Annotated in this window: 55 protein-coding genes (1 of these 55 cut by a window edge); 29 read left to right on the top strand and 26 right to left on the bottom strand. The window is 63.4% G+C overall.

Going from position 1 to position 54,421, the window contains the following annotated elements; all coding sequences use genetic code 11:
• Positions 1-49, bottom strand: partial view of a DEAD/DEAH box helicase gene (locus tag VA599_RS22960; RefSeq protein WP_346790800.1) — the 5' portion only. 1,214 nt of this gene lie to the left of the window's left edge; the window shows 49 of its 1,263 coding nt (coding positions 1-49); its start codon is at positions 47-49; its stop codon lies beyond the left edge, outside the window.
• Between the two features lie 157 nt (positions 50-206).
• Between VA599_RS22960 and hflX the strand changes: the two genes are divergently transcribed.
• The gene (gene hflX / locus VA599_RS22955) at positions 207-1,595 is read left to right on the top strand and encodes a GTPase HflX (RefSeq protein WP_346790798.1); all 1,389 of its coding nucleotides are present in this window, start codon (positions 207-209) and stop codon (positions 1,593-1,595) included.
• 68 nt (positions 1,596-1,663) lie between these two features.
• Here the strand turns inward: hflX and VA599_RS22950 are convergent, their stop codons facing one another.
• On the bottom strand, positions 1,664-2,596 hold the full coding sequence (locus VA599_RS22950) for a LysR substrate-binding domain-containing protein (RefSeq protein ID WP_346790796.1): 933 nt from the start codon (positions 2,594-2,596) through the stop codon (positions 1,664-1,666).
• Positions 2,597-2,697: 101 nt separating this feature from the next.
• On the opposite strand from VA599_RS22950, the gene VA599_RS22945 reads away from it, so the two are divergent.
• The 3 genes from VA599_RS22945 to VA599_RS22935 all read left to right on the top strand — a co-directional run bounded on the left by VA599_RS22945 (position 2,698) and on the right by VA599_RS22935 (position 5,997).
• On the top strand, positions 2,698-3,900 hold the full coding sequence (locus tag VA599_RS22945; protein WP_346790794.1) for an MFS transporter: 1,203 nt from the start codon (positions 2,698-2,700) through the stop codon (positions 3,898-3,900).
• A 105-nt stretch (positions 3,901-4,005) separates the two neighbouring features.
• Positions 4,006-4,812, top strand: coding sequence for a 2,5-didehydrogluconate reductase DkgB (gene dkgB, locus VA599_RS22940; RefSeq protein WP_346790792.1), 807 nt, complete (start codon positions 4,006-4,008; stop codon positions 4,810-4,812).
• 66 nt (positions 4,813-4,878) lie between these two features.
• On the top strand, positions 4,879-5,997 hold the full coding sequence (locus tag VA599_RS22935; protein ID WP_346790790.1) for an alkene reductase: 1,119 nt from the start codon (positions 4,879-4,881) through the stop codon (positions 5,995-5,997).
• Between the two features lie 68 nt (positions 5,998-6,065).
• Here the strand turns inward: VA599_RS22935 and VA599_RS22930 are convergent, their stop codons facing one another.
• On the bottom strand, positions 6,066-6,683 hold the full coding sequence (locus VA599_RS22930; protein WP_346790789.1) for a LysE family translocator: 618 nt from the start codon (positions 6,681-6,683) through the stop codon (positions 6,066-6,068).
• A 125-nt stretch (positions 6,684-6,808) separates the two neighbouring features.
• Between VA599_RS22930 and VA599_RS22925 the strand changes: the two genes are divergently transcribed.
• Positions 6,809-7,300 carry an Lrp/AsnC family transcriptional regulator gene (locus VA599_RS22925; protein WP_104947414.1) on the top strand — a complete coding sequence of 164 codons (492 nt, stop codon included), beginning with the start codon at positions 6,809-6,811 and terminating at the stop codon, positions 7,298-7,300.
• 103 nt (positions 7,301-7,403) lie between these two features.
• Here VA599_RS22925 and VA599_RS22920 read toward each other — a convergent pair whose 3' ends face one another.
• The 8 genes from VA599_RS22920 to VA599_RS22885 all read right to left on the bottom strand — a co-directional run bounded on the left by VA599_RS22920 (position 7,404) and on the right by VA599_RS22885 (position 17,165).
• Positions 7,404-8,183: a VOC family protein gene (locus VA599_RS22920; protein WP_104947413.1), complete on the bottom strand. Its 780-nt coding sequence runs from the start codon at positions 8,181-8,183 to the stop codon at positions 7,404-7,406.
• 27 nt (positions 8,184-8,210) lie between these two features.
• Complete coding sequence (locus tag VA599_RS22915; RefSeq protein WP_199776167.1) at positions 8,211-9,284, bottom strand: TatD family hydrolase; 1,074 nt, start codon at positions 9,282-9,284, stop codon at positions 8,211-8,213.
• Between the two features lie 21 nt (positions 9,285-9,305).
• On the bottom strand, positions 9,306-10,178 hold the full coding sequence (locus VA599_RS22910) for an EboA domain-containing protein (RefSeq protein ID WP_346790787.1): 873 nt from the start codon (positions 10,176-10,178) through the stop codon (positions 9,306-9,308).
• An 83-nt stretch (positions 10,179-10,261) separates the two neighbouring features.
• Positions 10,262-11,203: a UbiA family prenyltransferase gene (locus VA599_RS22905; RefSeq protein ID WP_346790786.1), complete on the bottom strand. Its 942-nt coding sequence runs from the start codon at positions 11,201-11,203 to the stop codon at positions 10,262-10,264.
• Positions 11,193-12,422 (bottom strand): metabolite traffic protein EboE, encoded by a 1,230-nt coding sequence (gene eboE / locus VA599_RS22900; RefSeq protein WP_346790785.1) that lies wholly within the window; start codon positions 12,420-12,422, stop codon positions 11,193-11,195. Before eboE ends, VA599_RS22905 begins: the two co-directional genes overlap by 11 nt.
• A complete protein-coding gene (locus VA599_RS22895; protein ID WP_346790784.1) occupies positions 12,419-13,699 on the bottom strand; it encodes a 3-dehydroquinate synthase in 1,281 nt (426 codons plus the stop codon). Before VA599_RS22895 ends, eboE begins: the two co-directional genes overlap by 4 nt.
• A 65-nt stretch (positions 13,700-13,764) precedes the next feature.
• Positions 13,765-14,976 (bottom strand): ferritin-like domain-containing protein, encoded by a 1,212-nt coding sequence (locus VA599_RS22890; protein ID WP_346790783.1) that lies wholly within the window; start codon positions 14,974-14,976, stop codon positions 13,765-13,767.
• A gap of 29 nt (positions 14,977-15,005) precedes the next feature.
• Entirely contained in the window at positions 15,006-17,165 is a 2,160-nt protein-coding gene (locus VA599_RS22885; RefSeq protein ID WP_346790781.1) for a hypothetical protein, read from the bottom strand.
• 300 nt (positions 17,166-17,465) lie between these two features.
• On the opposite strand from VA599_RS22885, the gene VA599_RS22880 reads away from it, so the two are divergent.
• Entirely contained in the window at positions 17,466-18,902 is a 1,437-nt protein-coding gene (locus tag VA599_RS22880) for an alkaline phosphatase family protein (protein ID WP_104947406.1), read from the top strand.
• Positions 18,903-19,031: 129 nt separating this feature from the next.
• Here VA599_RS22880 and VA599_RS22875 read toward each other — a convergent pair whose 3' ends face one another.
• A complete protein-coding gene (locus VA599_RS22875; protein ID WP_021475957.1) occupies positions 19,032-20,699 on the bottom strand; it encodes an ABC-F family ATP-binding cassette domain-containing protein in 1,668 nt (555 codons plus the stop codon).
• A gap of 475 nt (positions 20,700-21,174) precedes the next feature.
• Here VA599_RS22875 and VA599_RS22870 point away from each other — a divergent pair, with 475 nt between their 5' ends.
• The 3 genes from VA599_RS22870 to VA599_RS22860 all read left to right on the top strand — a co-directional run bounded on the left by VA599_RS22870 (position 21,175) and on the right by VA599_RS22860 (position 23,181).
• Positions 21,175-21,390 (top strand): sigma factor-like helix-turn-helix DNA-binding protein, encoded by a 216-nt coding sequence (locus VA599_RS22870; protein WP_021475958.1) that lies wholly within the window; start codon positions 21,175-21,177, stop codon positions 21,388-21,390.
• 382 nt (positions 21,391-21,772) lie between these two features.
• Positions 21,773-22,633 carry a methionyl-tRNA formyltransferase gene (locus tag VA599_RS22865; RefSeq protein ID WP_346790778.1) on the top strand — a complete coding sequence of 287 codons (861 nt, stop codon included), beginning with the start codon at positions 21,773-21,775 and terminating at the stop codon, positions 22,631-22,633.
• A gap of 233 nt (positions 22,634-22,866) precedes the next feature.
• The gene (locus tag VA599_RS22860; protein WP_346790776.1) at positions 22,867-23,181 is read left to right on the top strand and encodes a hypothetical protein; all 315 of its coding nucleotides are present in this window, start codon (positions 22,867-22,869) and stop codon (positions 23,179-23,181) included.
• Positions 23,182-23,272: 91 nt separating this feature from the next.
• Here the strand turns inward: VA599_RS22860 and VA599_RS22855 are convergent, their stop codons facing one another.
• The 4 genes from VA599_RS22855 to trxB all read right to left on the bottom strand — a co-directional run bounded on the left by VA599_RS22855 (position 23,273) and on the right by trxB (position 26,867).
• Positions 23,273-24,676 (bottom strand): PhoH family protein, encoded by a 1,404-nt coding sequence (locus VA599_RS22855; RefSeq protein WP_021475961.1) that lies wholly within the window; start codon positions 24,674-24,676, stop codon positions 23,273-23,275.
• A 58-nt stretch (positions 24,677-24,734) separates the two neighbouring features.
• A complete protein-coding gene (locus VA599_RS22850) occupies positions 24,735-25,190 on the bottom strand; it encodes a peroxiredoxin (protein WP_021475962.1) in 456 nt (151 codons plus the stop codon).
• A 71-nt stretch (positions 25,191-25,261) separates the two neighbouring features.
• Entirely contained in the window at positions 25,262-25,897 is a 636-nt protein-coding gene (locus VA599_RS22845; protein ID WP_104947404.1) for a Smr/MutS family protein, read from the bottom strand.
• 16 nt (positions 25,898-25,913) lie between these two features.
• Positions 25,914-26,867, bottom strand: a complete 954-nt coding sequence (gene trxB / locus VA599_RS22840) for a thioredoxin-disulfide reductase (RefSeq protein WP_104947403.1) — start codon at positions 26,865-26,867, stop codon at positions 25,914-25,916.
• A gap of 141 nt (positions 26,868-27,008) precedes the next feature.
• On the opposite strand from trxB, the gene VA599_RS22835 reads away from it, so the two are divergent.
• The 4 genes from VA599_RS22835 (at position 27,009) to VA599_RS22820 (ending at position 29,658) form a co-directional block, all read left to right on the top strand.
• Positions 27,009-27,176, top strand: coding sequence for a putative motility protein (locus VA599_RS22835; protein WP_021475965.1), 168 nt, complete (start codon positions 27,009-27,011; stop codon positions 27,174-27,176).
• Between the two features lie 263 nt (positions 27,177-27,439).
• The gene (locus VA599_RS22830) at positions 27,440-27,967 is read left to right on the top strand and encodes an ester cyclase (RefSeq protein ID WP_021475966.1); all 528 of its coding nucleotides are present in this window, start codon (positions 27,440-27,442) and stop codon (positions 27,965-27,967) included.
• A complete protein-coding gene (locus VA599_RS22825) occupies positions 27,964-28,671 on the top strand; it encodes an SDR family oxidoreductase (protein ID WP_346790775.1) in 708 nt (235 codons plus the stop codon). Before VA599_RS22830 ends, VA599_RS22825 begins: the two co-directional genes overlap by 4 nt.
• Positions 28,672-28,683: 12 nt before the next feature.
• Positions 28,684-29,658, top strand: a complete 975-nt coding sequence (locus VA599_RS22820; protein WP_031295942.1) for a polysaccharide deacetylase family protein — start codon at positions 28,684-28,686, stop codon at positions 29,656-29,658.
• On the opposite strand, the gene ampH is transcribed toward VA599_RS22820, so the two are convergent.
• Complete coding sequence (gene ampH, locus VA599_RS22815) at positions 29,630-30,946, bottom strand: D-alanyl-D-alanine-carboxypeptidase/endopeptidase AmpH (RefSeq protein ID WP_346790772.1); 1,317 nt, start codon at positions 30,944-30,946, stop codon at positions 29,630-29,632. The two genes, VA599_RS22820 and ampH, sit on opposite strands and share 29 nt — an antisense overlap.
• Positions 30,947-31,096: 150 nt before the next feature.
• On the opposite strand from ampH, the gene VA599_RS22810 reads away from it, so the two are divergent.
• The gene (locus tag VA599_RS22810; RefSeq protein ID WP_346790829.1) at positions 31,097-31,726 is read left to right on the top strand and encodes an ArsR/SmtB family transcription factor; all 630 of its coding nucleotides are present in this window, start codon (positions 31,097-31,099) and stop codon (positions 31,724-31,726) included.
• A gap of 172 nt (positions 31,727-31,898) precedes the next feature.
• On the opposite strand, the gene VA599_RS22805 is transcribed toward VA599_RS22810, so the two are convergent.
• Positions 31,899-32,792, bottom strand: a complete 894-nt coding sequence (locus VA599_RS22805) for a LysR family transcriptional regulator (RefSeq protein WP_346790771.1) — start codon at positions 32,790-32,792, stop codon at positions 31,899-31,901.
• Between the two features lie 70 nt (positions 32,793-32,862).
• Complete coding sequence (locus tag VA599_RS22800) at positions 32,863-34,647, bottom strand: aminopeptidase P family protein (RefSeq protein WP_199776325.1); 1,785 nt, start codon at positions 34,645-34,647, stop codon at positions 32,863-32,865.
• A 97-nt stretch (positions 34,648-34,744) separates the two neighbouring features.
• Here VA599_RS22800 and VA599_RS22795 point away from each other — a divergent pair, with 97 nt between their 5' ends.
• Both VA599_RS22795 and VA599_RS22790 read left to right on the top strand, forming a co-directional pair.
• Positions 34,745-34,963 (top strand): hypothetical protein, encoded by a 219-nt coding sequence (locus VA599_RS22795; protein ID WP_158677669.1) that lies wholly within the window; start codon positions 34,745-34,747, stop codon positions 34,961-34,963.
• 131 nt (positions 34,964-35,094) lie between these two features.
• The gene (locus VA599_RS22790; protein ID WP_021475974.1) at positions 35,095-35,220 is read left to right on the top strand and encodes a hypothetical protein; all 126 of its coding nucleotides are present in this window, start codon (positions 35,095-35,097) and stop codon (positions 35,218-35,220) included.
• Positions 35,221-35,349: 129 nt separating this feature from the next.
• On the opposite strand, the gene VA599_RS22785 is transcribed toward VA599_RS22790, so the two are convergent.
• Complete coding sequence (locus VA599_RS22785; RefSeq protein WP_021475975.1) at positions 35,350-35,754, bottom strand: VOC family protein; 405 nt, start codon at positions 35,752-35,754, stop codon at positions 35,350-35,352.
• Entirely contained in the window at positions 35,751-36,362 is a 612-nt protein-coding gene (locus VA599_RS22780) for a flavodoxin family protein (RefSeq protein ID WP_346790770.1), read from the bottom strand. Before VA599_RS22780 ends, VA599_RS22785 begins: the two co-directional genes overlap by 4 nt.
• 41 nt (positions 36,363-36,403) lie before the next feature.
• Between VA599_RS22780 and soxR the strand changes: the two genes are divergently transcribed.
• The gene (gene soxR, locus VA599_RS22775; RefSeq protein WP_021475977.1) at positions 36,404-36,850 is read left to right on the top strand and encodes a redox-sensitive transcriptional activator SoxR; all 447 of its coding nucleotides are present in this window, start codon (positions 36,404-36,406) and stop codon (positions 36,848-36,850) included.
• 296 nt (positions 36,851-37,146) lie between these two features.
• On the opposite strand, the gene VA599_RS22770 is transcribed toward soxR, so the two are convergent.
• Both VA599_RS22770 and VA599_RS22765 read right to left on the bottom strand, forming a co-directional pair.
• Complete coding sequence (locus tag VA599_RS22770; protein WP_346790769.1) at positions 37,147-40,224, bottom strand: bifunctional diguanylate cyclase/phosphodiesterase; 3,078 nt, start codon at positions 40,222-40,224, stop codon at positions 37,147-37,149.
• A complete protein-coding gene (locus VA599_RS22765) occupies positions 40,224-41,471 on the bottom strand; it encodes a PAS domain S-box protein (RefSeq protein WP_346790768.1) in 1,248 nt (415 codons plus the stop codon). The genes VA599_RS22770 and VA599_RS22765 overlap by 1 nt, the downstream gene beginning before the upstream one ends.
• 721 nt (positions 41,472-42,192) lie before the next feature.
• On the opposite strand from VA599_RS22765, the gene VA599_RS22760 reads away from it, so the two are divergent.
• On the top strand, positions 42,193-42,564 hold the full coding sequence (locus VA599_RS22760; protein WP_346790767.1) for a DOPA 4,5-dioxygenase family protein: 372 nt from the start codon (positions 42,193-42,195) through the stop codon (positions 42,562-42,564).
• Between the two features lie 61 nt (positions 42,565-42,625).
• Here VA599_RS22760 and VA599_RS22755 read toward each other — a convergent pair whose 3' ends face one another.
• Both VA599_RS22755 and VA599_RS22750 read right to left on the bottom strand, forming a co-directional pair.
• A complete protein-coding gene (locus VA599_RS22755; protein ID WP_346790766.1) occupies positions 42,626-43,804 on the bottom strand; it encodes an acetyl-CoA C-acetyltransferase in 1,179 nt (392 codons plus the stop codon).
• A gap of 69 nt (positions 43,805-43,873) precedes the next feature.
• Entirely contained in the window at positions 43,874-45,580 is a 1,707-nt protein-coding gene (locus VA599_RS22750) for a PHA/PHB synthase family protein (protein WP_429838972.1), read from the bottom strand.
• A 329-nt stretch (positions 45,581-45,909) separates the two neighbouring features.
• Between VA599_RS22750 and VA599_RS22745 the strand changes: the two genes are divergently transcribed.
• From VA599_RS22745 to VA599_RS22735, 3 genes are all read left to right on the top strand, one after another.
• Entirely contained in the window at positions 45,910-46,560 is a 651-nt protein-coding gene (locus VA599_RS22745; protein ID WP_231469475.1) for a fumarylacetoacetate hydrolase family protein, read from the top strand.
• Positions 46,560-46,964 carry an RNA-binding S4 domain-containing protein gene (locus VA599_RS22740; RefSeq protein WP_166440744.1) on the top strand — a complete coding sequence of 135 codons (405 nt, stop codon included), beginning with the start codon at positions 46,560-46,562 and terminating at the stop codon, positions 46,962-46,964. The genes VA599_RS22745 and VA599_RS22740 overlap by 1 nt, the downstream gene beginning before the upstream one ends.
• Before the next feature lie 69 nt (positions 46,965-47,033).
• Positions 47,034-48,194: an MFS transporter gene (locus VA599_RS22735; protein WP_346790764.1), complete on the top strand. Its 1,161-nt coding sequence runs from the start codon at positions 47,034-47,036 to the stop codon at positions 48,192-48,194.
• On the opposite strand, the gene VA599_RS22730 is transcribed toward VA599_RS22735, so the two are convergent.
• Positions 48,172-48,945 carry a helix-turn-helix transcriptional regulator gene (locus VA599_RS22730; protein ID WP_346790763.1) on the bottom strand — a complete coding sequence of 258 codons (774 nt, stop codon included), beginning with the start codon at positions 48,943-48,945 and terminating at the stop codon, positions 48,172-48,174. The genes VA599_RS22735 and VA599_RS22730 overlap by 23 nt on opposite strands.
• 101 nt (positions 48,946-49,046) lie before the next feature.
• Here VA599_RS22730 and leuC point away from each other — a divergent pair, with 101 nt between their 5' ends.
• The 8 genes from leuC to VA599_RS22690 all read left to right on the top strand — a co-directional run.
• Positions 49,047-50,462: a 3-isopropylmalate dehydratase large subunit gene (leuC, locus tag VA599_RS22725; RefSeq protein WP_346790762.1), complete on the top strand. Its 1,416-nt coding sequence runs from the start codon at positions 49,047-49,049 to the stop codon at positions 50,460-50,462.
• Between the two features lie 111 nt (positions 50,463-50,573).
• Complete coding sequence (locus tag VA599_RS22720; RefSeq protein WP_021475988.1) at positions 50,574-50,759, top strand: hypothetical protein; 186 nt, start codon at positions 50,574-50,576, stop codon at positions 50,757-50,759.
• A gap of 29 nt (positions 50,760-50,788) precedes the next feature.
• Complete coding sequence (leuD, locus tag VA599_RS22715; protein ID WP_104947390.1) at positions 50,789-51,427, top strand: 3-isopropylmalate dehydratase small subunit; 639 nt, start codon at positions 50,789-50,791, stop codon at positions 51,425-51,427.
• A 118-nt stretch (positions 51,428-51,545) separates the two neighbouring features.
• A complete protein-coding gene (locus tag VA599_RS22710; RefSeq protein ID WP_346790761.1) occupies positions 51,546-51,941 on the top strand; it encodes a GFA family protein in 396 nt (131 codons plus the stop codon).
• 49 nt (positions 51,942-51,990) lie between these two features.
• Positions 51,991-52,572: a pyridoxamine 5'-phosphate oxidase family protein gene (locus VA599_RS22705; RefSeq protein ID WP_346790760.1), complete on the top strand. Its 582-nt coding sequence runs from the start codon at positions 51,991-51,993 to the stop codon at positions 52,570-52,572.
• Between the two features lie 19 nt (positions 52,573-52,591).
• Entirely contained in the window at positions 52,592-52,891 is a 300-nt protein-coding gene (locus VA599_RS22700; protein WP_346790759.1) for a hypothetical protein, read from the top strand.
• A 10-nt stretch (positions 52,892-52,901) separates the two neighbouring features.
• Positions 52,902-53,966, top strand: coding sequence for a 3-isopropylmalate dehydrogenase (leuB, locus tag VA599_RS22695; protein ID WP_346790758.1), 1,065 nt, complete (start codon positions 52,902-52,904; stop codon positions 53,964-53,966).
• Positions 53,967-54,191: 225 nt separating this feature from the next.
• A partial coding sequence (locus VA599_RS22690) for a DUF6531 domain-containing protein (protein ID WP_346790757.1) occupies positions 54,192-54,421 on the top strand: 230 nt, incomplete at its 3' end.

Raw genomic sequence — 54,421 nt, 5'->3', positions numbered from 1 at the left:
GAGCGGACTGGACCAGATCGGGCTGCAGGCCCAGGGAAGCGAATGGCATGAATGATTACGGCTGTTGAATAAAGGGGCGGGGCCCGAAGCGGCACGAGTATCGGCCGCGCCGGCCCTCCGGTCAAGGAAGATGCGCGACTTGCCAGCGGAACGCGCCGTTTGCGAGTACTATCTGGTCTCTTCATCCCAAATAAAGCCATCCGTAGATGCAAACAGAAGTCAAAGAGAAGCCCCGCTACGCCATTGTGGCCTCGGTGCAGTTGCCTGAAGTCAGCGATGTTGAGTTCGAGGCCTCGCTCACCGAGCTGAGCGAGCTGGCCAAGACCCTGGGCTTCCAGGTGGTGCAGACCTTTGTGCAAAAGCGCAATAGCTTCGACCGCACCGCCTATATGGGCGTCGGCAAGCTGGAAGAAATCAGCATGTACGTCAAGCGCGGCATCCGCGCCGACGAATTGGAAGACGAGCCACAAGAGATGGACGCCAGCGCAGTCGAAATCGACGCCGTGCTGGTAGACCATGAAATCTCTCCGTCTCAGATGCGCAATCTGGAACTGGCCGTCGGCTGCGAGGTGATGGACCGCACCATGGTCATCCTGGAGATCTTCCACCGCAACGCCCGCTCGCGCGCGGCGCGTGCCCAGGTGGAAATCGCCCGTCTCGGCTATATGGCGCCGCGCCTGCGCGAGGCGGCCAAGCTGGCCGGTCCGCAAGGCCGGCAGCGCAGCGGCATGGGCGGCCGCGGTTCCGGCGAATCGCACACCGAGCTGGACCGCCGCAAGGTGCGCGACCGCATCGCCGAGCTGCAGCGCGAGATCATCGCGATGGAACTGGAGCGCAAGACCCAGCGCGCGCGCCGCCTGGAGCGGCAGGGCATGGGCCTGGGCGGGGTATCGCTGGTGGGCTACACCAACGCCGGCAAATCCACGCTGATGCGGGCGCTGACCGGCAGCGAGGTGCTGGTGGCCAACAAGTTGTTCGCCACGCTGGATACCACGGTGCGTGTGCTGTACCCGGAGAGCGTGCCGCGCGTGCTGGTCAGCGACACCGTCGGTTTCATCAAAAACCTGCCCCACGGCCTGGTGGCGTCCTTCAAGTCCACGCTGGAAGAGGCGTTGGACGCCTCGTTGCTGCTGCATGCCATCGATGCCAGCGATCCGGGTTTCTTGCGCCAGCTGGAAGTGACCGACGAAGTGTTGAAGGAAATCGGCGCCGACGAGCTGCCGCGCATCCGCGTGTTCAACAAGATCGACCATGTCGGCGACGAAGCCGCGCAGACCGCCTGGACGGCGGAGTTGCAACAGCGCTATCCGGGCTGCGTGGTGATGAGCGCGCTTCGTCCGGACGATGTGTCCAGCCTGCGCGCGGCCATCGTCTCCTTCTTCCAGCAGGATCTGGTGGAGGACGAGCTGCTGTTGCCGTGGTCCGCCCAGCAGCTGCGCGGCGAAATCTACAGCCACTGCCAGGTGCTGGAAGAGCATGCCGATGAAGAGGGCAGCCGCTTCCGCGTTCGCGGCGAGCCGGAAAAGCTGCGCAGCCTGCGCGAGCAGCTCAACCCCGGTTCGCAGGGCAGGGAAAAAGAGTACTGGGAGGTTTGACAACTCCCGAGGTCTGCCGCGGCGCGGCAGCGCAAGCGAAAAGCCTTCCCGGTTCGGGAAGGCTTTTTTCATTTCGCGGCAGTAGTCCACTCCGCGGGCCGCCGCCCGGGAAGCTTGCCGCCCAGCGCCTCGATCAGGTAGTCGATGAAGGACGCGATCCGCGACGACACTGCGGTGTTGCGGTAATAGACGGCCTGAACCGGCTGGCGCATGTCCAGGGTGTCGGGCGCGAGGATTTGCGCCAGGCGGCCGGATTCGCGGTCCTGTTCGGTCATGAAGTCCGACAGGCAGACGATGCCGGCGCCGTCCAGCGCCAGCTGCCTCAGCGTTTCGCCGCTGGAGGTCCGCACCGCCGGCTCAATCCGATAAGCCTCGCCGTCTGTGCCCAGCAGCGGCCAGACATTCAGCGCCTCGGGCTGGTTGAAGCCCAGCAGGGCATGTTTGCCCAATTCTTCGACACTCTGTGGCTGGCCGCGGGCTTTCAGATAGGCCGGGCTAGCCAGGATGCGCAGCCGGCTGCGGCCGATCAGGCGGCTGTGCAGCGTCGAGTCCTTCAGTTGGCCGATGCGGATCGCCACGTCGGTGCGCCGCTCCAGCAGGTCGATGATGCCCTCGTTGCTGTTCAGCTCCAGCTCCACTTGCGGATAGCGTTCGCGATAGCCACGCACCAGCGGCACGATCACGTGCAGCATGAACGGCGTGGCGGCGTCCACCCGGAGCCGTCCGGACGGCTGCTCGCGCCTCGCCAGCATCTGCTCTTCCGCGCTGTCCACCGAATCGATGATGGCCCGCGCGCTGTGCAGAAAGGCGCGTCCTTCCTCGGTCAGCTCCAGGCGGCGCGTGGTCCGGCGCAGCAGCGTGGTTTTCAGCTTCTCTTCCAGTCGGGCCAGCGAGCGGCTGGTCGCCGACACGGTCAGGTCCAGCTGTTGCGCCGCCGCGGTGATGGAGCCGGTGTCCACCACGGTGGCGAAGGCCTGGAGTTCATCCAGCGTGATTTTCATTATTGATTTTTTTTCAAAAGAGTTTCGTTTATAAGCTGGTTTTTCCGCAAAAGTAAAGCGGGCACACTGCGTCCATTCCTCACGGACCCATGGATCCCATCATGCCACTCGCTTTGCTCGCGCTGACCATCAGCGCCTTCGCCATCGGGACGACAGAGTTCGTCATCGTCGGGCTGATTCCGACCATCGCCGCCGATCTCCAGACCAGCCTGCCTTCCGCCGGCCTGCTGGTCAGCTTGTACGCGCTCGGCGTCGCCGTCGGCGCGCCGTTGCTGACCGCGCTGACCGGCCGCGTGCCGCGCAAGACGCTGCTCGCCGCGCTGATGGCGCTGTTCACCGTCGGCAATCTGGTCGCCTGGCTTTCGCCCGGCTACGAGTCGCTGATCGTCGCGCGCATTCTCACTGGCCTCGCCCACGGCGTGTTCTTCTCGGTGGGTTCCATCATCGCCACCACGCTGGTGCCGAAAGAGAAAGCCGCCAGCGCGATCGCGACCATGTTCAGCGGGATGACCGTCGCCTTCGTCGCCGGCATTCCGCTCGGCACCTTCATCGGCCAGCACTTCGGCTGGCGCGCCACTTTCCTGGTCGTCGCCTTGTTCGGCCTGCTGGCTTTGGCCGGCGTGATGGCCTTCATGCCGCGCCGGCTCGCGCAGACCGCCTCTGCGCCGCTGGCCCGGCAGCTCCGCGCGCTGATGCAGCCGCGCCTGTTGCTGGTGTACGCGATGACGGCGGTGGGCTACGGCGGTTCCTTGATCGCTTTCACCTATATGGCGCCGTTGCTGGAACAGGTCGCCGGCCTCACGCCGACGCAAGTCAGCCTGGCCCTGGTCGGCTACGGCGCATCGGTCGCCTTTGGCAATGTCTGGGGCGGCAGGCTGGCGGACCGCGCAGGCCCGGTCAGGGCGCTGAAGCGGATCTTCCTGTTGCTGGCCCTGGTGTTGCTGGCGCTGACCTTCACCGTCCATATCGCCTGGCTGGCGGCGCTGACGATGCTGGCCTGGGGCGCGGTGGCCTTCGGCAATGTGCCTGCTCTGCAGGTTTATGTCGTCCAGCAGGCGCGGCGTTTCGCGCCGGAGGCCGCCGATGTCGCGTCGGGCTTCAACATCGCCGCGTTCAATCTCGGCGTCGCCGGCGGCTCTTCGCTGGGCGGTTTGATCGTCGAGCGCATCGGGCTGGGCCATACGCCGTGGATCGCGGCGGCGGTGACGCTGGGCGCGTTCGCCTTGACTGTGCTGAGCGGCGCGCTGGACCGTCGCGACAGCCAGCGCGGGCATGGCCAACTGGCGGACGCTCCTGCCGCCTAGACGCGGTTTTTCAAACGCAATGCTGATTTTCGCCACCTTTCGCGATGGGAAACGCGCAAGCGCCCATCGGCTTTTCCGACCCATCACTTTCAGGGAAAACACACTATGAGCACCATCCCCGCTTTCGGCCTCGGCACTTTCCGCCTGCAAGGCCAGGCTGCCGTCGATTCTGTCCGCAATGGACTGGAGCTTGGCTACCGCGCGGTCGACACCGCCCAGATTTACGGCAATGAAGCGGATGTCGGCGCGGCGATCGCCGCTTCCGGCGTGAGCCGCGAAGACCTGTTCCTGACGACCAAGATCTGGGTGGACAACTACGCCAAGGACAAGCTGCTGCCCAGCCTGGAGGAAAGCCTCGCCAAGCTGCGCACCGATTATGTCGATCTGACGCTGATCCACTGGCCGGCGCCGGGCAATGGCGTATCGGTCGAGGAATTCATGACCGCGTTGGCCGATGCCAAGGCCAAGGGCCTGACGCGCCGGATCGGCATCTCCAACTTCAATATCGAGCTGACCCGGCAGGCCATCGCCGCGGTGGGCAAGGACGCGATCGCGACCAATCAGATCGAGCTGAGCCCGTATCTGCAAAACCGCAAGCTGGTCGACTTCCTGCAAGGCGAAGGCATTCACGTCACCTCCTACATGACTCTGGCCTACGGCAAGGTGCTGGGCGACCCGGTGATCGCCGCCATCGCGCAGCGACGCCAGGCCACGCCGGTCCAGGTGGCGCTGGCATGGGCGCTGCAGCTGGGCTACTCGGTGATCCCGTCGTCCACCAAGCGCGAGAATCTCGCCGGCAATCTGCTGGCGCAAAACCTGCGCCTGAGCGAGGAGGAGATGGCGCAGATCGCCGCACTGGAGCGCAACGGCCGTGAAGTGAACCCGGACGGCCTGGCACCGCAGTGGGATTGAGCGCGTTCCGCCTCATTTGAATCAAGCCGCCCGCAGCCTGTGGGCTGTGGCGGAGACAGGACAAGCATGATGATGAAAGACCCTCTGTTTCAAGCGCTGCGGCTCGGCGCGCTGACGCTGCCCAATCGCATCGTGATGCCGCCGATGACGCGATCGCGCGCCAGCCAGCCTGGCGACGAAGCCAATGCGTTGATGGCCGAGTATTACGCGCAACGCGCCGGCGCCGGCCTGATCGTCAGCGAAGGGACGTATATCGCGCCGCAGGGCAAGGGCTACGCGTGGACGCCCGGCATCCATACGCCGGCGCAGGTGGCGGGATGGCGCAAGACGACCGATGCCGTGCATGCCGCCGGTGGCCGCATCTTCGCCCAGCTGTGGCATGTCGGCCGGCTGAGCCACGAGAGCCTGCTCGGCGGCGGGCAGCCGGTGTCGTCGTCGCCTATCCAGGCTGTCGGCGTCAATGTATTCATCGCCGGCGAAGACGGCCGCACGCCGGGCTTCGTCCAGGCTTCCGCGCCTCGGGCCTTGAGCATCGATGAGATCGGCGAGGTGGTGGAGCAGTACCGCGCGGCGGCCCGCAACGCGATGGCCGCGGGTTTCGACGGCGTGGAGCTGCACGGCGCCAACGGCTATCTGGTGAACCAGTTCATAGACTCGAACGCCAATAGCCGGACCGACGAGTACGGCGGCTCGCTGGAGAACCGCCTGCGCTTCCTCGGCGAAGTCGCGCAGGCGCTGATAGATGGCTGCGGCGACGCGTCGCGCGTCGGCATCCGGCTGGCGCCGCTGACCACGCTGAACGGCTGCGTCGATGACGATCCGGAAACCACTTATCTCGCCGCGGCCAAGCTGCTCGGCGGGCTCGGCGTCGGCTATCTGCATATTGCCGAGGCGGACTGGGACGACGCGCCGCTGATGCCGGCGGCCTTCAAGCAAAAGCTGCGCGCGGCCTTTCCGGGAGTGTTGATCTACGCCGGCAAATACACCGCGGCGCGGGCGCGGGAGGCGATAGCCGCTGGTTGGGCCGACTTGATCGCTTTCGGCCGGCCCTTCGTCGCCAACCCGGACTTGCCGGAGCGCCTGCGCAGCGGCGCGCCATTGGCGGAGCACGACCGCGCCACTTTGTTCGGCGGCGGCGCGCGCGGCTTGACCGACTATCCCGCGCTGGACGAATCCCTGGCCTGAACGAAAAGAGCCATCCGAGGATGGCTCTTTATGCGCTGCGCTGGCGGGGAAGGCCCGGTTCGGCCGTGTCAGCCGAAGATCAGCCGGCCGGCCATCAGCACGAACACGCCGCCGAGCAGGCCTTTCTGCAGCTTCGCCACCGGGCCGCGGCCCTTCAGGCGGCGGGCGACGCCGCATGCCGCGAAGGCGTAGGCGGTGTCGAAACACAAGCCCACCGCAACCAGGATGACCGCGAGCAGCGCGAATTGCGGCAGCACCGCGCCGTGCGCTGGCGAGACGAACTGGGGCAGGAACAGGGCGCAGAACATCAGTGCTTTGGGATTGAGCAGATTGGTCAGAAAACCGCGCGCGATGGCAGCCCGGCCAGATTCTGCGGCTTCGGGAGCGTCTTCCTGCGCCGGCTTGGCGCGCACTACCTTCCATGCCAGCCATAGCAGATAGCCGGCGCCGACCCAGCGCACCGCGTCGAACAGCAGCGGGTGAGTGGCCATCAGGGCCGCGAGGCCCAGGCCGGACATCATCACATGCAGAAAGCGCGAAGCGGCGATGCCGAGCGCGGTCAGCAAGCCGGCGCCGACGCCGCGGCTGGCCGACGTGGCCATCACCAGCGCCATGTCCGGGCCAGGCAATACGTAGACGGCGACAAGGGCGGCAAGGTAGAGCGACAACACGGACAAGGACAGCATGGCGGGCTCCGGCACTGGAAGGCGATGCGGCTAGTGTGCGCCCGGCGAGGTGAAATTGCTTTGCTTTCTCTTGCGTTGTCGCGTTAGATTTGAAAAGACTCTTTTATTAATAGCGCTGTGAATAAATGAATCTTCCAAAATCAGACCTTGATGATGTGGATTTCACTCTAATGGCCTTGTTGCAGAAGGACGGACGGCTGTCCAATGCGAAGCTGGCCGAGCAGGTGGCGCTGAGCGAGACGCCGTGCTGGCGACGGCTGAAGCGGCTGGAGGCCGACGGTTATATCGAGGGCTACCAGGCGGTGTTGAGCCGCAAGAAGCTGGGCTACGGGGTGCTCGCCTTCGTGCAGATCGGCTTCGGCAGCCACATCGGCGAAGCGCCGCTGCGTTTCGAGGAGCGGGTGCAGGCGATTCCGGAGGTATTGTCCTGCCATAACCTGACCGGCGAGTGCGACTACCTGCTGCAGGTGGTCGCCGAGGATCTGGAGGCGTTTGGCGTCTTCGTGCGCGACGTGCTGCGCGAGTTGCCGGGGGTATCGTCCATCCGCTCCAGCCTGTCCCTGCGCGAGGTGAAGATGTCTGGCCGGCTGCCGGTGGCGTCGGAAGCGCGCCGCTAGCAGGAGGCGGGGGGAGGCAAGTTTGAAGCGCCGCGCGGCCAGTACCGGCGGTTCCGTTTTCGCGCCACGCGGACAGGGCTTGGGGCGCGAAGGCCGCCCGCGTTCAGACCGCCTGCAGCAGGCCGATCGGGTTGCCTTCTGGATCTTTGACCATGGCGAAAGTGTAGCCGTCCACGCTGGTGATCGGCATGTGCGGGCTGCCGCCGGCGGCCAGCGCGCGGTCTATCGCCAGCGGCAAGTCTTCCACCAGCAAATAGAAGCTGTGTCCCGGCTCCATGCCGGGCACGCCTTTCTCGGATTGGCCGATGCCGCCCAGCAAGGTGCGCAATTGCAGCGGGAAGTGCACATAGGCGAAGCCGGAGCCGCCGTTCTGGTAGCGCCAGCCGAACACCTCGCTATAGAACGCCTTGGATTTGTCCTGATCCCTGGCGATGATTTCAAACATCACCGCCGGGTGCCGGTTCAGGCTGCCGATCTGTTCGGCTTGCGGAGAACGGCTGTCCAGGCCGCGGATGAAGCCCTGTTCGCGGCGCAGGAAGGTGACCGTGTTGTAGGGATGGCCATCGCTGCTGATGAAGCACTGGCCGTATTTGTCGACGAAGGCGGTGAAGGCCGGGCCTTTGACATGAGTCAGAAAGGCGTCTTCGCTGGCATATTCTTCGAAGAACAGCAGGCTGGGGCGAACGGCGGGCGGCAGAGATTGCAGCAAGGGATTGGGATTGTTTTCCGGCAGCGGGGCGTGAACCAGATAGATCAGCGTTCCCGGCTCCTCCATCACTTCCTGCACATAGGCGGGCAGCGCCGACAGCACCTGTTCGACGCAGCCGTGGCGGATGAACCATTGCGAAACCAGGCTCACGGGGTTGCTTTGTCTGCTTGTCATGCCGTTTCCTTTGGGAAGGTTCCGCCGTCACACGATGCGGTCGGGGTTGTCCTGGTCCACTCGCGGCGCCTGGCCGCGCAATACCGAATTGCCGCCGTACAGCGTGCGCTGATCCACCGGCGCGGGTTCCAGCCAGTCGGTTTCGCTCATTTCGCCGCTCAGGCCGTAGACCGCCAGCGCATTGTGGTAGACCACCTGCCGTATCGTGGCTTCGTCAAGGCCGTGGGCGGCCATGATGCGCGCCGACTTGGCGACGGCCAGCGGGTCGGATACGCCCCAGTCGCAGGCGGAGTCGACGATGATGCGTTCCGGGCCGTAGCGCTCCACGATGGCGGCCAGACGATCGTTGCCCATCTTGGTGGAGGGGTAGATCGTGAACGCGCACCAATAGCCGCGATCAAGCACTTCTTGCACCGTTTCCTCGTTGTTGTGGTCGATCACGCAGCGCGCGGGATCGAAGCCGCAGGCCTCCAGTGTGTCCATCGTCCGCTTGGCGCCGCGCTTTTTGTCGCGGTGCGGCGTGTGGATCATGATGGGCAGGTCGAATTCCTGGGCCAGCTCGATTTGCGCGCGGAAGGCGCGGTCTTCCAGCTCGGTCTGCTCGTCGTAGCCGATTTCCCCCAAGGCCACCACGCCTTCCTTGCCCAGATAGCGCGGCAGGATATCCAGCACGGCGTCGGCGAGTTCGCGGTTGTTGGCCTCCTTGGGATTCAGGCCGATCGCGCAGTAGTGGCGGATGCCGAACTGCGCGGCGCGGAAGCGCTCGAAGCCGGCGATGGTAGAGAAGTAATCGATGAAGCTGCCCACGTTGGTGCGCGCCTGCCCCAGCCAGAATGCCGGTTCGATCACGGCGACGACGCCGCTGGCGGCCATCGCCTCGTAGTCGTCGGTGGTGCGCGCGATCATGTGGGCGTGCGGGTCTATCAGCATGCCGCTCGCGCCTGGAGATAGGGGGGGGTGCGACTGGCGCTCCTGTTGCCGCTGCGAGGCTTGCCGCAGCAGGCCTCGCAGCATTTCCGGACTCAATGTCGACCCGCAGCAGGGGCAGGCCGCGCTGCGGTCGGAAAACATTTCTTCGATTGCTTGCTGGATGTCGTTCATCTGGTTTCCCCCTTGTTGGATTCATTCCCGCCACTGGGCCAGCCGTTCCCATTCGTCGCTGAATTCGATGCCGGGCAGTCCGGCAGGCGCCAGCGCCCGGACATCTGCGTGCGGACTTTCCCTCGCCGCCAGTTGCAAGGCGTACATCTTATGCGTGCCGGGACGGGTGTCGGCGTATTGCCGGCGCAGCAGCGCGTGTCCGCGCTCGCCGGGGCATAGCGCCAGCAGGCGCCAGAGTTCCAGGTTCAGGCCGCGGCCGGCCGCGGCGCGCTCCGCCGCTAGGTCGCACAGGATTTCGCCCAGATCCTGGTCGGCGCGTTCGGCCAGCCCCTGGATCGGCCACAGCGGCAAGTCCAGAAAGAAGGTTTTGACCACCATCTGATTCCACGCCGCCTGAGGCAGCATCGCTTGCGGCCAGGGATCGCGCAGCGCGAAGGCGGCGAAGATCGGACGGATGCCGCTGCGCACGGCTTCGCCGGCCCGCGCGAGCAAGGCCGGGTCTTGCGGATACAGGGCGAATCCCTGATACAGGGCGATCTGTTCCTGGATGTCGCCCTGATTCGCCAGCTCGTCGAGCAGGGCTGCGAAGGCCGCCCCATCGGGCAGATTGCCGGCCGCGGCCAGTATCAAGCCGACGCGGGCGGCCTGATCCACGCTCCAGCGGCTGGCGTCGAAGCCGGGCTGCAAGGCGCGGGCCTGGCGCTGTTCCGCCTCGCTGAGCGCCAAGTCTTGTTTGCCCAGCTTGCGCGGCGCGATGCCCATCGCTTTGAACAGCAGGTTCAGCGGGTGGTCGCCCGCGGTGGCGTGGGCCAGATCCTGGCATTGCCGCGCGTACCAGTCGCCGTCGGCGCGGGCGCTCAGCCAGCCTTGCAGCAGCCCCTGCCAGGCGCGCATGCGGGGTTGCCAGGCGCTCCATGCGTCTGAGGCGGGAAGGGTGCGGGGGGCGAGAGTCGGGTCTTGAGTGTCGCTGCGCATGTTCAGGTTCCCGGGATATAGGTTTGCAGGAAGCGCGTGGAGAAATAGGCCGCCACGCAGCCGAGGATGGCCGCGGGCGCGGGCTGCGGCAGGCAGGCGGCCAGCGCCAGGCCATCCAGCAGGCTGACGGCGGCGATCATCCGCGCCACCGCCTGTCCGACCGCGCCGGGAGCCGAACGTTTGAGCAGCCGCGCCACGGAGAGCGCCAGCGCGGCGGTCAGCGCGATGGCCAGCAGCGAGGCAAGCGTCAGCGCTTGCCAGGCCTGGGGCGCTCCGTCCGGGATGAACCGGACAAGCGCCAGCAGCGCGTAGGCAAATGGCGGCAGGCCGAGCACCGCAAGCGGCCAGAGGGCGCCGATGCGGTCCAGGCTTTCCTGCTTGGCGGCGTGGCTGAGTCCAACGATATGCGCCAGCAGCAGGGCGGCCGCCAGACAGAGCAGCGGCGGCGTGCCGCCGGCGAAGGCCGAGCCGACGCACAGGCAGAGCAGGGCGCGGCAGGCGCCCATCAGCAGCGGGCTGCAGGGATTGTCCTTATGCCAGACGTTGTAGAGCACGATGGCGGAAGCCAGCAGCGCGCCGTAAAAGCGGCTGTGATCGTTGCCGTACAGCCCCAGCAGCAGCCAGCCGGCCAGCAGCATGCCGAAGCCGCAAGCGAAAACCGTTTGCGCGCGCGCTTCGCCGGACGGAATGGGGCGCTGGGGGCGCTCGCGGGCGTCGATTTCGCGGTCGAAGGCATCGTTGAGGTACATGCCTCCCACATAAAACAGGCACATCGACAGCATCAACGGGGGCAGGGCCGCCAGGTCTGCCGAGCGCAAGGCATGCCCGCCGGACGCTGCGCCCAGCAGCGCGGAGGCCAGCGCGTTGCTGAGCACGGTGGGCAGGTTGGAAACGCGGCCCAGGCGCAGCCAGGCCGGCATCGATGAAACGGCGTCAGCGCTCATGGCGCAGCTCCTTCAGGACGGTGTGCAATTCGAGCGCGATGGCCTGGGCCTTGGGCATGGCGCGTAGTTGGGGCGGCAGCGCGTCCCAGGTATAGGTTTCCACTTCGAGATGGGGGCTGACGGCCTGCCGGCGCAGCAGGCCGAGCACCGCGTCCAGGCTGTCGCGGGTGTTGGCCAGGCCCGCTTCCGGCGGCGCTTGCCAAAACAGCGGCACATGGCAGTGCACGCGCCATGATTCCCGCCGAATGGCGTCGGGCGGCAGGCTCAGCGCCTGCGGCAGGTCCGGGTGGCGCTGCAGGCCGGACGCATTGCGCCTGACCACCTGATGCAGGTAAATCCCGTCGTCGAACGTTCGCAATTGAATCGCGGCGCGCTCATCCATCGCTTCCACCCGCAGAGCGCAGGACAGCTGGATCTTGGCGATGCGGATGCCGGCGTCGAGCAGCGAGGCCAATGCCGCGCATGGGTCCTCGAATTCGACCGCGCCGTGGCATACGTCGTAGCAGACGCCGAGGTGCCTGCGCGCCAATTCCAGCGCTTCGGGCAGCGCGCAGCCGGCAAGCCGGGCCAGTTGCGCCAGGTTTTCCTCGGAGAGCCAATACTGTTTGAAAAAATGCAGCGCGTCGGCGGCGTTTTCCAGCAGGCAGGCCGGCTCCGGCTCCAAGGCCAGGACGATTTCCTTGCCGGTTTCGCGCATCAGCCGGTTGAGTTCCAGCACGGCCAGCCGCAGTTGCGGCAGCGAGTCCGCCATCGCCGCCGCGCAGTCTCCTTCGGCGAAGCCCAGCGGCACGGTGGAGATGCTGCCTTCCACGCCGGCTGGCAGCAGGGCGGCCAGCGTCCGCGCGCAATGGATGGTGTAAGCGGCGCGCTGGCTGCTGCGCCAGTCGGGCTGGTAGACCGCCTGCTTTACCGGTTTCTGGTGAAAGTTTCCCCAAGGAAAGGCATTGATGGTGAACACATAGGCATGCAGCGATTCCAGCCGGGCGGCGAAGGCGCGCAGCGTGTCTGGCTGCAGCAGGCTTTCCGCCGCTTGGGCTGACAGCCGCAGCCCCAGGCCGAATGGCGCGTCGGGGGCCAGCGCCCGCCATTCCTCCAGATGGGCGCGGATCGCCGGCAGGAAATCATCCAGGCTGGCCTCGACCTCGGCCAGGCTGTCGCCGGCATGGATATTGGTGCAATAGGAAAGATGCGCGGGCAGGGGCAGGTGCGCCAGCTTCATCTTCCGGCTCCGCAGACCGTTTCGTTGATGCCGGCGCGCGCATCGGGCAGGGCGGCGGCGTGCCGCTGCTGCAGCCAGAGGATGCTTTGCATGACGCGTTCCCCGTCTATGGCGTTCACTTCCCGGCCGCGGCCCAGCTCTTCCAGCAGGGTCACGCACAGATCGCCGCCCAAGTGTTCGCGGAACTCGCCTAGGCCTTGCAGCAGCGCCAGCCGGCCATGCTCGTCTTGGGCCAGCAGCTGTTCGTGCCATAGCTCGAAGCCCAGCGCGCGCAGCAGTCGCCAGACGCGGGCCTCGTCTCCCGCGGGCAGCAGTCCGGCCAACGCCGAATGGCGCGCGTCGCAGGCGACGCCTATGGCCACGGCCTCGCCGTGGTTCAGCGCGTGGCCGCTCAGCCGCTCGAGTTTATGGGCGATCCAGTGGCCATAGTCCAGCGGGCGGGCCGAGCCCTGTTCGAATGGGTCGCCGCCCTGGGTGATCTGGCGCAGGTGCAGCGCCGCCGAGCGTTGTATCAGCTCTTCCAGATCCGGGCGCTCGAAGCGGGCGAGCGCGTCGGCCCGGGCTTCCAGCCAGTGGAAGAATGACGCGTCGCGGATCAGCGCCACCTTCACCGCCTCGGCCATGCCGGCGCGCTTCTCGCGCGCGGGTAAACCATCGATCAGCGCCGCGTCGTTGATCACGGCCCAGGGCACGGCGAAGCTGCCGATCAGGTTTTTCTGCCCGTTCCAGTTGATGGCGTTTTTCACGCCGACGCCGCTGTCGGCTTGGGACAACACCGTGGACGGCAGGCGGATGTGGCGCACGCCGCGATGGAACAGCGACGCGGCCAGGCCTACGGCGTCCAGCGCCGCGCCGCCGCCGATGGCCAGCGCGTAGGAGTGGCGGTCTATATTGCGGTCGGCCAGGGCCTGAAGCAGCCGCCACAGATGCTGGGGATCGTTCTTGCAGACTTCCCCGCCCGGAAGCGGCATGATCTCCCCGGCTATTTCCAGATGGGCGGCGTGCGTGTCCGCGTAGCCGCGGATGCGCTGCGGCAGTTCCGGGCAGGCGCGCAGCACGCCGTCGTCGATGAAAACCGCCACCCGGTGCCGCTTGGCGGGTTCGCGGCGGCGGAGGATATGGAGCAGGGCGGGGTTGTCCGCGGCGAAAGCCTCGCGGGTGTGGATCACGCTGAAGTCATGGTTAAGTTGCAGGCGTTGATGCGAATCCGGCCCAGCCGCTGCAGCGGCGCGGGAGGTTGGGAGTTGGCGAACAGGGTCCGTTCCGGCCAGTTTCATCGGCATCTCCTTGTTCGGAGGCTACGCGTTCCGGAAGGCTTGCGGGAGCGCGTAGCCATGGGGGATCAACGGATCAGCATGAACGGCGGCGCAGCCACCAGATTGGAGACATTGCCGCCGACCGGACATTGCGCGACCTGCTGCGCCTGCAGCTTCAGCTGGTACATCAGGCCCATCGCCCGGTCCATGGCTGCCGGTTTGCCGTTGAACACCTGGTTCAGGCTGGTCAGCAGCATCTGGTAGGCATCGTAGAAGCGTTGGGCGGCGACGGAGGCGGATGAGCCGGGCAGGTAATCGCTGACGGCGGCGTTGGGCAGGAAGTTGTAGATCTGGCTTTCATCCAGCGGCACCGGCGCACCGTTGTACGACCAGCCCGATACGGCCTCGGGGTCCGGCATCAATTCGCGGCCGTAAAAGATCTCTCCGAACTTGAAATAATGGGCGTAGCCGCCGTCGCCGTCGCCAGGGTAAATCTCGTTGGCGGATGCGCCGCCCTCGACGCCGTGGCGATGCCGGGGCAGTATCCGCTCGCTCAGCCTGGCATGCCGGGGCTTGCCTTCGAGGCGCAGGCCCTCTTGGTTGCCATGGGCGTCGTCTTCGGTCTGGATGCCTTCGCCCTGGATCACGATGGTGTTGATCGCCAGCGCCGCGTCGTCGAGGTTCCGGATTTTGCCTTCCGCCGGCGCGGTGGGAACCGGCGGGAACCATTGGCTGATGTCGAGCTGCTGATCCAGCCTGGGTGTGGAGAACAGTTCCGGATTGTTGGCGTTGGCGATGGCCAGGGCGGTCAGCAGAGCCTTATAGAACTGGCCGATGGAGCCGAACTCGCCGGGGTCGACCGGCGTGGGTTGAGGCGCTTCCTCGCCAGGCAGGATTTCTCCCGGCTTGGTTTCCGGACGTTCTATCGCCATGAACACTTTTTTCAGCTGCGGTTTGCTGAGCGAGGCCAGCCCTACTTGCAGATCATTGTCGATCTGGTCCGGCAAGGGTCCCGGATAAATCAGGGAGCGGCCGATGGCGACGATGTCCGGATTGCCCCCGATGGCGATCAGGATATTGGAGGCCAGCGTCAGGTGAAGCATTTCCTCGGTGACGACGGATTGGATCAGGGCGGAGGCTCTTTGATTGCTGCCGGGCATGATGGAGAACAGCCCGGTCAGGTAGGGGGGGATGGTGGAGAACTCAAGCGCGATCGCGGTAGTCACGGCTTTCTTCAGCTCATCCAGGCTACAGCCCTTCAGCAATTGATTGATGATGCTCTGTTTGATGCGCAGCATATTGGTACCCTTTCGAAATGGAAGCTCGGTTATTTAGCCGGGCAGTCGGGCTTGCCGTAGCTGACGGAGCCTTGGGGGCAGTCTTTTTGAGAGCCGCCGCCTCGGGTGGGGCAACGCTTGCCGAACATGTCCAGCATGCTGGGGGGGCGGCCCTGTTCTTGCAGCACGCTGTCGAAATACTTGATCAGCGCCTGGCGCTTGCTGCTGGACAGATCCCGGGTGACCGGCATCTGGTCCGGGTCGTCGTCCGGTTTGTCCAGCACGAACTTGAGGATGAAGGCGTTGGCGTCCGCCTGTTCCTTCTTGGAGAAGTCGAACAGGCCTTGGCTCATCACCGGGTACAGGTTGGCGTACTGTTGCAGGATGGGCTGCACGTCTTCCCAGGTGACCGTATCGGGAACCGCATAGGTGGAGCGGACGACGATCGCGTACTGGTCGAACATTTGCTGTACCGTCGGCTGCGGGGCCGCCGACTTGGGAGCGGAGGGATCGGACGCGAAGTTGTAGGCATAGTTGAACAACTGGCCATCGATGTAATAGCGCGGATAGCCCAGAGCCTGCGGACCGTTGAGGGTAAGCTTCACCATGCCGTTGGCGTCGGTGCGCGCAGCGTTCTGGGTGAAGCGGACCTGCTCCGCCGGCACGTTGAACGTGGGGGTCGCAGCCTTGGGCGTTGTTTCCGGCGGGGTGTCGGAGGGGCAGTCGCCCACATCCACTTGGGGACCGGTGGAGGTGACGGCCAGGGTGACGTCGCCATTGGCCAGCGGCACGCCATATTGCGCGACGTAAACGTCGGAGTCCAAAACGTTGGCCTCCGCGTCGTTGGGGTCAAGGCGCAGCGCGAATTGGTCGGCGCGCACTTCCCAGCCGCCGCTTCCTTCGCAGCACAATAGCAAGGCGATGCCGGTGTTGGGATTGGCTGACGTCAGCAACGCCAGCGGCAGTTGGTTGATGCTCGGTTGCATGGATGCAGGAATCGGCACTGCGACAATGCCGCTGCGGCTGAGCAGATTGGCATTGCTGATGTCGATGGTCGCCAGCGGCTGATATTGCGCAGCTGCGGGAGCCGGAACGGTTTGTCCCGGCTGCAGATAAGGGCTGGTCGGCAGCGTCTGCGACGTCAATTGGGCGATGATCAGGGGTTGCTGCCACAGCTGCTGGCTATTGCCTTCTTTAGGGGCTGCTGGATTGCCGCTGCCCCTGCCGCAGAGAATGTCTACCTCGTAAGTCGTTTCCGGCGTGCTCACAGGCCTTGGGCGGCTGCCGTCTGGCGGCGTTTGGGAAGGTTTGTAGACCAAGGGCAGCGCGTTGCTGAGGTCCACGTACAGAGTGCTGCTTTGGGTTTTGTCGTTTGTCACCACTTGCGCGCTGAACCAGCCGACATTGGGAACATAGTCTTGCGGCTGGTAAGCGCCGGGCGGCAGCAGATTATTGGCGGGAATGAAGCGGCGGCCCAGAATGAAGGATTCCGGCTCGGTCTCAAAAGCGGGGCCGATGGCGCCCAGCAGGATGCCGTAGGAAAAGAAGCTTTCGCCCAATGCGTCGTCGTAGCCGTAAGTGGTCAGCCGCAGCGACAGGATATTTCCCTGCTGCTCGCAGATGGCTTTCAAGGCTTGCAGCACCGGGCTGTCGATCTTGTCCAGATCCCATTCCACATGGGTGAGCCGAGTCTGCCAGATGGCGGAGGCCGCGCTGTCGCCCGATATATTGCCCACCCGGTTGAACCACAGGTCGCGGAAGGGGTTGGGCGCGTATTGGCCGCGCATCAGCACTTGTCCGTTGGCGGCGCGCAGGGTGATCACTTGGCCGTAAATACAGGAAGCCAGCTGCCAGTCCGGATCCAGATCCACCATCTTGCCGGAAGGCTGGTCGTTGGCGTTGCCCACGAGCAGGCCGACGGCGGCGTCTTCGCCGCTGCTCAGTATTTCCTGGCCATCCGGTCCCAGCGCCGATTGCACCACGCAATTCTTCAGTCCGAAGATGCCGGTGCCCCAAGGGTTCCACCAGCCGTTGTTGATCGAGACCTGAGCGCCGCCGGCGTCTTCCTGCACGGGGGGGTGGTAACGCGGTTCCTGGAAGCGCTGTTCAAAGGTGGCGTTGTCGAAATGGCGCGGATCGTTGTTGACGGTGGAGACATCGGATTGAAACAGGCCGGAGAAGGCCAGGCGGGGGTACTGGAGATAACTCATGCGATAGCTCCTCGATAAGGTTGCTACGGTCTTGAGCGGCTTTGCGATGCGGCGGGAACGGCAAATACGGAAAGGATGCGAGCATCAGCTGTAGTTCTAGGGGAGGGGTTCAATAATTTCAATGACGATTGGCTGTTTTGATTCTATTGTGGAGTTTATTGGTATCTAAATGCCTATATCGGCAGATGAGGCTAGGCGGTGGTTTCCGGGCGGGGCGAGCCAGGCGGCAGATTAGGCTGTGTCGCCGCGCGTTTCTTGTCCGGGCCGCCGCAAGTCGCGTGATAGGGGAAAGGTGGATGTATGCAACCGCTGCTTCTGCTCGATATCGTTGGCCTGACATCGCGCCTCATCGGGGAGCACACGCCCCGCTTGGCCGAGTTTGCCGGCCAGGGCGCAGTCAGGACGTTGAGCAATATCGTGCCGGCGGTGACCTGTTCTGTGCAGGCGAGCATGCTGACCGGGCTGACGCCGGAGCAGCACGGCATCGTCGGCAACGGCTGGCTGTTCCGCGAGCTGGCTGAGGTCTGGTTCTGGCGCCAGTCCAACCGCCTGGTCCATGGCGAGCGCTTGTGGGAAGCGGGCAAGCGGCATGATCCAGACTTTTCCAGCGCCAACTTGTTCTGGTGGTACAACATGGCGTCCAGCCATGATTTCGGCGCGACGCCGCGTCCCATTTACAAGGCTGATGGCCGCAAGCTGCCCGATTGCCACACCAAGCCCGCCGAGTGGCGGGACCGGCTGACGGCGGAGCTGGGTCCGTTTCCCTTGTTCCATTTCTGGGGACCGGCCACCTCCATCGCATCCAGTCGCTGGATCGCCGAAGCCAGCAAGCTGGCGCTGGCCGATTTTCGTCCCAGTCTGTTGCTGAGCTATCTTCCCCACCTGGATTACGATCTGCAGCGCTACGGACCGGATCTGAAGCATCCCGCAGTGCAGCAGTCCCTGCGGGATATCGATGCGGTGGCGGGGGATTTGATCGCCCATGCGCGGGAGCGGGGCTATCAGGTGATGGTGGTGTCAGAGTACGGCATCACCCCGGTGAGCCGCGCGGTGCATCTGAACCGCCATCTGCGCGAGGCGGGTCTGCTGCAGGTGCGGCATGAGGCGGGCGCGGAGATTCTGGACCCCAGCCAATGCCAGGCGTTCGCCGTGGCGGACCACCAGATCGCCCATGTCTATTTGCAGCCCGGTTTGGGCGCGCGCAAGGCTGCCGAAGTTGAGGAGGCTCTGCGGTCCATCCCGGGCGTGGCGGGGGTGTGGCAAGGGCGCGCGCGCGGCGAGTTGGGCCTGAACCACGAGCGCGCCGGGGATTTCGTCGCGCTGGCCGAGGATGAGGCCTGGTTCAGTTATTACTATTGGCTGGACGATGCCAGGGCGCCGGATTTCGCGCGCACGGTGGACATCCACCGCAAGCCCGGCTACGACCCGGCGGAGCTGTTCATCGACCCGAACATCCGCTTTCCCAAGCTGGCCGTGGCCAGCCGGCTGGCTAGGCGCGCGCTGGGCATGCGCAGCCTGATGGATGTGATCGGCCTGGATGCCGGCATCGTCAAGGGATCGCATGGGCTGCCCGCGCGCGATGCCGCGGACGCGCCGCTGCTGATCAGCGACTGCGCTTTCGCTTGCGAAGGGGAACTGTCCGTCACCGACGTCAAATCATTGGCCTTGCAGGCGATGTTCGGCGTGGATGCGGCCCAGGCGGGCTCGAAAGCGCGCGGGCTGGTGGGCAGCGCCTGAGGCCAAGCCGGAGCGGCGAGGCTAAAGAACTAAAGAAAGCCTCGCCGTCCGAGGGGCGCGAATCCGCGGCAAGCCAAGCGCGCGCGGCAGCGGCGGAGGCGGTCCGCCGCCGCCGCTGCCGCCTGGCACTTATCGCTTGCCAGCCGCCTCCTCGCGCCGGCGTTTGGCTTCTTCCAACAGGTAGACCTGGTAGTCGTCCAGATCGCCGTCGAAGTCGCTGACGCCGCCGCGCGACACCATCCAGAACTCGTCGCATACCGCGCGCAGCAGCGCGCGGTCGTGGCTGACCAGCATCACCGAGCCTTCAAACTCGTTCAGCGCCACGCTCAAGGCCTCGCGCGTGGCCAGGTCCAGGTGGTTGGTGGGTTCGTCCAGCAGCAACAGATTGGGGCGCAGCCAGACGATCATGCACAGCACCAGCCGCGCCTTTTCCCCGCCGCTCATGCTGCCCACAGCCTGCTTGACCATGTCGCCGCTGAAATTGAAAGTGCCCAGGAAGTTGCGCAGGCCCTGCTCGCGGCAGTCGTTGGCCGGCGGGCGTAGTTGCGCCGGCGTTTCGCGCGCCAATCGCAGCATGTGCTGCAGCGGGTCGTCTTCCGGCCGCAACACGTCCAGTTCCTGCTGCGAGAAGTAGCCGATATTCAGGCCCTTGCCGCGGATGATCTCGCCTCCGGTGGCCACCAACGCTTCGGCCACTGTTTTCACCAGCGTGGATTTGCCTTGGCCGTTGGCGCCCAGAATGCCGATGCGCTGGCCGGCCAGCACCGAACGGTTCACGCCTTTGACAATCACGGTGGGCGGCGTGCCCGCAGCGGCGTCGTCCGGCGCCGGATAGCCAAACGAGGCCTGCGACATGGTCAGCATCGGGTTGGGCAAACTACCCGGTTCCTTGAATTCGAACTGGAACTCGGCATCGGCCAGCACCGGCGCGATCTTTTCCATCCGTTCCAGCGCCTTGACGCGGCTTTGCGCCTGCTTGGCTTTGCTGGCCTTGGCCTTGAAGCGATCGATGAACTTTTGCAGGTGAGCCATCTTTTCCTGCTGCTTGGCCAGCGCGGCCTGCTGCAGAATCATCTGCTCGGCGCGCATGTCCTCGAACTTGCTGTAGTTGCCGCCGTAGCGCACCAGCTTGCCGTGATCGATGTGCAAGGTGACATTGGTGACCGCGTCCAGGAATTCGCGGTCATGGCTGATCACCACCATGGTGCCGGCGTATTGCTTGAGCCAGGCTTCCAGCCAGACCAGCGCGTCCAGGTCGAGGTGGTTGGTCGGCTCGTCTAGCAGCAGCAGGTCCGACGGGCACATCAGCGCGCGCGCCAGCTGCAAGCGCATGCGCCAGCCGCCGGAGAAGCTGTTCACCGGCTGCTGCAATTCGGCCACGCTGAAGCCCAGGCCCAGGATCAGCGCCTGGGCGCGAGCAGGCGCGTCGTGCTCGCCGGCATCGTTCAGGGCGGTGTAGGCATGCGCCATGCGCATGTAATCTTCGCCCGCTTCGGCTTCGGCCACTTCGCGCCGCGCCGCCAGCAAGAAGGTATCACCCTCCACCACAAACTCCGTGGCGGTTTGCGATGTTTCCGGCATGTCCTGCGCCACCTGCGCCATGCGCCACTGGCTGGGAATGGAGAAATCGCCTCCGTCTTCGTGCAGGCTGCCGTTCAGCACCGCGAACAGCGAAGACTTGCCCGCGCCGTTGCGCCCTACCAAGCCAACCTTTTCGCCGGGATTGATGCTGACGGTCGCGCCGTCCAGCAAGACTTTAGTGCCGCGGCGCAAAGCCACGTTTTTCAGAATGATCATTGGGAATAGCCGTGCTGCAAAATTTTAGGGAGCGAGAAAATAGCAGTCCTGGCGACCGCTTGCGTCCCGATGGAATGCGATGAATCAATAGCGCCTTCGGACAAAATTCCAAGGCACGCGGGGGATTATACGCAGATGCAAGCCACTGGAGGGCAAGCGGCTTTGTCGCAGTGAGGGCGAAAGTGAAGGATTTGGGCATCCAACCGGCATGAGTTTGTTCGGGCGGCTACATGGGGAAGCATTCAAACCGCTGCATTTCCCGATCTGGCATGTCCGTGGCGCTGCGTAAGCTGCATCGCTCATCGCGGCGCTGGAAAATTCTCTTTGCGAGCGTTGGCGGCTGCGACAAAAAAAACGAGGTCCGCGAGGCGCGCGCTACCTGCATTTTTTCTGCAAGCATCTATGATGGAGGTGCAAGGACATGTTTGGCTCACCGGCGCAGGCCGGGAACCGAGACTACATGGGGAGGCATAAGATGAAGTTGGACGATTTCAATGTGGTGGCCGACCTGATCGGCATGAAGAAACGTTCGCGCGAGGCGGTGTGGTTGATGGAGGTGGAAGGCATGACAGGCTACTTCGCCGCGCAGCAGATGGACATCAGCGAATCCACCGTATCCCGCGCGCATGCGCGCTTCCGCCGCGCGGTCGGCAAGCTCAATACCCTGTCGGGGCACTTGCCCCTAGGCTGAATAACCGTTCATTGCAGCACATTGGCCCGGAGCGTGTTTCCTCCGGGCCTTTTGTCGTGGTGGATTAGGCGCTGGCGGGTTTTGCTTGCTCGTCCGCATTTCGCGCTACTGGCGCGGCGGGCATGGCGATCAGGCGCGGCATCGATCTGGGCAGGGCGCGCGGCATGCTCATAGCGGACCGGTTTGTCGGAGATTTACTGCGCCATCCGTGGGTTTCGACTGCGGGCAGGCCTTCGGCGGATGGCTGGATAGGATCGCAGCTTGAATGTATGGGCGGATGCCTGCTTCTGTTAATTTGCGTGTCATCGCCGAAGGCGCGCGCAGGGCGAATGATATAACCAAGCCATCGGGCCGGATGGCCTGCTTGCTCTGAGTGGATGCCATGCGCTTCGCGATTACCCTTTCCGATCGTTTCAAACCAGTGCTTGACGTGTTCCTGCAGGCGGGTTGGCAGCCAGTGAAGGTGTTCTGCACGCCAGTGGACCACCGGATGCACCACAACAAGATGTCGGTGGCTTTCGCCGAGCAGCGCAAGTTGCCGTTGCAATTGTCGCCGATGCGGCCGCAGGATTTGGAGGAACTGGCGGAGCTGGGATGCGAAGCGCTGCTGGTGGGCAGTTACAACTGGCGCATTCCAGACTGGAAGCCGTATCTGAAGCGCGCGGTCAATTTCCATCCCTCGCCGTTGCCGATGGGGCGCGGACCTTATCCGCAGGTGCGCGCCTTGCTGGAGGGGCATCGCGAGTGGGGCTGCACCTGCCATAAAGTGAGCCCTGAGTTCGATGCGGGGGATATCCTGGCGCAGGAGCGTTTCGCGCTGGGAGAGGCCGACAGCCATCAGATGCTGGACATCAAGCTGCAACTGGCGCTGCACCGCCTGAGCCATAAACTGGCCGATGATTTCGAACGTTTGTGGAGCGGAGCGAGGCCTCAAGGGGAAGGCGGCAGCTATTGGCCGCTGTGGACCGACAGTGACCGGATGCTGGATTTCAACCGCACCACGGCGGAGCTGCTGCGCCAGGTGCGGGCTTTCGGCGATTTCGAGTGCGCGGCGGTCGTCAACAACGTCACGTTTTTCGTCCATCGCGCCGAAGGCTGGAGCGAGACGCATGGTTTCGCGCCGGGCAGCCTGGTTTATTCTCAAGCCGAACAGCTGCTGGTGGCGACTGGGGATGGCATGCTGCTGATCAGCGAGTGGAGCCTGTACGGGCCGGACGCGGTGACGGGGTGCGGCCGGCGCTGAGTCGGGGAAGGCCTCTGCCTGACCCTAATGGCATTTTTGTGGCGCGAATGCCGCGGGATTGTCCTGAGCGGGACTGATTGATTGACCCTGTCCGGTGATTGTTAAAAAATGTGAACAGTTGGGGAGTGATCGGCAGGCGTGCGGAACGCCGGCTGGAAATCGCCGCAGGGCATGCGCCTGGCGGCGATTGTCTTTATGGCAGGGCGGATGAGGTCGGCGCGGAGGCGCGCTGAATGGGAATGATCAGGTTTTTGTTGTTGTTTTGCGCGTTTTGCGCCGTGGTGCTGGCGGCGAGTTGGCATGAGTTGGGAAATGAGCTGCCGCCGCGGGTATGCGTGGTGTGCGCCGACAAGGCCTCCGCGCGGGCCGCGGCCGCGGAGCCGCGGGATGGCGTGGAAAGGCTGGCGCTGGCCGCCGAGCTGATGTCCCGCAGCGAGAGCATGCGGGATGCGAAGAAATGGTTCGCGCTGGATTTGCTGGTGCTGGGCGTGGCTGTGCTGTGCCTGCTGGGCTATCTGCGCGGCATGCGCGAACAGGAAGACTTGTAAGGGCAGGAGGTAAGCGGCGTCCGCGGCGAGGCGGACGCCGTTTCGCCATTCGGGGCGCGGCGGGCGGCAGAGCTTGCCGCGCCCCTTGCGTTTACAGCACTTCGCCGGCGTAGTCGGCCAGCCGCGAGCGCTCGCCGCGCTGCAGCGTGATGTGGGCCGAGTGGCCCCAGCCCTTGAAGCGGTCCACCACGTAGGTCAGGCCGGAACTGCCTTCGGTGAGGTAGGGCGTGTCGATCTGGCTGACGTTGCCCAGGCAGACCACCTTGGTGCCGGGGCCGGCGCGGGTGATCAGCGTCTTCATCTGTTTCGGCGTCAGGTTCTGCGCCTCGTCGATGATCAGGTACTTGTTGAGGAAGGTGCGGCCGCGCATGAAGTTGAGGCTCTTCACCTTGATGCGGCTGCGGATCAGGTCGCGGGTGGCGGCGCGGCCCCAGTCGCCGCCGTCGTCGTCGCTCTTGTTGAGCACGTCCAGGTTGTCCTCCAGCGCGCCCATCCACGGCGCCATCTTTTCCTCTTCGGTGCCTGGCAGGAAGCCGATGTCTTCGCCCACCGGCACAGTGACGCGGGTCATGATGATTTCGCTGTAAATCTTCTGCTCCAGCGTCATCGCCAATCCGGCGGCCAGCGTCAGCAGCGTCTTGCCGGTGCCGGCCTGGCCTAGCAGGGTGATGAAGTCGACGTTGGGATCCATCAGCATGTTCAGCGCGAAGTTCTGTTCGCGGTTGCGCGCGGTGATGCCCCAGACGTTGTTCTTGTTGTGGCTGTAGTCTTTCAGCGTTTCCAGGACCGCGGTCTTGCCTTCCACCTTGATCACCCGCGCCTGGAACGGCTTCTCGCCCTCGTGCCACAACAGCTGGTTGACGTAGAGCCCGTTGCAGTCCGGTCCGGCCAGCTGGTAGTAGCTGCGGCCGTGGTCTTGCCAAGACTTCATGTCCTTGCTGTTGCGTTCCCAGAAGATCTGCTCGATCTCGCGCGTGCCGGTGTACAGCACGTCGGTGTCTTCCAGCACCTTGTCGTTGAAGTAGTCTTCGGCTTCCAGGCCCAGCGCGCGGGCCTTGATGCGCATGTTGATGTCTTTGGACACCAGGATGACGGCGCGGCCTTCGTAATGGCCTTTCAGCGCCATCACGATGCCGAGAATCTGGTTGTCGGCCTTGCCCATGGGCAGCGACGAGGGAAGGGTGCCATTGATGGCCTGGGTCTGCAGGATCAGCTTGCCGCTGGCGGCGTCGCGGCTGGCGTGCTTGAGGGGGATGCCTTCGGAGATGTCCAGCTCTTTGCCGCTGATGATGTCGTCGAGGAAGCGGCTGGCCTGGCGGGCGTTGCGCGCCACTTCGGACATGCCCTTCTTGTGAGTGTCCAGTTCTTCCAGCGTGATGATGGGGATGAACACATCGTGTTCTTCAAAGCGGTACAGACAGGTGGGGTCGTGCAGCAGTACGTTGGTATCCAGTACGAACAGTTTGCACGCGGTGGTCTTTTTACGGCCGGCCATGATGTGGTCCCCTTGTTCATGTTCTGGCCCGGCCGGTCGGCCGGGCGGCTACGGCTTGCTACTTCAACGTCTTGACGTACGCCAGCACCTCCTCTGCGTGACCGGGCACTTTCACGCCGCGCCATTCGCGCGACACCTTGCCGGAAGCATCGATGACGAACGTGCTGCGTTCGATGCCCCGCACCTGTTTGCCGTACATGTTTTTCATCTTGATGACGCCGAACAGGCCGCAGGCGGCCTCCTCGGCGTCGGACAGCAGCTCGAACGGCAGCTCCAGCTTGGCCTTGAAGTTGTGGTGGGACTTCAGACTGTCGCGGGAGATGCCGACGATTTCGGCGCCCAGCGCGGCGAATTCCGGATGGAGATCGCGGAAGGCCATGCTTTCATTGGTGCAGCCGGGCGTGTTGTCTTTGGGGTAGAAGTAGATCACCAGCGGCTTGCGGCTGGAGGAGAGCTGAAAATCGGCGCCGGCGGTGCCGGGCAAGGTGAAGTCGGGGCAGGGTGTGCCTGTCATGCATAACTCCTGGTAGTGTGCAGGGGTCCGCCTTGTTTTGAGCTTAGCGGATTATCATTGCGGTTGTCACGTTATCCTTCGTCGCGAATTTCTCCGGGCGCGGGGCGGCGCAAAAGCACCAGCAGCGAGCCGCCTCCGCCGCCAGCTTCCGCCTCGCAGAAGGCCAGCACGTCGGGGTGGTGCTGCAGCCAGCTGCGCACCAGCTTTTTCAGCACCGGCTCTCCTTGCGGCGAGCCGAATCCCTTGCCGTGGATCACTTTCACGCATTGGCCGCGGTGGCGGGCGCGGTGTATGAACAGCGCCAGCGCGTCCTGCGCCTGATGGCGGGTATAGCCGTGCAGGTCCAGTTGGGCGCAAACCGGCCAGTTGCCCTGGCGCAGCCGTTTCAGCGTGGCGGACGGCATGCCGGGGCGGGCGTACTGCTGCAACTGGTGAGTGGGTTCGAACCAGCCTATCTGATGCTGCAGGATTTCCTGGCAGGCGGCCGCGTGCAGCGCCGGACCCTGGCTGGGCTTGCGCGGACGGGGACTAGGCTTGGGGGGCTGAGGATGGTGGCGGTCGTCAGGCTTCAGCGGCTTGACCTTGCCGACCGATTGGCGGAAATCCGCCTCCTCGGGCACTGCAGGCTGCGGCAAGGCCGCCCGCGGCGGGGCGGCCTGGCGCAGCGTCTGGCGAAGGCCCTTCAGAGAGTCCTTGAAGGTCTTCATGATGCAGGGCCGGCGTTTACTTCAGGCTGTCGAGGTAGCGCTCGGCGTCCAGGGCGGCCTGGCAGCCGGAGGCGGCGCTGGTCACTGCCTGGCGGTAGATGTGGTCTTGCACGTCGCCGGCGGCGAAAACGCCGTCAATGCTGGTCAGGGTGGCGTTGCCGTCGCGGCCGCCCTTGGTGATCAGGTAGCCGGTTGCGTCCATTTCCAACTGGCCCTTGAAGATGTCGGTGTTGGGCTTGTGGCCGATGGCGATGAAGACGCCGGTCAGCGCCAGGTTTTCGCTGGCGCCGTCGTTCAGCTTGACGCGCACGCCGGTCACGCCGGTGTTGTCGCCCAGCACTTCGTCCAGCGTGGCGTTCAGCTTCAGGCTGATCTTGCCCTCGGAGACGCGGCTCATCAGCTTGTCGACCAGAATCTTCTCGGCGCGGAAGGTGTCGCGGCGGTGGATCAGGGTGACGTGCTTGGCGATATTGGCCAGGTACAGCGCTTCTTCCACGGCGGTATTGCCGCCGCCTACCACTGCCACGTCCTGGTTGCGGTAGAAGAAGCCGTCGCAGGTGGCGCAAGCGGACACGCCCTTGCCGGAGAAAGCTTCTTCGGACGGCAGGCCCAGGTATTGTGCGGAAGCGCCGGTGGCGATGATCAGCGCGTCGCAGGTGTATTCGCCGGCGTCGCCCACCAGGCGGATGGGCTTCTCGCTCAGATGGGTGGTGTGGATGTGGTCGAACAGGATTTCAGTGCCGAAGCGCTCGGCGTGCTGCTGGAAGCGCTGCATCAGCTCCGGACCCTGCACGCCTTCCGCGTCGGCGGGCCAGTTGTCCACGTCGGTGGTGGTCATCAGCTGGCCGCCCTGGGCCATGCCGGTGATGACCACCGGCTTCAGGTTGGCGCGGGCGGCGTAGACGGCTGCGGTGTAGCCGGCCGGGCCGGAGCCAAGAATCAGCAGAGGGCTGTGACGGGGTGCGCTCATGTGTGTTTTCCTGTCGTCAAAAGGGGTGGATTGGCTGACATTCTAGCAGTTTTGTTGTGACAGCAGGCCTGCGGGCCGCTACACTGCAAGTAATGGCAGCATGTCAAACGTGGAGGTTGGGGTATGGATGGATTAAGTCAAGTGAGCGCGAATGTCAGCACCAATGCGCAGGCGCTGGTGCTGAAAAAGGCGATGCAGGCGCAATCGCAGGCGGCCATGACCCTGCTGCAGGGCGCGGAACAGTCCGCACAGCAGATCCAGGCTTCCAATCCCGCCCATCTGGGGCAGAATCTCGACGTGCGCGCCTGAACCGGCGCAGCGCATGAAGAAGCGACCTTCGGGTCGCTTTTTTTGTTTCCGATTTGACGGCGCTGAAGCATGGCAAGCCTTTTCTTCGGGAGCGGTGCGGCGCCTGAGCGTATGCCGTTCCAGCCGGCTAGACCGTCTCCTTGCGTTGGTCTGGGTTGATTTTCAAATTTTACGGTAAAATCATCCAATCTCCAGGCTAATTATCAATTGACACTGGCAGGACAATAATCGACTCCCAAGCAAACCAGCAACCAGGAGTCGATATGAACCGTCTTCCCAATCTGATAAGCGCCAGCCTGCTGGCGTTCGTTTCCTGCGCCGCGATGGCCGCCGATGCGTTGCCGCAACCGGCGCGGGTGTTTTCCGAACGCAACGGCGGAAATGCCGCCGCGGTGAAACTGGCGGCCTTGCGTTACGCCGCCTTCTGGAATACCGGCGATCCGCGCTACGCCGAGCTGGCGCTGGACCCGGACTTTCTTGACCGCACGCTGCCCGAGGGGCGGCGCCAGGGTACGGCCGGGCCGTTGCAGGCTTCGCAAACCTTCCGCGCCGCGGTGCCTGATCTGAAGGTGGAAGTCACCGATATGGTGCTGGCCGCCGACCGGGTGGCGCTGCGCCTGCATTTCACCGGCCATTTCAGCGGCAAGTTCGGCGATGTCCAGGGCGCAGGCCAGGCAGTGGATTTCCAGGCTTTCGACCTTTACCGGGTAAAAAACGGCCGCATCGCCGAAAACTGGCATCTGGAAGACAACCTGACCCTGTTGAAGCAATTGGGAGCGCTGAAGCCATGAGCGCGGCCACGGATTTTCTGCGGCAAAAAACGGTGGCGGTGCTGGGCGGCACCTCCGGCATCGGGCGGGCTGTGGCGCAGGCCGCGGCTGACGCCGGTGCCCAGGTTTACGTGCTGGGCCGTTCCGTCGCCCAGCCGGGCCCCTGGCAGAGCCTGCGGGCCGATGTCACCGATCTGCACAGCCTGCGCAACGCCTTCGCCGGCATCGGCCGCATCGACCATCTGATTCTGACCGCCGGCGCGCGGGTCGGCTCGCCGAGGTTGGAGGACATGACGAGCGACGATCTGAGCCAGACCTTCGAGGTGAAGTTGTTCGGCAATCTTCTGGCGGCGCAGCAGGCTTTGCCCTATCTGGCCGCGGATGCCTCCATCACTTTCACGTCAGGCCTGCTGTCGCGCAAATACGGCGCCGGCGGCCTGCTCAAGAGCACGGTCAACGCGGCGCTGGAGGCGGCGGCCAGGAATCTGGCCAAGGAGCTGGCTCCGCGCCGGGTCAACGCGGTGAGTCCCGGCGTGGTGGACACCGAGCTGTGGGGCGAAGCCGGCGCGGAAGGGCGCGGGGCGGCGATGGCGCGGATCGCGTCCGGCCTGCCGCTGGGCAGGGTGGGCAGGCCGCAGGATCTGGCTCAGGCCTATCTGTTCGCGATGGGCAACGTCTTTCTCACCGGCGCGGTGCTGGATGTGGATGGCGGCGGTTTGCTGTAGCCGGAGGATGCGATGAAGAGAACGCTAGCAATCAACCGCCGCCAGTTTCTGGCCAGCGCCACGGCCGGAGGCGCGAGCCTGGCCATGGGGCAAGGGCAGGCCTGGGCGGCAACGGGAAGGGCAGGAAAAATGACGCAAAGCAAGCATGAGCAAACCGGATTCTGGCCGGAAGACACCCGGCTGGTGATTTCCATCTCCATGCAGTTCGAGGCTGGCGCGCAGCCGGAGCGCGGCGCCGGCGGGCCGTTTCCGCCGCTGGATCCGAAGTATCCGGATCTGCCGATGCAGACCTGGTACGACTACGGCGTGAAGGAAGGCATCCCGCGCATGCTGGACCTGTGGGACCGCACCGGCGTGAAAGTGACCTCGCACATGGTGGGGCAGGCGGTTGACCGCAATCCGCATCTGGCGCGGGAAATCGTCGAGCGCGGCCACGAGGCGGCCGGCCACGGCCAGACCTGGGAGCCGCAGTACTCGATGACGCCGGCGCAGGAGCGCGCGGGCTACCTGGCCAGCATCGCCAGCATCGAGCGCGCCACCGGCACGCGGCCGATCGGCTTCAACGCCTTCTGGCTGCGCGGCACGCCCAACACGCTGGGAATCCTGCAAGAGCTGGGCTTCGTCTACCACATCGACGACATCAGCCGCGACGAGCCGTTCACGGTGCCGGTGAACGGCAAGCCGTTCATGGTGGTGCCGTACACGCTGCGCAACAACGACATCGTCCGTTATGACTCGCCGGCGCTGACTGTTGACGGCTATCTGGCCGATCTGAAAGCCGAGTTCGACCTGCTGTACCAAGAGGCCGGCCATCGGCGCCGGATGATGTCGATCAGCACTCATGACCGCATCTCCGGCACGCCGGCGCGGGTGAAGGCGCTGGAGGCCTTCATCCGCTACGCGCAGGGGCATCCCGGCGTGCGCTTCATGCGCAAGGACGAAATCGCCCGCTTCGCGCTTACTGCGCCCGGTGTGCCGACGTCTTGACCAAGTGGGTTTTCTTCTTGGCGCCGTTCTTCGCGACGGCAGCCTTGGGGCCGGCGGCTTTCCGCGCGGCCTTTTTCGCGCGCGGCTTGGCCGGAGCCGCCTGGGCGATCGCCGCCTTGCCGCGGGCGGCCTTGGGTTTCGCCAGCGTGGGCTTGGGCATCGGCGCGGCAACCGGCTTGTAGCCGCTCAGCTCGGCCACCAGCTTGTTCACGCCGTTGCTCAGGTGTTGGTAGCGGGTGCCGCCGCTGCGGGTGAGGCCCACCCATACCGCCACGTCGTTGTGCGGCGCCAGCGCCGCGTAGCCGAGGAAGCCGCCGCCGCCCGCTGTTTTCTGGATGATTTCCGGCGAGTTGGGGCTGGGCTCCATCCGTATCCACGCCAGGCCCAGCTGGTCCGCCTGGCCGGCTACGTCCATGCCGCGCAGGCTGCTCAGGTCGGCCCGCTGCAAATGCATGCGCAGCGTCTGGTCGCGCAGCTGGCGGCGGGCCTCGTTCTGCGGGCGGAGCAGCTCCTGCAGCCAGCGCTGCATGTCGCGGGGAGTGGAATAAATCCCGCCGCTGCCTATCGCCGCCGTGGTGTCCACGCAGGGGCTGGCGCCGTAGCCTTCCATCAGCCGCGCGCACTGGGCGGGACTGGGGCTGAAGGTGGTGTCCTTCATGCCCAGCGGGACAGTGATTTTTTCCCGGAACAGAACCGGATAGGGCTTGCCGGAGGCGCGCGACAGCGCGTCGGCCAGCAGATCGAAGCCCAGGTTGGAGTATTGGGCGCGCTGTCCTGGCGCAAGCTTGTTCTTGGTGCCGGACAGCCAGCTCCAGCGTTGCTGGACATTGGGCCAGACGAAAACCGGCGTGTCCTTGGGCTTTTCGCCCGGCATTTCGCGCGGCACGCCGCTGGTGTGGGTAGCGAGGTTGAGCAGGGTGATCGATTGTCCCGCCGGCGGCAGCGCTACGCCGGCCGGCGCGTATTTCTGCAGCGGGTCGTCCAGCTTCACTTTTTTGTCCAGCGTCAGCGCGCTCAACACTTCGCCGGTCATGGCCTTGCTGATGCTGGCGATGCGGAGCAGCGAGTCCGCATCCGGCGTCTGGCGGCTGCCGGACCGGGTTTCGCCGTAGAAGCGCATCTGGGTTTGATTCTTGTCGATGACCACCATGGTCATGCCGATGGCCCTGCTGTTCTTGAAAATCTGCTGGCCGTAACGGTCTATCGGGGATTCGGCGGGTTGCGCGGCGGCCTGGGCCAGGGTGGAAAACAGAGGCAGGCCGAGGCTTAGCAGGGGGATAATTCTCATTATTGTTCCGTGTTGCTGTTGGGCGCGGACGGCGCCGATGAATCTTTGCGCTGCATTGTATTGCCGCTTTGGCCCGAACGGTACGGAAAGATTGCTAATACCTGCTAACCGGAGGTCGCGGAGCGATTTTTTCGGCGTCAAAAACGCAAGATCGCCAAAGGCTGCGCCGCGAGATGCAAGCCCAGGCCGAACGCCGCGTGCGCGGACAGGCTGCGAAGCCTGGCGGCGCAGGGCGAGTGGAGCGTGGAGGCTCTGGCCGAGCAGGCGGGCTTGAGCGTGGCCAATGCCTCGCAGCATCTGCAGCAACTCAAGCGCGCCGGCTTCGTGTTGTCGCGCCGGGATGGCAAGCATGTGCGCTATCGGCTGGGCGAGGGACCGGTGATCCCGTTGCTGGCGGCGCTGCGTCAATGCGTGGAGCACCGGCGGGCGGAATTGGGACGGCTGGCCGCAGGCCTGGCCGGCGGCGCTGAGGGCATGACACGCGAGGCTTTATTGGCGCGACTGCGCGATGGCGATGTGCTGCTGCTGGATGTGCGTCCGAGAGAGGAGTATCTCCAGGGCCATCTGCCCGGCGCCATGAGCCTGCCGCTGGAGCAACTGGAGCGCGGATTGGCCGAGCTTCCGCCGGCGCTGGAGATCGTCGCCTACTGCCGCGGGCCGTATTGCGCGCTGTCGGCGCAGGCGGTGGAGATGCTGCGGGCTGCCGGGCGGCCGGCGCGACGGCTGATGGATGGTTATCCGGACTGGAAGGCCGCGGGCTTGGCCGTGGAGCGCGGTTAGGCGCGCTCGGCGGCCGGCCGGGGTTGCTATGGGTTCGCAACCTATCAGCCTTGGGGCCGCGTTCGGCGATATCGGCTAGATTGCGCGTCGCGTGATTGCGGCCCGGCGCGCTGGCCTGACATTTGCTTTACAAGCGCGTGCGGCGCGACGGCCTCATGCCCGTAACTTGGCCTTATCGTGAGAATTCCGCCAACAGGAAGTCGACCAGCCGCCGTATCCGCGCCGGCTGCAGGCGATGGCCGGGGTAGAGCAGATGAAGCGGCGCGGGCTCGGTGAAGTAGTCGTCCAGCACTGTCGCCAGCCGGCCGGCGGCGAGATCGGCGGCGATGTCCAACTGCGACTTATAGGCGAAGCCGAGGCCCTGTACCGCCCAGCGGCGCAGCACCTCGCCGTCGTTGCTCTGGCGCGTGCGCTCCAGCCGCAGCGTTCTGGCCTCCCCCATGTCGCGATAGCGCCATTCGTTCATCGGCCCGTGGCCGGTCATCAGCGTCAGGGTGGGGAGCGCGGCCAGATCCTGCGGGTGGCTGGGCTGTCCCAGTCTTTCCAGCAGCGCCGGCGCGGCGCAGACCACGCGGCGGCTGGCGGCCAGCTGCCGCGCCACCAGGCTGCTGTCCGCGGGCTGGCCATAGCGGATGGCGAGGTCTATGTCGTCGCCGATCAGGTCGGCCGGCGTGTCGCTGAGCGACAGCGAGAAATGCACGGCGGGGTGTTCGGCGCCGAAGCGGTCCAGGCAGCCCAGCAACTGATTGCGACCCAGGTCGGACGGCGCGGACAGGCGGATCACGCCGCTTAGTTCCCGCTGCTCCTGCTGCAGCCGGTGCTCGCCTTCCTCCAGCAGCTCCAGCGCTTGCCGGCAGTAGGTTAGATAGGTTTCGCCGGCTTCGGTCAGCCGCAGCCGGCGGGTGGTGCGCTGGAACAGGCGGGCGCCCAGCGCGGCTTCCATGCGCTGGATGCAGGCGCTGGCGGCCGCGGGGGACAGGCCGTGCTTGCGGCCGGCGGCGGAGAAACTGCCAAGCTGGGAGGCGTCCTGGAACAGGCGCAGGTCGGCCAGGCGGTCGAACGGCATCTATCTTTCCTTGCAAAAACGAAACAGGCCATGCCGCGGGGCATGGCCTGTCGACGGGTGTCGCCGCAGTTTACAGCGTTTCGGTGTTGGCCAGCAGCCAGTCGCGCGCCGCGCCGTTCACCAGCGGCAGCAGCCGCGCGCGCACTTCGGCGTGATAGCCGTTCAGCCAGGCGATCTCCGGCCGGGTCAGCAGGGAGTGGTCGATGCAGCGGCGGTCGATCGGGCACAGCGTAAGCGTCTCGAATTTCAGGAAGTCGCCGAACTGGTTCTGCTCCGACGCCACGTTCAGCACCAGATTTTCGATGCGCACGCCCCACTGGCCGGCGCGGTACACGCCCGGCTCGATCGAGGTGATCATGCCTTCCTGCATCGCCATGTGCGGTTCCGGAACCGCGCGCGAGATGCTCTGCGGGCCTTCATGCACGTTGAGGAAATAGCCGACGCCGTGGCCGGTGCCGTGGCCGAAGTCGATGTCGTGCTGCCACAGCGGCGCGCGCGCCAGCGCGTCCAGCATCGGCGACAGCGTGCCGCGCGGGAAATGGGCCATCGACAGCGCCATCGTGCCTTTCAGCACCAGCGTGAAATCGCGCTTTTGCTCCGCGGAAGGGCTGCCGACAGCCAGCACGCGGGTGATGTCGGTGGTGCCGCCCAGATACTGGCCGCCGGAATCGATCAGCAGCAGGCCATCGCCCTTGATCTCGCTGTGCGCTTCCGGGGTGGCGTGATAGTGCGGCAGCGCGCCGTTGGCGTTGAAGCCGGCGATGGTGCCGAAGCTGGGCGAGACGAAGCCCGGGCGGCGCGCGCGGGCGGCGGTGATTTCTTCGTCTATCGTCAGTTCGGTGATGCGGGCCTGGTTGACGTTGGCTTCGAACCAGGCGAAGAACTCGGCCAGCGCCGCGCCGTCCTGCTCCATCGCGCGGCGCACGTGTTCGGCTTCGGCCGCGCTCTTGCGCGATTTCATCAGGGTGCTGGGGTTGATCGCCTCGATCACCTTGACGCCGTCCGCCACTGCCTGGCGCAGGCCCAGCGTGACGCGGCGGGGATCGATCAGCAGCGCGCCGCCGGGCAACGCGGACAGAGCAGGCTTGGCTTCGGCGTAATCGCTCACCCGGACGCCATCGGCGGCCAACTGGGCGTCGAGGGCGGCGTCTATCTTGCCCGGCGCGACGAACAGCGTGGCCGAGCCGGCCTCGACCAGCGCGTGGGCGATGAATACGGGGTTGTAGCTGACGTCGGCGCCGCGCAGATTGAACAGCCAGGCGATGTCGTCCAGCGTGGAGATGAAGTGGCGCTCGGCGCCGGCCGCGCGCATCGCTTCGCGCACGCGGGCCAGTTTGGCGGCGCGGCTTTCCGGCGCGTAGGCGGCGTCATGCTGGTAGACGGCGGCGGCGGGCAGCGCCGGGCGGCCGGGGTAGATCGCGTCGATCAGGTCGATGTCGGTGCGCAGGGCGACGCCGCTCGGCTCCAGCGCGGCTTGCAGCGCCTTGGCCGCGGCCAGGCCCAGTACATCGCCGTCCACCGCCAGCGTCTGGCCAGGCTTCAGCGTGTCCGCCAGCCATTGCAGGTGCAAGCTGCTGGCGGCGGTGTCGATTTTCATCAATTGAACGCCGGTGCCGGCCAGTTCCTGTTCGGCCTGGACCCAGTAGCGGCCGTCGGCCCAGACGCCGGCGAAGTCGGCGCTGACGATCAGTGTGCCCATCGATCCGGTGAAGCCGGACAGCCATTGGCGCGCCTGCCAACGCTTGGGCAGGTATTCGGAAATATGCGGATCGGACGAGGGCACCAGACAGGCGTCGACGCCGGCGTTCTTCATCGCGGCGCGCAGCGAGGCGATGCGTTGCGGAATGGTGTCCAATTGCGGGGTTGCTACAGTGTTCATGCCGGCTCCGGGAGGGTGGTTGCATGCATTCTGTAAGCAAAGGAAACGCCGCGCAAGTGGATGAGCGCGGCTCATGGCTGGCATGCTCATCCGCCGGCGCGGCGGCTGTGGAACCGAGCGGGGTTCAGCGGTGCTTGACGCGGCGGTGGCCAGGGCGGCCTGCTACGTTGCAAAGCTGGACGAGCGTGGACAGAAAATGCTTCATCATGGATTCCTTTGTCGTTTTGTCGCCGCTCTTGGCTTGGCAAGAGCTTTGTTTGGCGTGAATATGAATGATAATGGCATTTATTGATTTGGCAAGTTATTTGATGCAAGGCAAGATGTTGCGCGCATTTTTGTTGCGTTTCCGGCATTCCTGTCGATTCTTACTATACTGAGGCCGGTGTCGGTCATGCCGACGCTCGACTAAATCAGGAGCGAATCATGAGCAAATCCAGACACACCAGCAAAGAGTCGAAGAAACAGCCGTTGATGACGCCGAAGGAGAAACGGGCCGCCAAGCATCAGAAGAAGCATGCGCCGGAAGCCCCCGTCATCGTTCCTCACTAGGCGGCCGCGCCTGAGCGGCGCCATCGCCGAACCCGACCGCCCGGCATGGGCGGATATTTCCGGCCGCTTGGCCGGACAAGAGGACAAGCCTCCCGAGCATGGCGCTGCGGGAGGTTTTTCATTGGGCCTTCAGTCTTGCGCCAGCCGGATCTTCAGGGCCGCGTAATCGTAGCTGGTGATTTCGTAGCCGTTGCCGTCCGGATCGAGGAAATACATCGACCAAGAAAGCTCGTGGTCCACCGCTTCCGGCTGCGTGCCCAGCTCTTTCCGCAGATGGGCGCTCCATAGCAGGAAGCCGTCGGCGTCCACGCCCAGCGCGATCACGGCCCCCGGAACGACTTCGGGCCGCTCGAACAGCGCCAGCTTGAGCGTGCCGGCCGCATTGGCGACGGTCAGCGGCCCGCGACCGGGGCTCCAGGATTCCAGCTCGGGCACGCGGATGAGGCCCAGCACGCGGCGGTACCAGGCTTCGGCGGCGGCGCGGTCGCGCGTGTAGACGTGGATGTGGTCTATGCCATGGATGTCGGGTGTCATGTCTGTTGCTCCTTTTTGAGCGCGGCGGCGCGCATGCGGTTGGCCAGTCCGGCGACGCGGCGCCCCAGGTGGCGGGCGGTGGCCAGATCGGATGGGTGCAGCTTGCCATCCGGGCTGTGCGCGGTGGCGCCCAGCTGACAACCCAGACGGTTGAGCCCCTCAGGGCTGTAGCCGGCGGCGATGTCCAGCCCGCACCACAGCATGCCGTGCTGGGCGGCCAGCGTGGAGAAGTAGGCCAGCGTGCATTGCTGGTCGCCGTTCAGGTTGCCGCCTATGGTGAAGCCGGCGGCGATCTTGTCTGCCCAGGCCTGGCGGCACCAGTTGGCGCTGCTGGCGTCGGCGAAGGCCTTGAACTGCGCGGCGGGCCCGCCCATGAAGGTGGGGCTGCCGAAAATAATGGCGCTGGCGTCCTGCAGCTCGTCGACAAAGGCCTGGATGGGGTAGCGGCCGTGCTGGATATGTTGTGGCAGGATGCGCAGCAGGCGGGCGTGGCCGTATTCGGCCGCGCCTTCCTGGATGGCCTCGGCCAGCTGGTGGGTGCTGTCGCCGCTGGAATAATAGACGATCTGGATATGGCTCATGTCGTTCGCGTAATGAATGATTGCCATGCTAGTATCAAAGTTAAAGTTAACTTTAAGTCAATGCGAATATGGAAGACAGCGCCATCACCATAGGCCGATTGGCCAAACGCACCGGCGTGGCGGCCAGCGCCTTGCGTTTTTATGAGGCGAGAGGGCTGATCCATAGCGTGGGCGAGGCGGGCAAGACCCGGCGCTATCGCCGCGATGCGATACGCCGGGTGTCGTTCATCCGGGTGGCCCAGGCGATGGGCATGAGCCTGCAGGACATTGGCGCGGCGCTGGCTGAGCTGCCGTCGCAGCGCACGCCGACGGCCGACGACTGGGCCAAGATCTCGCAGGCCTGGCGCCCGTTGCTGCAGGCGCGGATAGACGCGCTGTGCCGGCTGCGCGACCAGCTGGACAGCTGCATCGGTTGCGGCTGCCTGTCGCTGGAGCGCTGCAAGCTGTACAACCCTGACGATGAGGCGGGGGAAAAGGGCAGCGGGCCGCGCTTTTTGCTGGATAAGAAAGCGTGAGCCGTGTCGCCGTGTTGACTTGGGCAAATCGAGCAGGTCCAAATCAGCAGGCCTCGCGTACTGCGACCGAAGGCGCCGCCCAGCAGCTCGTCGCCGGCGGGTTCGCGGGTCAAACCACTAGCGGTTGGCGATCAGCATGGCTCGGCAGAGGGCATGCCTGTTTCCGCTTGGCGCAGAAATCCGGAGGATCTGTTCTTCGGTGAGTTGCTTCTTCATGCCCGCTCGCCATATTGTGGCGAGCTGGACGCTAAAGTCAGGTGCTATTCAATATGGTGGGAGAGGGGCGTCGGCAGCGCTTAGTGCGCGAGCTGTAATTTTTTTGTTAATTCGACCTTGGAAAGCGGCGGACTCAGCCAAAAACCCTGAAGCACATCGCAGCCCAAATTATTTAAAACTTCAGCTTGCTCCTGGTTCTCTACCCCCTCGGCAATGACTTCAAGACTCATGGCGTGCGCCATGGAAATGATCATCTCAACCAGCGTCATGGTTTCGCTTTGATCCAGCATGGAGCTAATAAAGGCGCGGTCGATTTTCAGCGCCTGTACTGGTAGCTTTGCCAGGTAGGCAAGAGAGGAATAGCCTGTGCCAAAATCATCGATAGCAATGGCGAGATCAAATTTCCGTAATTGATGCAGTGTTTCAATGCTGTTGTCGATATTTTCCATAATCTGGGTTTCAGTAATTTCAAGATCGATGCCATTTTCACTTGGGTAGCGCTGCAGTATGGATGACAGTGTTGAAATAAAATCAGTTTGTTTGAGTTGCCACGGGGAGACATTAACCGCAATGCGTGGAGTGTGCAGGCCTGCGCTCTTCCATTCATGAAAATCTTCGACAGCCCTCTGCAATACCCAGATGCCAACTTGACCTATCAAACCAAGCTCTTCCAGGATTGGGACAAATTCGGCCGGCGGAACGAGCCCGAAGTCTGGGCTTTCCCAGCGGATCAAGGCTTCCACACTTACCAAACGGTGAGTACGAGCATTGTACTTGGGTTGATAGTGAAGTACGAACTGCTCACGTTCGATGGCCTGCCGCAGTTTGGCTGCCAAGGCCAGCGAGACAAGCGCGCGCTCAGTCATTTCCTGGCGATAAAATAAAAATGGTTTCGCTTCTGCTTTTGAACGGTTCAGCGCCGACTCAGCACGCTCCAGCAAGGTATTGGAGTCCAGTCCATCGTCTGGGTACATGGCAACCCCAAACTTGGCGGAAAGCCTCAGCTCGATATCGTCAATAACGGCAAATGTGCCTCCTAGGCAGTTTTGCTGCAAGTAGTCAATTCGTCGAGCAACCTCCTCTTCATTTTGTGTGTCAGGCAGCATCATTACGAATTGATCTGAGCCATATCTGGCTAACAGATTGGCATCGCCTAGATGTTCCGTCAGACTGGAGGCCAATTCATGAAGAAGGTGATCTCCAACCCGACGGCCAAATACATCATTGATGGTTCTGAAATGCTCAATATCCAGGAGTGCGACTGCTAGCTTGCTGACTTCACGTTCTGCGTCTATCGTTTTCAACGTCAAACGCTCACTAAGCAGGGAGCGATTGGCAAGGCCTGTTAGGCTATCATAATAAGAAAGGTAATCCAGTTTTTCTTCTTTTAAGATATGGTCGAGCGCGAAAGCGATGTCATCTGATAGTTCTTGCAGAAGTGCGGTTTCTTGTTTATCGAATACCCCAACCTCTCTTGCATATAGAGCCAGAATCGCGGTTGTCTCGCCATTTACGATAATCGGTAAATAAGCTGCGGCCTGGGGAGGATGGATGGAAAGGCTTGTGTCGGACTGGGAGGAGATTGTCGTAGACTGCACATCATTGCAAACTACCATTTTCGCAGATTGCACGGCACGATAAACTGCGTCATCTCGAATGATAGTATCTTCCCCAGTACTGAAATTAATCTGTTGAGGGGTGCCATCATTCTTGCCGTAATAGGCGGCAACGTGTGCTTCTTGGCTGGAAGGGTCAATAATGCCAAGCCACGCCATCTGATACGCACCTACTTCTACGGCGATGCGGCAGGCATCGTCAAAAAGCTCATTGCGGCTATGGCAGCGTACAATCAAGGCATTTATGCGGCTTAATACCTCATATACCCTGCTTAGATGTTCTATATGCTGACGTAGCAATGATTGCTGCAAGGCAATGGCTAGTTGACGTGCATAACCTTCCGCAAGATCTTGCTGTATCGCGGTGAAAGCGCCCGGTTCTTTTGACGCGAGGTTCATGACGCCCAATAATTTGCCTTCGGCCAGAAACGGAATCCGGATGTAAGACTGCATGCCTTGTTGATATAGGCGTTCCAGGATAGTTGATCGTTTGGGTATCGAGCCAAGCTCATCCACTCGGCAAACCTCTCCTTTTTCTAAGTGCCTTAAGTCATCCAAGCCATAGCTGAAAAGGGATAGTCGTTGTCCTGGGTTATAGCTTGAGCCTGGCGCGCGCTCCATGGCCAATACTTGCGCCTGATGCTCTTCCCAATCGATAATCATGGCTGTCGCGCCCCAGAATGGTACAAGTTTACGCAGGTAACGTAAGCCTAGTTGTGCCACCTGATGTGGCGTTTGAGCAGCTAAAATTACCCTTCCTAGCTCATTCAGTGGCTCCAAATGCTGCAAATGCGTTTCCAATTCGGTACGAGCTTGCACTCTGTCGCTGATATCTCGTATGACTACCGTAATAAAACGCTTGCCATCCAATTCTAGCTTGGAAAATGATGTCTCCACGGGAAAGACAGAACCATCCGCTCTGATGCCTAGAATTTTTCCATCCTGGCTCCCTGTGCGACGACTGGTTACGGTGCTCTGATTGAAAGCTTTGACACGTTGGATATGTGCAGTGCGAAAAGCTGGAGGCAAGAGGATATCCAAAGGTTGCCCAACAGTATCACAAGCTTTTCTACCAAACATGATTTCAGCCGCCGGATTGAAAAACGTAATATCCTGTACAGCGTCAATTGTAATGATGCCATCCATTGCGGAGTTGACAATGCTGGCGTAGCGCTTTTCGCTGTCTCGCAATTCTTGTTCAGCTGCTTTATGTGTAGTCAGGTCCTGAGTGACTTTGGCAAAACCTACGAGCAAACCAGCCTCATCTCGAATGGAATATACAACCGCTTTAGCGCAGAAACGGCTGCCATCGCGTCGAATACGCCAACCCTCATGCTCCGCTCGGCCATTTTCTGTTGCGTGAGTTAATAATGAATCTGGAATGCCTGCATCTTGGTCTTCCTTGGTATAGAAACAAGTAAAAGATCGGCCGATGATTTCATCGGCAGAGTAGCCTTTAATGCCTTGGGAGCCGATGCTCCAGCTTTTTACCATCCCGTTCGGATCAAGCAGGAAGAAGGCGTAATCCGTGATGGCGTCCATTAGTAGACGAAATTCATGTTCACTGCGGCGTAATGATTCTTGTATGCGTGCTCCTTGCTGACATCCAATACTGCTCCATGGATATAGACATCTCCGCCAAACTGGATCAACTGCCATGAGAGAAGAGCATGGAAAGTCTCGCCATTAACTTTTCGCAACTGAACGGGGGCTCCGCTTATGCGTTGGCAATTCTGCATTTCGGCTATCAGCCTCGTTCTATCATCTGGATTGAACCAGATTGCTAGATCCTGAGTGGTGCGTCCAATAGCTTGATGCATATCAACATGAAATAATTGTCTGAAAGCTTGATTGATTTCGATCAGCCGACCATCTTCCTTGCGTGATAGCCCCATTGCAACTGGACTACCTTCAAAAATGGTGCGAAAGCGCTCTTCACTTTGTCGCAATTCAGCAGATTTGGCCTCTAATGCGCGTAATGATGCGACTAAGCGTGAGCGAGCGTGAGACTGATGCTCCCCCAGCATGCTCAGCACAACACCATTGAGCACTAGCAGGCTAGTTTGTAACAAATCAATTCCTAGATAGCTGACGCTACCCGCTGACATAGAAAAAAGCAGTGCTATGCTTCCTGTCGAAATTGCTGTTGCAAGTAAACCAGGTCCCAGGCCACCAAGAATGGCGCTTAGACCAATTGGAATCAGAAATAGTATTAATAGTGGGCGTTGGGTGAACTCTGGAGGAATATTGATGCGAACCATTACAACCAAGATGGAGCCGATGATGGAAAAAATATAACTTTTCCATTTGTCACTAGGCAATATAAACGAAATCGGCGCGGCTGATTTTTCTTCACGAAGGGAGCGTAGACTCCAAAATAAAAGCGTCGCCGTTACGAAAGTAAATAATGCATCTTTGCCACTGGCTATCCATATGCCCACTCCTTGACTGTCAAGCAGCCAGTCTGGAATGACCAGCCAAAGAAGAGCTAGCAGGGTGTAAATTGTGATGATGGAGAGCACCAAACGGTGAGGGTGGGCACATGCCCAACTCGATAGCTTTTCATAGTGGAGGAGCCTGGCAAAATTATTGGGGTGCACTCTGAGCAGAGAAAAGTACAACAAGCTAGCTGACACGAAAATAAAGAATATATCCCATGCGAGCCCGCCAAATACAAGCTCACCTGCTTGCCCATTGAACAGGATGTCCGGAATGACAAGCCAGGCAAGCGCAACAAGAATATAAGTCAAAGTTATTGTTGTTATATGATGCCGGTTGCCCGCAAGCATGCGTCCCTCCCTCCCAGTCCCCGCTTGAAAACCTTATAGGTGGTGTTGGCTTTGCTGATATGCCAAGCGATAGCGCTTGCTTGAGGCGGCAGCCTTCAGTTCAAGCGGCGCTATTCTTTTTTAATCTAGGAAAATTCCAGTAGTTAAACCAACCTGACTTGATAGGGTTGTACTGAGTGCTGATAGGCCCTGCACATTTGTGTGCCTGTTAATAAGCAAGCCTTGGAATAGCGTAAAGGACCTATTGTCAAATAGGCGATGTTGCGATCTGCTCTCCTTGGCGCATGTCCATGCCAATCAAAAGTAGAGAGAGGCCCGTTGCTGTAGGAGAATGGCGGATATGAAAATGAGCGGATCCGCTGAGGGGCAGGTCATCGGCTTTCTCAAGCGCGCCGTGCTCGGCGTGCCGAAATGTCATCGAGTTCCAGCGCGCCTGAGGCCTGGAAACTGAAAGCGCTCGCCCCAAGAAATGGTTGTCCGAGGCCCTGCTCGCCAGATCTCGCGACGGATCATTGCTGCCTGGAGAGATGGCGACAAGCTGATGGGCCTTCATGCCTCGATGGGCTGGATGCCCTAGCCTCGTTTGCGGCCCGCTGAACGGTCAAGCGGCAGTACAATAGCATGGAAGCCCAGAGCCTCTATCCTCGTCGCTGTCATGGCTTGCGAGGATGGATCAGTTCGCACGTAGGGCATTGGGCAGCATCCGCAAGGGAGAATAAGCATGCAACAGGCGATAACAGTGACGGGCTACCACGCCCATGTGTATTTCGACGAAAACAGCAAGACGCGCGCAAGCTGGCTCAGGGAGGCGGTGCAGCAGCGCTTCGATGTCAGGGTTGGACGGTGGCGCGACCAGGCGTACGGACCGCATCCTTGCGGGGCGTACCAGCTGGCGTTCGGTGCCGCGCAGTTCGGCGAACTGGTGCCGTGGCTGATGTTGAACCGCGGCGAGCTGGATATTCTGGTGCATCCGCTCAGCGGCGACGATGTCGAGGATCACAGCGATTTCGCGATGTGGCTGGGACAGCCGCTGGATTTGGACATCGCCTATCTGCGCGAACGGGGGCGGCGCAGGGATGGCGGCGGCAGGTGAGCGGATAAGAAAAACCGCCGGCAAAAGAGCCGGCGGTTTTTGTTTGCGCGGAGGGAGACGCTTAGGGGCGTTCGACCGCCAGCGCCACGCCCATGCCGCCGCCGATGCACAGCGTGGCCAGGCCCTTCTTAGCGCCGCGGCGCTGCATTTCGTGCAGCAGCGTCACCAGCACGCGGCAACCGGACGCGCCGATCGGGTGGCCCAGCGCGATCGCGCCGCCGTTGACGTTGACCTTGTCCGACCCCCAGCCCAGCTCCTTGGCCACGCCCAGCGCCTGGGCGGCGAAGGCTTCGTTGGCTTCCACCAGATCCAGGTCTTCCACTTTCCAGCCGGCTTTGGCGAGCGTCTTGCGGGTGGCGGACACCGGGCCGATGCCCATGATTTCCGGCTCGCAGCCGGTCAGCGCGTAGCCCTTGATGATGGCCAACGGCTTCAGGCCCAACTGATCGGCCTTCTGGGTGGACATCAGCAACACCGCGGCGGCGCCGTCATTGATGCCGGAGGCGTTGCCGGCGGTGACGGTGCCGTCTTTCTTGAAGGCCGCGCGCAGCTTGGCCAGGCCTTCGGCGCTGGCGTCATGCTTGATGAACTCGTCGGCGTCGAAGGCCAGCGGGTCGCCCTTGCGCTGCGGCACCAGAACCGGGACGATCTCGTCCTTGAACTTGCCGGCCTTCTGGGCGGCGGCGGCGCGCTGCTGCGATTGCAGGGAGAACGCGTCCTGCTCCTCGCGGCCGATGCCGTATTTGGCGGCCACGTTCTCGGCGGTGATGCCCATGTGGTAGGCGTTGTAGGCGTCGGTCAGGCCGTCGTTGACCATGGTGTCCACCAGTTGGGCATTGCCCATGCGGAAGCCGTCGCGCGATCCCGGCAGAATGTGCGGGGATAGAGACATGCTTTCCTGGCCGCCGGCGATGACGATGTCGGCGTCGCCGGCCAGGATGGCCTGGGCCGCCAGATGCACGGCGCGCAGGCCGGAGCCGCAGACCACGTTCAGCGTGGTGGCTGGCGTGGTGACCGGCAGGCCGGCCTTGATCAGCGCCTGGCGCGCCGGGTTCTGGCCGCTGCCGGCGGTGAGCACCTGGCCCAGGATCACTTCGCTCACGTCTTCCGGCTTGACGCCGGTCTGTTCCAGCAGCGCCTTGATCACGGTGGCGCCCAGTTCCGGCGCCGGGATTTTGGCCAATCCGCCGCCGAAACTGCCGATTGCGGTGCGTTGCGCGGCTACGATCGCTACTTCCATGTCTTTCTCCTTTTGCTTGCGGCCCGCGCGGCGGCGGGCCATGCCGCCCTGAGGGGCGTTTGAATGGGGTTATTGCAGGCTGGCGGCGACGGCGGGCATGGCTTTGGCCAGCACGTATTCGCCGGGCGCCGCCTGCAGCGGCGGCAAGTCCTTGTTGCCCAGGCTCTTGGGCGCGGCCACCTGCTTGCCGGACTGCGGCGCCAGCCAGGCGTCCCAGTCCTTCCACCAGCTGCCGGGGCGGCTTTCGGCGCCTTCCAGCCATTCCTCGGCGTGCAGCGGCAGCTTGTCGTTGGCCCAGTAGTTGCGCTTGTCCTTGGTGACTGGGTTGATGGAGCCGGCGATATGGCCGGACGCTCCCAGCACGAAGCGGCGGCTAGGCGCGCCGCCCAGGTATTTCAGGCCGGAGAAGGCTGAGCTCCACAGCACGATGTGGTCGTCGCGCGCGGCGAACATGTAGACCGGCACGTCGATCTTGGAAATGTCGATCGGCACGCCGCACAGGGTGATCGCGCCCGGGCGCACCAGCGCGTTGTTCATGTAGAACTGGCGCAGCAGGAAGGTGTGCATCGGCAGCGGCAGGTCCACCGCGTCGTTGTTCCAGAACAGGAGGTCGAACGGCGCCGGAGTCTTGCCCAGCAGATAGTTGTTGACCACGTAGTTCCATACCAGATCGTTGGCGCGCAGGCTGGCGAAGGTGCGGCCGATCTCCTTGCCGCTGATGATGCCGCCGGCGGCCATCTTGGCTTCGCGGCCGGCGATCACGTTTTCGTCGATGAAGAACGAGATCTCGCCCGGCTCGGCGTGGTCGATCAGCGAGGTCATGAAGGTGGCGGAGTCGAAGTATTTCAGCCCCTTGGCCTGGGCCACGCACAGCGCGGTGGTAAGGATGACGCCGCCCACACAGAAGCCGAGTACGTTCATCGTCGGCTGCTTGGTGATCTTCTGCACCGCTTCCGCCGCCTCGAACACGCCTTTCTCGATATAGGTTTCCCAGGTGAAGTGCCTCATCTCGGACACGGCCGAGCGCCAGCTGATCAGGAACACGCGGTAACCCTGGGCGACGAAGTGGCGCACCATGGAGTTGTCTGGCTGCAGGTCCATCAGGTAGTACTTGTTGATGCAGGGTGGAATGAACAGCAACGGCTTCTCGTACACCTTGTCGGTGGTGGGGGTGTACTGGATCAGTTCGATCAGCTCGTTGCGGAACACCACCTGGCCGGGCGTGACCACCAGGTTTTTGCCGATCTCGAACTTGCTTTCATCCGACATCGAGATGTGGCCCTTCTGGATGTCGTCCAGCATGTTCTTCATGCCTTCGACCAGGCTTTCGCCCTTGGTCTCGATCGCGCGTTTGACCACGTCCGGGTTGGTCAGCATGAAATTGCTGGGCGACATCGCGTCCAGATACTGGCGGGTAGCGAAGGCCAGCTTGTCCTTGGCGTCCTCGTCGAGCTGGGTCTTGTCCACCAGCTCCATCATCCATTTGGAAGTTTGCAGATAGCTCTGCTTGAGGAAGTTGTAGAACGGGTGCTCGTTCCACTCCGGCGACGCGAAGCGGCGGTCGGCGGGCTTGGCGCCCGGCTCGGCCGGCGCTTGCTGGCCGGCAGTCTGGCCGAGGAACTGCGACCACAGGTTGATCTGCTGCTGGTATAGCGAGGACTGCAGGGCGAACAGCTGATTGGTCTGGTTCATCAGCTGGGACCAGGCGCCGGAGAACGGATGGGTTTCGGCGTCGGGGGCATAGGCCGGCGACAGTGAATTGACGAACTGCTGCATCCATTGCTGGTTGGCCTCGGAGAGGCTGGTGAAGAAACCTTCCAGCGCGGCGGTACTATTCTGGGACAAGATGAATCTCCTGAAACGTGCAAATCGTTGTCGAAGCCTGTCTGAATGTCTGGACTGCATGGTCAAGCGGATGTCCCTGCGACTTTAACAGGGTTGCATGACATTTTCACGCCGTCCGGCGGCGAAATCCGCCATAAGGCTGGCATTGGCCGCAGTTTGTTGCTGCGATGCACAAAGCGTCATAAAACACAAAGCGTTTCGCGGTATGGGTTTGACATCGCTTGTGGGATAATCGACTTCGAAATCCAGGGGGAATTGCAATGTCGAGTGTAAAACTTGGCTTACATGCCATCCGCGTCGGCAATATTTTCTGCATCGGCCGCAATTACGCCGCGCACGCCGCCGAGCTGGGCAACAAGGTGGAAGACGAGCCGCTGGTGTTTTTGAAGCCGACCTCGGCGCTGCTGGACGAGTCCTCGCCCATTTGTCTGCCGGCCTATTCCGACGACGTCCATCACGAGTGCGAGCTGGTGGCGTTGATAGGCAAGGGCGGGAACGATATTCCGCCGGACGCGGCGCTGAGCCATGTAGCGGGTTACGGCATCGGCCTGGACCTGACCGCGCGCGATGCGCAGGCGGAGGCCAAGCGCAAAGGCCATCCATGGACCAAGGCCAAGGGCTTCCGCGGCGCGGCCTGCGTGTCCACGCTGGTGCCGGCCGCCCGAGTAGCGGATCCGCAGCAATTGAAGTTCGAATTGCGGGTCAATGGCCAGCTGCGCCAGAGCGGCGACGCCAGCCTGATGCTGCTCACGCTGGCCGAACAGATCAGTTATCTGTCCAGGCTTTACGGCCTGTCCGACGGCGACCTTATTTTCACCGGCACGCCGGAAGGCGTGGCGCGCATCGTGTCCGGCGATCAACTGGACCTCAGCCTGCACGGGCAGGTGTCGGCGCATTGGAAGGTGGAATGATGGCAAGGCAGGATGAACGGGACGACGACAAGGTTCGTCTCGACAAGTGGTTGTGGGCGGCGCGTTTCTTCAAGACGCGCCAACTGGCGCATGAGGCGCTGGAGCTGGGCCGGGTGCTGGTCAACGGCGATCGGGTCAAGGCCTCGCGCGTGGTGAAGGAGGGCGACAGGCTGTTCCTGCGCTTGAATCAGCTGGAATACAACGTGGAGGTGCTGCAGCTCTCTACCCAGCGCCGCCCGGCCAAGGAGGCGGTGCTGATGTACCGCGAGGACGAGGCGTCCATCGCCGCCCGCGAGGAGCGGTCGCTGTTGCTGAAGGCCGAGCACGCCAGCTTCCCGCATGGCGACGGCCGGCCCACCAAGAAGGCCCGGCGCGAGATATCCCGCTTCAAATCGTCGTTTTAGCCGCCATCGCGGCATCGGTCCGGCCCGGCGCCGGATGGCGCCCGGCATCGAACCTTCAGAAAGATGACAATGCAGTCGTTGTGGCCGTTCGCTTCGTTCTATTTCACCTACTTCACCTTTCAGGGCATGTTCAGTCCGTTCTGGGGCCTGTATCTGCAGTCGCTGTCGTTCAGCGCCTGGCAGATCTCGGTGCTGATGGCGCTGTCCACGCTGGCGCGGATCGTCGCGCCGGGCTTCTGGGGCTGGCTGGCCGACAAGAGCGGCCGCCGCCGCAACATCATCGTCACCACCTCCATCCTGTCCGCCGCCAGCTTTTGCCTGGTCGGTCTGCATAAGGGCTTCTGGTGGATTTTCGTCAGTTTGGCGGTGTCGCATTTCTTCTGGGCGGCGGCGCTGCCGCTGGTGGAGGCCAGCACCGCCTACCTGACACGCGACAATCCCGGACGCTACAGCCGGGTGCGGGTATGGGGGTCGATAGGCTTCGTCTGCCTGGCGATGAGCGGCGGCTACCTGCTGGACTGGCTGGGCATCGCGGCGACGCCGTGGATCGTCTCGGCGCTGTTGATCGGCGTGGCGCTGGCCGCGTTCAAGGTGCCGGAGGTGGTGCCGCAGGGCAAGCCGAAGCCAGCCGGGCCGATCTGGGACACGCTGAAGAAGCCGGCGGTGATGGCCTTGTTCGCCTGCTGCTTTCTGCAAGCCTTCGCCCATGGACCGTATTACACCTTTTATTCTCTGGGCCTGAAGGCTTTCGGCTACGACAAGGCCGCCGTCGGCGTGCTGTGGGCGCTGGGCGTGGTGTTCGAGGTGGGGGTGTTCATGCTGATGCCGCGCATCATGCGCCGCTTCGGGCTGGAAGCGTTGATGCAGGCGTCCTTGTTGGCGGCGGTGCTGCGCTTCGGCCTGATCGCCACCTGCCTGGCCTCGCCGGCGGTGGCCGCTTTTGCCCAGGCCTTGCACGCGCTCACTTACGCCTTGCACCACGCGTCGGCCATTGGCTTGATCAATCGCATGTTCGCCGAGCAACACCACGGCCGCGCGCAGGGTTTGTACATCGTCGCGTCTTTCGGCGTCGGCGGCAGCGGCGGGGGGCTGATAGGCGGGCTGGTGTGGCCGCATGGCGGCGTGATGCCGACCTTCGCGATGTCGGCGACGGCGGCGCTGATCGGCGTGTTCGTCTGCCTGCGCTGGCTGCGGCCGGCCGGCAAGCTCAGAGCAGCATCACCAGCTTGAATTCCGGCGCGTTGGCGGGCCGCAGCGTGATCTGCTGTTTCTGAAGCGGCCCGAGCCGGGGGTGGTGGAAGCCGCGCTCGCCGCCTTCCCGTTCCAGCACATCCTGCTGCTGCCACAGGCGGTCGAACTCGGGACTGTCGCGCCTCAGCCGCTCCAGCATGCCGGCGGTTTCCGCGTCATCCAGTTGCTGGCCTAAATCGGCCCGCAATTCCGCGACGACGCGGCGGGCGCGCTCCGGCCAGTTGTCGATGAAGCCGCGGGCTTCCGGCATCAGGAAAATGAAGTCCAGCTGATTGCGGCTGGCGTCGGGCTTGCCCAGCCAGTCGCAGAATAACTCCTCCGCCGCCGCATTCCAGGCCACCGCCCGCCAGCGGCGGTCCAGCACATAGGCCGGCATGTCGATGCGCGGCAACATCGCCTCCAATATCTCCCGCGCCTGCGGATTGGCGTCGGCGCGCTTCTCCTGCGGATTCTTCAAGCCGGCCAGATCGAACAGGTAGTCGGTTTCCGCGCCGGACAGCAGCAGCGCGGCGGCCAGGCGGCTCAGCGTATGCGCGGACACCGATTCGCTGCGGCCCTGTTCCAGCCAGGTCAGCCAGGTGGCGCTGATGCCGGCCAGCTGCGCCACCTCCTCGCGGCGCAAGCCCTTGGCGCGGCGGCGCAAGCCGGCAGGCAGGCCGGCCTGCTGAGGCGTCAGTCGTTCGCGGTGGGCGCGCAGGAAGGCACCTAATGGCGTGGCGGCGGTGTCCATGGTCTTATCCTGTTGGTTTTTATACCAGTATAACTGCTTATCTTGTAACAGGATCAAAGCTGTTCGAATATGCAGTCAACGATGACCCGAGGAACCGCAACATGACCGCGCAAACCTTGTACGACAAACTCTGGAACAGCCACGTGGTGCGCCAGGAGGCCGATGGCACCGCGCTGCTGTACATCGACCGCCACTTGGTGCACGAAGTGACCAGCCCGCAGGCTTTCGAAGGTCTGAAGCTGGCCGGCCGCAAGCTGTGGCGCGTCGACTCAGTGGTGTCCACCGCCGACCACAACACGCCGACCGACCATTGGGATGAAGGCATCAAGGACCCGATCTCGCGCCAGCAGGTGGAAACGCTGGACGCCAATATCAAGGCTTTCGGCGCGTTGGCTTATTTCCCGTTCAAGGACAAGGGCCAGGGCATCGTCCATGTGATGGGCCCGGAGCAGGGCGCCACGCTGCCCGGCATGACCGTGGTGTGCGGCGACAGCCACACCTCCACCCACGGCGCTTTCGGCGCGCTGGCGCACGGCATCGGCACCTCTGAGGTGGAGCACGTGATGGCCACCCAGTGCCTGACGGCCAAAAAATCGAAAAACATGCTGGTGCGGGTGGATGGCCAGTTGGGAGCCGGAGTGACCGCCAAGGATGTGGCGCTGGCGATCATCGGCAAGATCGGCACCGCTGGCGGCACCGGCTACGCGATCGAATTCGGCGGCGAAGCGATTCGCGAGTTATCGATGGAAGGCCGCATGACGCTGTGCAATATGGCGATCGAGGGCGGCGCCCGCTCCGGCCTGGTGGCAGTGGACGAGAAGACCATCGAGTACGTCAAGGGGCGTCCGTTCGCGCCCAGGGCCGAACAATGGGAGGCGGCCGCGGCTCACTGGCGCACGCTGCATTCCGACGACGGCGCGCATTTCGACGAAGTGGTCGTCCTGCAGGCCGCCGACATCCAGCCGCAGGTCACCTGGGGCACCTCGCCGGAGATGGTGACGGCGGTGGGCGGCAAGGTGCCGAACCCCGCCAATGAGAACGACCCGGTGAAGAGGGCCGGCATCGAGCGCGCGCTGGCTTACATGGGCCTCGCGGCGGATACGCCCATCGATGAAATTCCGGTGGACGTGGTGTTCATCGGCTCCTGTACCAACAGCCGCATCGAAGACCTGCGCGAAGCCGCCGCGGTGGCCAAGGGCCGCAGCAAGGCCGGCAACGTCAAGCAGGTGCTGGTGGTGCCGGGTTCGGGCCTAGTCAAGGCGCAGGCCGAGGCCGAGGGGCTGGACAAGATCTTCGTCGCCGCTGGTTTCGAGTGGCGCGAGCCGGGATGTTCGATGTGCTTGGCGATGAACGCCGACCGGCTGTTGCCGGGCGAGCGTTGCGCCTCCACCTCCAACCGCAATTTCGAAGGCCGCCAGGGCCAGGGCGGACGCACCCACCTGGTGAGTCCGGCGATGGCGGCGGCGGCGGCGGTGGCCGGCCATTTCGTCGACGTGCGCGGCCTGGCCGCCAACTGAGCGCAATTGGAAGCCCGTTCGGGGCAGAGGTCTGACGAAAATGCCGGGATTGCTTAGAATGTCCCTTTGTCAGACCGGCGGCCCGGCCGCTACCCGAATGGAGCGCATCACATGAAAAAAGAGATGGTTTGTCTGAGCCTGGCCCTGCTGCTGGGCGGCTGCAACACCGTGCAAGGCATCAAGACCGACGCCAAGGAAGGCGGGCAGGCGGTGGGCCACGGACTGCAGAAGGCTGGACAGGCGATCGGCAACGCGGTGGAGAAGAGCGGTGAAGCGATCAAGCGCACTGCCGAGTAACACCCCGCCATCCTGAACAGGAGCGCAGCATGAAAGCATTCACCACCTTGCAGGGCCTGGTCTGTCCTTTGGACAGGGCAAACGTCGATACCGACGCCATCATCCCCAAGCAGTTTTTGAAGTCGATCAAGCGGTCCGGTTTTGGCCCCAATCTGTTCGACGAGTGGCGTTATCTAGATCACGGCGAGCCGGGCATGGACAACAGCCAGCGTCCGCTGAACCCGGACTTCGTGCTGAACCAGCCGCGCTACCAGGGCGCGCAGATCCTGTTGGCGCGGGAGAACTTCGGCTGCGGCTCCAGCCGCGAGCACGCGCCGTGGGCGTTGGACGACCAGGGTTTCCGGGTGGTGATCGCGCCCAGCTTCGCCGATATTTTCTTCAACAACTGCTACAAGAACGGCCTGTTGCCCATCGTGCTTGCGGCGGACATCGTGGACCTGTTGTTCCGCGAGTGCGAGGCGGCGCCGGGCTATAGCCTGAAGGTGGATCTGGCGGCGCAGACGGTGTTCGCCCCGTCAGGACAAGCTTTCCTGTTCGACATCACCGAGCATCGCAAGCACTGCCTGCTGGGCGGCCTGGACGAAATCGGCCTGACCTTGCAGCATGCTGACGAGATCAAGGCTTTCGAGGCGCAACGCCGCGCGGCGCAGCCCTGGCTGTTTTCCTGACAGGCGCGCAACGGTTCGCTTGCCTGCCTGCGGTATGAGCGCGGGCAAGCGCCCACGCGAAGGGTGCCTGGCGAGGGCGCCGTTCCACCCAACATCCGTTACTGGAAGAGAGCGCCCCATGTCCAACCGCCTTGCCGCATGCAGCTGCGGCCAGCTTACCGCCCAAGTCTCAGGCGACCCGGTACGTGTCTCCATCTGCCACTGCCTTGCCTGTCAGCGCCGCACCGGCAGCGTCTTTGGCCAGCAGGCCCGCTTTTACCGCAAGGACGTCGCCATCGCTGGTCAGTCCACCGTCTACGTCCGCGTGGGCGACGAAGGCTCCCGCGTCAAATTCCATTTCTGTCCAACTTGCGGCGCCACCGTGTACTACGAACCGGAAGGGCTGGAAGAGTTTGTGGCGATACCGGTGGGCGCGTTTGCCGACCCCGGTTTTCCTCCGCCCAGCGTGTCGGTTTATGAGGATAGGAAGCATGGCTGGGTGGCGGCGCCGGAGAACGCGGAGCATTTTGCGTAGGGCAAACCTGTCCGCCAAGAGGGCAATTCATTGTTGAGGGAGGCCCGGCATGGGGCAGCGTTACCAGGAACTACAAGACTCGCACCGTGAGTTCATCGCCGGGCAAAAGCTGTTTTTCGTCGCTACCGCTCTGCCGGATGGCCATGTCAACCTGTCTCCCAAGGGCATGGACTCGCTGCGGGTGCTGGGGCCGGACCGGGTGGCTTGGCTGAACGTCACCGGCAGCGGCAATGAAACCGCCTGCCATGTCGAGCATAGCCCGCGCATGACCGTGATGTTCTGCGCGTTTGAGGGCAAACCGCTGATCCTGCGTCTTTATGGCCAAGCTCGCGCGGTTCATCCCGGCGATGCCGATTGGGACAGCTGTTATGGCTTGTTCGAACCGCTGCCTGGCGCGCGCCAAATCTTTCTGTTGGACGTGGAGCTGGTGCAAGCTTCCTGTGGCATGTCGGTGCCTTGCTATCAGTACTTGGGCGAGCGGGAGCAGTTGAACGAGTGGGCCCGCGCCAAGGGCGAGCAGGGTATCCGCGACTACTGGCGAAGCCGGAACAGCGTGAGCCTGGACGGTTTGCCGACCGGCATCGTCGAGAAAAGCGGCATGGTCTCGCTGGGCGAGGCGGAGCAGGCATGAAAACAGGGGTGAGATCGCCATGAGCGGCCGCGGCTGGCTGGCCTGGCTGCATCGCCGCCCGCTGGCGGCCTTTCTGTTGCTCGGCCTGAGCTTTCTGCTGTTCGGCGCCGCCACCGTCAACCTGGCTTTGCTGCTGCAGCTGAATCTCAGACTGTGGCTGGATGTGGGCTGGCAGGCGGCGATGGACGGCGCGCTGCGCCAGTTGGGAGAACTGTTGCTGTCCGGCTACGCCGCGATGGCGGCCTATATCGTATTCAAATGTTGCGAACGGGTATTGGTGGAGAGACTGACCCGGGGCGACGACGACAAGCGGAAATAAAGGAGCATTCATGAAGATCGCCATTCTGCCGGGAGACGGCATCGGTCCTGAAATCATCGCCCAGGCGGAGCGCGTGCTGGACGTGTTGCGCCGCGACGGTTTGAAGATGGAAACCGAACACGCGCCGCTGGGCGGCGCAGCCTACGACCAGTACGGCGCGCCGTATCCGGAAGCCACGCAGAAGCTGGCGCGCGAAGCCGACGCGGTGCTGCTGGGCGCGGTGGGCGGCCCGGCTTACGACAAGCTGGACCGGCCGCTGCGTCCCGAGCGTGGCCTGCTGGCCATCCGCAAGGACCTGAACCTGTTTGCCAACCTGCGGCCGGCCATCCTGTACCCCGAGCTGGCCAACGCGTCCACGCTGAAGCCGGAAGTGGTGGCCGGGCTGGACATCATGATCGTGCGCGAGCTGACCGGCGACATCTACTTCGGCCAGCCGCGCGGGTTGGGAGTCAATGCCCAGGGCGAGCGCGAAGCCTTCAACACCATGCGCTACAGCGAGAGCGAAGTGCGCCGCATCGCCCATGTCGCCTTCGGCATCGCCATGAAGCGCAACCGCAAGCTGTGCTCGGTGGACAAGGCCAATGTGCTGGAAACCACCGAGTTCTGGAAGGAGATCATGATCGAGGTGGCCAAGGAGTATCCGCAAGTGGAGCTCAGCCACATGTACGTCGACAACGCGGCGATGCAACTGGTGCGCAACCCCAAGCAATTCGACGTGATGGTCACCGGCAACATCTTCGGCGACATCCTGTCCGACGAAGCCTCGATGCTGACCGGTTCCATCGGCATGCTGCCGTCGGCATCGCTGGACCAGAACAACAAGGGTTTGTACGAGCCCAGCCACGGCTCCGCGCCGGACATCGCCGGCCAGAACCTGGCCAACCCGCTGGCCACCATTCTGTCCGCCGCAATGATGCTGCGCTACAGCTTCGGCCAGGAAGCGGCCGCCTTGCGCGTCGAGAGCGCGGTGAAAAAGGTGCTGGCCCAGGGCTACCGCACCGCCGACATCTACGAAGCCGGCTGCGAGAAAGTCAGCTGCTCTGGCATGGGCGACGCGGTGGTGGCGGCGATGTGACGCTGTTTGTCCGCTGATTGACGCGCGTGGCGCGATCCGGTTAAGGGTCGCGCCATTTTTTATGTAGATAGTTCATTGTCAATTGGCGCTTTAAGGTACTGATTTCAAATTGAAGTGTAATTTTTTGCTCAAATGCGAATAAAATATTTTCGTTTTTGGCTAAACTTTCGCCGCAAACTCAGGATAAGGCTGTTCGAGATAACAGACTTTTGATGGGGTGGCGGTATGGTTGCAGTGGTGACAGGCGCGGGGCTGGGTTTGCACAACGGTTCGCTGGCGGCGCTGGGCGCGCCAGGCCAGCTGGGCGCGGCGGCGTTCGGCCGCGGCGGCGAGCGAGTCTACGTCAACGCCGGCAACGGCAACCTGATCCTGCAGCATCAGGACGAGTTCCTGGCCGGCGGCCTGCCGCTGGGCCTGATCCGCACCTACAACAGCCAGGGCCAGGGCGGCGACGC

Origin of the sequence: Chromobacterium indicum, assembly GCF_039708975.1 — a bacterium.
GTDB classification, from domain to species: Bacteria; Pseudomonadota; Gammaproteobacteria; order Burkholderiales; family Chromobacteriaceae; genus Chromobacterium; species Chromobacterium piscinae.
Note: the sequence above shows the minus strand (reverse complement) of the source record. Positions and strands in the feature narration are given on the sequence as shown.

Bases quoted from the DNA above. Each gene is read 5' to 3' on its own strand.
- hflX (WP_346790798.1), top strand. From the start codon at position 207: ATGCAAACAGAAGTCAAAGAGAAGCCCCGCTACGCCATTGTGGCCTCG.
- VA599_RS22950 (WP_346790796.1), bottom strand. From the start codon at position 2,596: ATGAAAATCACGCTGGATGAACTCCAGGCCTTCGCCACCGTGGTGGAC.
- VA599_RS22945 (WP_346790794.1), top strand. From the start codon at position 2,698: ATGCCACTCGCTTTGCTCGCGCTGACCATCAGCGCCTTCGCCATCGGG.
- dkgB (WP_346790792.1), top strand. From the start codon at position 4,006: ATGAGCACCATCCCCGCTTTCGGCCTCGGCACTTTCCGCCTGCAAGGC.
- VA599_RS22935 (WP_346790790.1), top strand. From the start codon at position 4,879: ATGATGATGAAAGACCCTCTGTTTCAAGCGCTGCGGCTCGGCGCGCTG.
- VA599_RS22930 (WP_346790789.1), bottom strand. From the start codon at position 6,683: ATGCTGTCCTTGTCCGTGTTGTCGCTCTACCTTGCCGCCCTTGTCGCC.
- VA599_RS22925 (WP_104947414.1), top strand. From the start codon at position 6,809: ATGAATCTTCCAAAATCAGACCTTGATGATGTGGATTTCACTCTAATG.
- VA599_RS22920 (WP_104947413.1), bottom strand. From the start codon at position 8,183: ATGACAAGCAGACAAAGCAACCCCGTGAGCCTGGTTTCGCAATGGTTC.
- VA599_RS22915 (WP_199776167.1), bottom strand. From the start codon at position 9,284: ATGAACGACATCCAGCAAGCAATCGAAGAAATGTTTTCCGACCGCAGC.
- VA599_RS22910 (WP_346790787.1), bottom strand. From the start codon at position 10,178: ATGCGCGCCTGGCAGGGGCTGCTGCAAGGCTGGCTGAGCGCCCGCGCC.
- VA599_RS22905 (WP_346790786.1), bottom strand. From the start codon at position 11,203: ATGAGCGCTGACGCCGTTTCATCGATGCCGGCCTGGCTGCGCCTGGGC.
- eboE (WP_346790785.1), bottom strand. From the start codon at position 12,422: ATGAAGCTGGCGCACCTGCCCCTGCCCGCGCATCTTTCCTATTGCACC.
- VA599_RS22895 (WP_346790784.1), bottom strand. From the start codon at position 13,699: ATGAAACTGGCCGGAACGGACCCTGTTCGCCAACTCCCAACCTCCCGC.
- VA599_RS22890 (WP_346790783.1), bottom strand. From the start codon at position 14,976: ATGCTGCGCATCAAACAGAGCATCATCAATCAATTGCTGAAGGGCTGT.
- VA599_RS22885 (WP_346790781.1), bottom strand. From the start codon at position 17,165: ATGAGTTATCTCCAGTACCCCCGCCTGGCCTTCTCCGGCCTGTTTCAA.
- VA599_RS22880 (WP_104947406.1), top strand. From the start codon at position 17,466: ATGCAACCGCTGCTTCTGCTCGATATCGTTGGCCTGACATCGCGCCTC.
- VA599_RS22875 (WP_021475957.1), bottom strand. From the start codon at position 20,699: ATGATCATTCTGAAAAACGTGGCTTTGCGCCGCGGCACTAAAGTCTTG.
- VA599_RS22870 (WP_021475958.1), top strand. From the start codon at position 21,175: ATGAAGTTGGACGATTTCAATGTGGTGGCCGACCTGATCGGCATGAAG.
- VA599_RS22865 (WP_346790778.1), top strand. From the start codon at position 21,773: ATGCGCTTCGCGATTACCCTTTCCGATCGTTTCAAACCAGTGCTTGAC.
- VA599_RS22860 (WP_346790776.1), top strand. From the start codon at position 22,867: ATGGGAATGATCAGGTTTTTGTTGTTGTTTTGCGCGTTTTGCGCCGTG.
- VA599_RS22855 (WP_021475961.1), bottom strand. From the start codon at position 24,676: ATGGCCGGCCGTAAAAAGACCACCGCGTGCAAACTGTTCGTACTGGAT.
- VA599_RS22850 (WP_021475962.1), bottom strand. From the start codon at position 25,190: ATGACAGGCACACCCTGCCCCGACTTCACCTTGCCCGGCACCGCCGGC.
- VA599_RS22845 (WP_104947404.1), bottom strand. From the start codon at position 25,897: ATGAAGACCTTCAAGGACTCTCTGAAGGGCCTTCGCCAGACGCTGCGC.
- trxB (WP_104947403.1), bottom strand. From the start codon at position 26,867: ATGAGCGCACCCCGTCACAGCCCTCTGCTGATTCTTGGCTCCGGCCCG.
- VA599_RS22830 (WP_021475966.1), top strand. From the start codon at position 27,440: ATGAACCGTCTTCCCAATCTGATAAGCGCCAGCCTGCTGGCGTTCGTT.
- VA599_RS22825 (WP_346790775.1), top strand. From the start codon at position 27,964: ATGAGCGCGGCCACGGATTTTCTGCGGCAAAAAACGGTGGCGGTGCTG.
- VA599_RS22820 (WP_031295942.1), top strand. From the start codon at position 28,684: ATGAAGAGAACGCTAGCAATCAACCGCCGCCAGTTTCTGGCCAGCGCC.
- ampH (WP_346790772.1), bottom strand. From the start codon at position 30,946: ATGAGAATTATCCCCCTGCTAAGCCTCGGCCTGCCTCTGTTTTCCACC.
- VA599_RS22805 (WP_346790771.1), bottom strand. From the start codon at position 32,792: ATGCCGTTCGACCGCCTGGCCGACCTGCGCCTGTTCCAGGACGCCTCC.
- VA599_RS22795 (WP_158677669.1), top strand. From the start codon at position 34,745: ATGGCTGGCATGCTCATCCGCCGGCGCGGCGGCTGTGGAACCGAGCGG.
- VA599_RS22790 (WP_021475974.1), top strand. From the start codon at position 35,095: ATGAGCAAATCCAGACACACCAGCAAAGAGTCGAAGAAACAGCCGTTG.
- VA599_RS22785 (WP_021475975.1), bottom strand. From the start codon at position 35,754: ATGACACCCGACATCCATGGCATAGACCACATCCACGTCTACACGCGC.
- VA599_RS22780 (WP_346790770.1), bottom strand. From the start codon at position 36,362: ATGGCAATCATTCATTACGCGAACGACATGAGCCATATCCAGATCGTC.
- soxR (WP_021475977.1), top strand. From the start codon at position 36,404: ATGGAAGACAGCGCCATCACCATAGGCCGATTGGCCAAACGCACCGGC.
- VA599_RS22770 (WP_346790769.1), bottom strand. From the start codon at position 40,224: ATGGACGCCATCACGGATTACGCCTTCTTCCTGCTTGATCCGAACGGG.
- VA599_RS22765 (WP_346790768.1), bottom strand. From the start codon at position 41,471: ATGCTTGCGGGCAACCGGCATCATATAACAACAATAACTTTGACTTAT.
- VA599_RS22760 (WP_346790767.1), top strand. From the start codon at position 42,193: ATGCAACAGGCGATAACAGTGACGGGCTACCACGCCCATGTGTATTTC.
- VA599_RS22755 (WP_346790766.1), bottom strand. From the start codon at position 43,804: ATGGAAGTAGCGATCGTAGCCGCGCAACGCACCGCAATCGGCAGTTTC.
- VA599_RS22750 (WP_429838972.1), bottom strand. From the start codon at position 45,580: ATGCAGCAGTTCGTCAATTCACTGTCGCCGGCCTATGCCCCCGACGCC.
- VA599_RS22745 (WP_231469475.1), top strand. From the start codon at position 45,910: ATGTCGAGTGTAAAACTTGGCTTACATGCCATCCGCGTCGGCAATATT.
- VA599_RS22740 (WP_166440744.1), top strand. From the start codon at position 46,560: ATGGCAAGGCAGGATGAACGGGACGACGACAAGGTTCGTCTCGACAAG.
- VA599_RS22735 (WP_346790764.1), top strand. From the start codon at position 47,034: ATGCAGTCGTTGTGGCCGTTCGCTTCGTTCTATTTCACCTACTTCACC.
- VA599_RS22730 (WP_346790763.1), bottom strand. From the start codon at position 48,945: ATGGACACCGCCGCCACGCCATTAGGTGCCTTCCTGCGCGCCCACCGC.
- leuC (WP_346790762.1), top strand. From the start codon at position 49,047: ATGACCGCGCAAACCTTGTACGACAAACTCTGGAACAGCCACGTGGTG.
- VA599_RS22720 (WP_021475988.1), top strand. From the start codon at position 50,574: ATGAAAAAAGAGATGGTTTGTCTGAGCCTGGCCCTGCTGCTGGGCGGC.
- leuD (WP_104947390.1), top strand. From the start codon at position 50,789: ATGAAAGCATTCACCACCTTGCAGGGCCTGGTCTGTCCTTTGGACAGG.
- VA599_RS22710 (WP_346790761.1), top strand. From the start codon at position 51,546: ATGTCCAACCGCCTTGCCGCATGCAGCTGCGGCCAGCTTACCGCCCAA.
- VA599_RS22705 (WP_346790760.1), top strand. From the start codon at position 51,991: ATGGGGCAGCGTTACCAGGAACTACAAGACTCGCACCGTGAGTTCATC.
- VA599_RS22700 (WP_346790759.1), top strand. From the start codon at position 52,592: ATGAGCGGCCGCGGCTGGCTGGCCTGGCTGCATCGCCGCCCGCTGGCG.
- leuB (WP_346790758.1), top strand. From the start codon at position 52,902: ATGAAGATCGCCATTCTGCCGGGAGACGGCATCGGTCCTGAAATCATC.